This window comes from Streptomyces sp. NPDC002463 (assembly GCF_042889835.1).
In the GTDB taxonomy this organism is placed as follows: domain Bacteria; phylum Actinomycetota; class Actinomycetes; order Streptomycetales; family Streptomycetaceae; genus Streptomyces; species Streptomyces nymphaeiformis.
In genome coordinates, this window is record NZ_JBIARL010000002.1 from 106870 (window position 1) to 163654 (window position 56785).

The 56785-nt window shown below is 72.5% G+C and carries 47 protein-coding genes (2 of these 47 running past the window's edge); 23 read left to right on the forward strand and 24 right to left on the reverse strand.

From position 1 onward, the window contains the following. A protein-coding gene (locus ACFYX3_RS05650) for a BTAD domain-containing putative transcriptional regulator (protein ID WP_389008445.1) crosses the window boundary here: on the forward strand, window positions 1-2941 show its 3' portion. The gene continues 437 nt to the left of window position 1, outside the view; only the last 2941 of its 3378 coding nucleotides appear in the window; its start codon lies beyond the left edge, outside the window; its stop codon occupies window positions 2939-2941. 15 nt (window positions 2942-2956) lie between these two features. On the opposite strand, the gene ACFYX3_RS05655 is transcribed toward ACFYX3_RS05650, so the two are convergent. The 4 genes from ACFYX3_RS05655 to panB all read right to left on the reverse strand — a co-directional run bounded on the left by ACFYX3_RS05655 (window position 2957) and on the right by panB (window position 6459). Beyond that, the gene (locus ACFYX3_RS05655; RefSeq protein ID WP_389008448.1) at window positions 2957-3817 is read right to left on the reverse strand and encodes an ABC transporter permease; all 861 of its coding nucleotides are present in this window, start codon (window positions 3815-3817) and stop codon (window positions 2957-2959) included. Next, on the reverse strand, window positions 3814-4824 hold the full coding sequence (locus ACFYX3_RS05660; RefSeq protein ID WP_389008451.1) for an ATP-binding cassette domain-containing protein: 1011 nt from the start codon (window positions 4822-4824) through the stop codon (window positions 3814-3816). The genes ACFYX3_RS05655 and ACFYX3_RS05660 overlap by 4 nt, the downstream gene beginning before the upstream one ends. A 102-nt stretch (window positions 4825-4926) precedes the next feature. Further along, window positions 4927-5397, reverse strand: coding sequence for a DUF2690 domain-containing protein (locus ACFYX3_RS05665; protein WP_389008454.1), 471 nt, complete (start codon window positions 5395-5397; stop codon window positions 4927-4929). Window positions 5398-5595: 198 nt separating this feature from the next. Then, window positions 5596-6459, reverse strand: coding sequence for a 3-methyl-2-oxobutanoate hydroxymethyltransferase (panB, locus tag ACFYX3_RS05670; protein WP_116161319.1), 864 nt, complete (start codon window positions 6457-6459; stop codon window positions 5596-5598). 189 nt (window positions 6460-6648) lie between these two features. On the opposite strand from panB, the gene ACFYX3_RS05675 reads away from it, so the two are divergent. From ACFYX3_RS05675 to ACFYX3_RS05685, 3 genes are all read left to right on the forward strand, one after another. Continuing rightward, the gene (locus ACFYX3_RS05675; protein WP_389008458.1) at window positions 6649-8283 is read left to right on the forward strand and encodes a DHA2 family efflux MFS transporter permease subunit; all 1635 of its coding nucleotides are present in this window, start codon (window positions 6649-6651) and stop codon (window positions 8281-8283) included. 146 nt (window positions 8284-8429) lie between these two features. Next, on the forward strand, window positions 8430-9071 hold the full coding sequence (locus ACFYX3_RS05680; RefSeq protein ID WP_382661177.1) for a TetR/AcrR family transcriptional regulator: 642 nt from the start codon (window positions 8430-8432) through the stop codon (window positions 9069-9071). Window positions 9072-9244: 173 nt separating this feature from the next. Continuing rightward, window positions 9245-10267 (forward strand): endonuclease/exonuclease/phosphatase family protein, encoded by a 1023-nt coding sequence (locus ACFYX3_RS05685; RefSeq protein ID WP_382661176.1) that lies wholly within the window; start codon window positions 9245-9247, stop codon window positions 10265-10267. Window positions 10268-10279: 12 nt separating this feature from the next. Here the strand turns inward: ACFYX3_RS05685 and ACFYX3_RS05690 are convergent, their stop codons facing one another. Next, window positions 10280-12040, reverse strand: coding sequence for an NAD+ synthase (locus ACFYX3_RS05690; RefSeq protein ID WP_389008463.1), 1761 nt, complete (start codon window positions 12038-12040; stop codon window positions 10280-10282). Between the two features lie 103 nt (window positions 12041-12143). Between ACFYX3_RS05690 and ACFYX3_RS05695 the strand changes: the two genes are divergently transcribed. After that, entirely contained in the window at window positions 12144-13622 is a 1479-nt protein-coding gene (locus ACFYX3_RS05695) for an APC family permease (RefSeq protein ID WP_389008466.1), read from the forward strand. A 66-nt stretch (window positions 13623-13688) separates the two neighbouring features. Here the strand turns inward: ACFYX3_RS05695 and ACFYX3_RS05700 are convergent, their stop codons facing one another. The 4 genes from ACFYX3_RS05700 to ACFYX3_RS05715 all read right to left on the reverse strand — a co-directional run bounded on the left by ACFYX3_RS05700 (window position 13689) and on the right by ACFYX3_RS05715 (window position 15961). After that, the gene (locus ACFYX3_RS05700) at window positions 13689-14108 is read right to left on the reverse strand and encodes a CBS domain-containing protein (protein WP_382661174.1); all 420 of its coding nucleotides are present in this window, start codon (window positions 14106-14108) and stop codon (window positions 13689-13691) included. A 123-nt stretch (window positions 14109-14231) separates the two neighbouring features. After that, a complete protein-coding gene (locus ACFYX3_RS05705) occupies window positions 14232-14861 on the reverse strand; it encodes a DUF305 domain-containing protein (RefSeq protein WP_389008469.1) in 630 nt (209 codons plus the stop codon). Beyond that, window positions 14858-15535, reverse strand: a complete 678-nt coding sequence (locus ACFYX3_RS05710) for a DUF3105 domain-containing protein (protein WP_389008472.1) — start codon at window positions 15533-15535, stop codon at window positions 14858-14860. The genes ACFYX3_RS05705 and ACFYX3_RS05710 overlap by 4 nt, the downstream gene beginning before the upstream one ends. Window positions 15536-15625: 90 nt before the next feature. Continuing rightward, window positions 15626-15961, reverse strand: a complete 336-nt coding sequence (locus ACFYX3_RS05715) for a hypothetical protein (protein WP_389008475.1) — start codon at window positions 15959-15961, stop codon at window positions 15626-15628. A 293-nt stretch (window positions 15962-16254) separates the two neighbouring features. Here ACFYX3_RS05715 and ACFYX3_RS05720 point away from each other — a divergent pair, with 293 nt between their 5' ends. The 3 genes from ACFYX3_RS05720 to ACFYX3_RS05730 all read left to right on the forward strand — a co-directional run bounded on the left by ACFYX3_RS05720 (window position 16255) and on the right by ACFYX3_RS05730 (window position 19326). Then, window positions 16255-17616, forward strand: coding sequence for a glutamine synthetase family protein (locus tag ACFYX3_RS05720; RefSeq protein WP_041128921.1), 1362 nt, complete (start codon window positions 16255-16257; stop codon window positions 17614-17616). A 494-nt stretch (window positions 17617-18110) separates the two neighbouring features. Then, window positions 18111-18599 carry a GNAT family N-acetyltransferase gene (locus ACFYX3_RS05725; protein WP_389008479.1) on the forward strand — a complete coding sequence of 163 codons (489 nt, stop codon included), beginning with the start codon at window positions 18111-18113 and terminating at the stop codon, window positions 18597-18599. Between the two features lie 37 nt (window positions 18600-18636). Then, window positions 18637-19326, forward strand: coding sequence for a histone deacetylase (locus ACFYX3_RS05730; protein WP_389008482.1), 690 nt, complete (start codon window positions 18637-18639; stop codon window positions 19324-19326). On the opposite strand, the gene ACFYX3_RS05735 is transcribed toward ACFYX3_RS05730, so the two are convergent. Together ACFYX3_RS05735 and ACFYX3_RS05740 are read right to left on the reverse strand one after the other, a co-directional pair. Beyond that, window positions 19253-19684, reverse strand: a complete 432-nt coding sequence (locus tag ACFYX3_RS05735) for a VOC family protein (protein ID WP_382661166.1) — start codon at window positions 19682-19684, stop codon at window positions 19253-19255. The genes ACFYX3_RS05730 and ACFYX3_RS05735 overlap by 74 nt on opposite strands. A 48-nt stretch (window positions 19685-19732) precedes the next feature. Beyond that, on the reverse strand, window positions 19733-21844 hold the full coding sequence (locus ACFYX3_RS05740) for a PIG-L family deacetylase (protein WP_389008486.1): 2112 nt from the start codon (window positions 21842-21844) through the stop codon (window positions 19733-19735). A gap of 365 nt (window positions 21845-22209) precedes the next feature. On the opposite strand from ACFYX3_RS05740, the gene ACFYX3_RS05745 reads away from it, so the two are divergent. After that, on the forward strand, window positions 22210-25212 hold the full coding sequence (locus tag ACFYX3_RS05745) for a bifunctional [glutamine synthetase] adenylyltransferase/[glutamine synthetase]-adenylyl-L-tyrosine phosphorylase (protein WP_389008489.1): 3003 nt from the start codon (window positions 22210-22212) through the stop codon (window positions 25210-25212). 3 nt (window positions 25213-25215) lie between these two features. On the opposite strand, the gene ACFYX3_RS05750 is transcribed toward ACFYX3_RS05745, so the two are convergent. Further along, window positions 25216-25659: a MarR family winged helix-turn-helix transcriptional regulator gene (locus ACFYX3_RS05750; RefSeq protein ID WP_389008492.1), complete on the reverse strand. Its 444-nt coding sequence runs from the start codon at window positions 25657-25659 to the stop codon at window positions 25216-25218. 112 nt (window positions 25660-25771) lie between these two features. On the opposite strand from ACFYX3_RS05750, the gene ACFYX3_RS05755 reads away from it, so the two are divergent. Next, window positions 25772-26179 carry a VOC family protein gene (locus ACFYX3_RS05755; RefSeq protein ID WP_389008495.1) on the forward strand — a complete coding sequence of 136 codons (408 nt, stop codon included), beginning with the start codon at window positions 25772-25774 and terminating at the stop codon, window positions 26177-26179. Between the two features lie 10 nt (window positions 26180-26189). On the opposite strand, the gene ACFYX3_RS05760 is transcribed toward ACFYX3_RS05755, so the two are convergent. Beyond that, window positions 26190-27101, reverse strand: a complete 912-nt coding sequence (locus tag ACFYX3_RS05760) for a phosphatase PAP2 family protein (protein WP_389008498.1) — start codon at window positions 27099-27101, stop codon at window positions 26190-26192. 75 nt (window positions 27102-27176) lie between these two features. Then, a complete protein-coding gene (locus ACFYX3_RS05765; RefSeq protein ID WP_376590220.1) occupies window positions 27177-28211 on the reverse strand; it encodes a LacI family DNA-binding transcriptional regulator in 1035 nt (344 codons plus the stop codon). A gap of 334 nt (window positions 28212-28545) precedes the next feature. On the opposite strand from ACFYX3_RS05765, the gene ACFYX3_RS05770 reads away from it, so the two are divergent. From ACFYX3_RS05770 to pulA, 7 genes are all read left to right on the forward strand, one after another. Next, window positions 28546-29823 (forward strand): extracellular solute-binding protein, encoded by a 1278-nt coding sequence (locus ACFYX3_RS05770; RefSeq protein WP_389008502.1) that lies wholly within the window; start codon window positions 28546-28548, stop codon window positions 29821-29823. Window positions 29824-29843: 20 nt separating this feature from the next. Continuing rightward, window positions 29844-30857, forward strand: a complete 1014-nt coding sequence (locus tag ACFYX3_RS05775; RefSeq protein ID WP_389008505.1) for a carbohydrate ABC transporter permease — start codon at window positions 29844-29846, stop codon at window positions 30855-30857. Between the two features lie 26 nt (window positions 30858-30883). After that, window positions 30884-31723 carry a sugar ABC transporter permease gene (locus ACFYX3_RS05780; RefSeq protein WP_389009436.1) on the forward strand — a complete coding sequence of 280 codons (840 nt, stop codon included), beginning with the start codon at window positions 30884-30886 and terminating at the stop codon, window positions 31721-31723. A gap of 47 nt (window positions 31724-31770) precedes the next feature. Further along, the gene (locus ACFYX3_RS05785; RefSeq protein ID WP_389008508.1) at window positions 31771-33444 is read left to right on the forward strand and encodes a glycoside hydrolase family 13 protein; all 1674 of its coding nucleotides are present in this window, start codon (window positions 31771-31773) and stop codon (window positions 33442-33444) included. Next, window positions 33432-34511, forward strand: a complete 1080-nt coding sequence (locus ACFYX3_RS05790; protein WP_359518633.1) for a LacI family DNA-binding transcriptional regulator — start codon at window positions 33432-33434, stop codon at window positions 34509-34511. The genes ACFYX3_RS05785 and ACFYX3_RS05790 overlap by 13 nt, the downstream gene beginning before the upstream one ends. 122 nt (window positions 34512-34633) lie before the next feature. Further along, window positions 34634-36319, forward strand: coding sequence for a carbohydrate-binding module family 20 domain-containing protein (locus ACFYX3_RS05795; RefSeq protein WP_389008512.1), 1686 nt, complete (start codon window positions 34634-34636; stop codon window positions 36317-36319). A 69-nt stretch (window positions 36320-36388) separates the two neighbouring features. Then, the gene (pulA, locus tag ACFYX3_RS05800) at window positions 36389-41680 is read left to right on the forward strand and encodes a pullulanase-type alpha-1,6-glucosidase (RefSeq protein ID WP_389008515.1); all 5292 of its coding nucleotides are present in this window, start codon (window positions 36389-36391) and stop codon (window positions 41678-41680) included. A 24-nt stretch (window positions 41681-41704) separates the two neighbouring features. Here pulA and ACFYX3_RS05805 read toward each other — a convergent pair whose 3' ends face one another. Further along, window positions 41705-42217: a GNAT family N-acetyltransferase gene (locus ACFYX3_RS05805; protein WP_389008518.1), complete on the reverse strand. Its 513-nt coding sequence runs from the start codon at window positions 42215-42217 to the stop codon at window positions 41705-41707. 66 nt (window positions 42218-42283) lie between these two features. On the opposite strand from ACFYX3_RS05805, the gene ACFYX3_RS05810 reads away from it, so the two are divergent. Next, the gene (locus ACFYX3_RS05810; RefSeq protein ID WP_389008521.1) at window positions 42284-42616 is read left to right on the forward strand and encodes a 5-carboxymethyl-2-hydroxymuconate Delta-isomerase; all 333 of its coding nucleotides are present in this window, start codon (window positions 42284-42286) and stop codon (window positions 42614-42616) included. On the opposite strand, the gene ACFYX3_RS05815 is transcribed toward ACFYX3_RS05810, so the two are convergent. Further along, on the reverse strand, window positions 42601-43314 hold the full coding sequence (locus ACFYX3_RS05815) for a TetR/AcrR family transcriptional regulator (protein WP_376590206.1): 714 nt from the start codon (window positions 43312-43314) through the stop codon (window positions 42601-42603). The genes ACFYX3_RS05810 and ACFYX3_RS05815 overlap by 16 nt on opposite strands. A 37-nt stretch (window positions 43315-43351) precedes the next feature. Between ACFYX3_RS05815 and ACFYX3_RS05820 the strand changes: the two genes are divergently transcribed. Continuing rightward, window positions 43352-43768: a hypothetical protein gene (locus tag ACFYX3_RS05820; protein ID WP_389008525.1), complete on the forward strand. Its 417-nt coding sequence runs from the start codon at window positions 43352-43354 to the stop codon at window positions 43766-43768. Between the two features lie 6 nt (window positions 43769-43774). Here ACFYX3_RS05820 and ACFYX3_RS05825 read toward each other — a convergent pair whose 3' ends face one another. The 5 genes from ACFYX3_RS05825 to ACFYX3_RS05845 all read right to left on the reverse strand — a co-directional run bounded on the left by ACFYX3_RS05825 (window position 43775) and on the right by ACFYX3_RS05845 (window position 50245). Beyond that, window positions 43775-44830, reverse strand: coding sequence for a PDR/VanB family oxidoreductase (locus ACFYX3_RS05825; protein WP_389008527.1), 1056 nt, complete (start codon window positions 44828-44830; stop codon window positions 43775-43777). Further along, entirely contained in the window at window positions 44830-45714 is an 885-nt protein-coding gene (locus ACFYX3_RS05830) for a metal-dependent hydrolase (RefSeq protein WP_389008531.1), read from the reverse strand. Before ACFYX3_RS05830 ends, ACFYX3_RS05825 begins: the two co-directional genes overlap by 1 nt. A gap of 154 nt (window positions 45715-45868) precedes the next feature. Beyond that, the gene (locus tag ACFYX3_RS05835; RefSeq protein ID WP_389008533.1) at window positions 45869-48163 is read right to left on the reverse strand and encodes a hypothetical protein; all 2295 of its coding nucleotides are present in this window, start codon (window positions 48161-48163) and stop codon (window positions 45869-45871) included. Between the two features lie 56 nt (window positions 48164-48219). Then, the gene (locus ACFYX3_RS05840) at window positions 48220-49020 is read right to left on the reverse strand and encodes a tyrosine-protein phosphatase (RefSeq protein WP_389008536.1); all 801 of its coding nucleotides are present in this window, start codon (window positions 49018-49020) and stop codon (window positions 48220-48222) included. A gap of 220 nt (window positions 49021-49240) precedes the next feature. Further along, on the reverse strand, window positions 49241-50245 hold the full coding sequence (locus tag ACFYX3_RS05845) for an NAD-dependent epimerase/dehydratase family protein (RefSeq protein WP_382661148.1): 1005 nt from the start codon (window positions 50243-50245) through the stop codon (window positions 49241-49243). A gap of 231 nt (window positions 50246-50476) precedes the next feature. Between ACFYX3_RS05845 and ACFYX3_RS05850 the strand changes: the two genes are divergently transcribed. Next, the gene (locus ACFYX3_RS05850; protein ID WP_389008540.1) at window positions 50477-51049 is read left to right on the forward strand and encodes a hypothetical protein; all 573 of its coding nucleotides are present in this window, start codon (window positions 50477-50479) and stop codon (window positions 51047-51049) included. 51 nt (window positions 51050-51100) lie between these two features. Then, entirely contained in the window at window positions 51101-52525 is a 1425-nt protein-coding gene (locus ACFYX3_RS05855) for a PepSY-associated TM helix domain-containing protein (RefSeq protein WP_389008543.1), read from the forward strand. On the opposite strand, the gene ACFYX3_RS05860 is transcribed toward ACFYX3_RS05855, so the two are convergent. From ACFYX3_RS05860 to glnII, 3 genes are all read right to left on the reverse strand, one after another. Beyond that, window positions 52526-53083, reverse strand: coding sequence for a winged helix-turn-helix domain-containing protein (locus tag ACFYX3_RS05860; RefSeq protein WP_389008546.1), 558 nt, complete (start codon window positions 53081-53083; stop codon window positions 52526-52528). Window positions 53084-53417: 334 nt separating this feature from the next. Then, a complete protein-coding gene (locus ACFYX3_RS05865) occupies window positions 53418-54371 on the reverse strand; it encodes a DUF6891 domain-containing protein (protein ID WP_389008548.1) in 954 nt (317 codons plus the stop codon). Between the two features lie 88 nt (window positions 54372-54459). After that, entirely contained in the window at window positions 54460-55491 is a 1032-nt protein-coding gene (glnII, locus tag ACFYX3_RS05870) for a glutamine synthetase (protein ID WP_389008551.1), read from the reverse strand. A 303-nt stretch (window positions 55492-55794) separates the two neighbouring features. Between glnII and ACFYX3_RS05875 the strand changes: the two genes are divergently transcribed. Both ACFYX3_RS05875 and ACFYX3_RS05880 read left to right on the forward strand, forming a co-directional pair. Beyond that, complete coding sequence (locus ACFYX3_RS05875; RefSeq protein WP_389008554.1) at window positions 55795-56700, forward strand: Gfo/Idh/MocA family protein; 906 nt, start codon at window positions 55795-55797, stop codon at window positions 56698-56700. Next, window positions 56684-56785, forward strand: partial view of a GNAT family N-acetyltransferase gene (locus ACFYX3_RS05880; RefSeq protein ID WP_389008557.1) — the 5' portion only. It continues 450 nt past the right edge of the window; 102 of the gene's 552 nt are visible here — the first part of the coding sequence; the start codon lies at window positions 56684-56686; its stop codon lies off the right edge, out of view. The genes ACFYX3_RS05875 and ACFYX3_RS05880 overlap by 17 nt, the downstream gene beginning before the upstream one ends.

The following is a 56785-nucleotide window of genomic DNA, read 5'->3' on the forward strand; positions in this document are numbered from 1 at the left end:
GGAGGCCCGCCGGCTCGACGCCCGCCGGGCACGGCTCGACGCCGCCCTCGCGCTCGGCCGGGCCGACGCCGCCCTCCCCGAACTCACCTCCCTCTGCGCCGCCCACCCCCTCGACGAGCCCCTCCAGGCCCTCCGGATCCGCGCCCTGCGGGACACCGGCCGGGCGGCCGAGGCGCTCGCCGCGTACGAGTCGGTCCGCCGCGCCCTCGCCACCCGCCTCGGCACGGACCCGTCCCCCGCCCTGCGCGCCCTCCACGCGGAGCTGCTCGCCCCGGAATCCGACCGTCCTCCCGTCCGGGGCAACCTGCGCGCGCGGCTCACCAGCTTCGTCGGGCGCGACGAGGAGATGGCCCTCGTCCGGGACGATCTGCGCGGCGCGCGGCTCGTCACCCTGCTCGGGCCCGGCGGGGCCGGGAAGACCCGGCTCTCGCAGGAGGCCGCAGAGCGGGCGGGCGGCGACTGGCCGGACGGCGTGTGGGTCGCGGAACTCGCGCCCGTACGCGACCCGGAGGCCGTTCCCGAGGCGGTCCTCGCGGCCGTCGGCGCCCGCGAGACCGTGCTCCGCGGTGCCGGAGCCGAGGAGCTGCGCGGCGGCGGCGACCCGCTCGCCCGGCTCGTCGAGCACTGCGCCGGGCGGCGGATGCTGCTGCTCCTCGACAACTGCGAGCACCTCGTCGGTGCGGCCGCCGAACTCGCCGAGACCCTGCTCGCGCGCTGCCCGGAGCTCCGCGTGCTCGCGACGAGCCGCGAGCCGCTCGGCGTCCCGGGGGAGGCGCTGCGGCCGCTCGGCCCGCTGCCGACCGGGATGGCGCTGCGGCTCCTCGGGGAGCGCGGCGCGGCGGTCAGCCCGGGCTTCCGCGTCGAGGACGACCCGGTCGCCGCGGGCGAGGTCGTACGGCGCCTGGACGGCCTCCCGCTGGCCGTCGAACTCGCGGCGGCCCGGCTGCGGATGCTGACCCTCCGCCAGATCGCGGACCGCCTCGACGACCGCTTCCGGCTCCTCACCTCGGGCGCGCGGACGGTCCTGCCCCGGCAGCAGACCCTGCGTGCGGTCGTCGACTGGTCCTGGGACCTCCTGGACGGCCCCGAACGAGCCGTCCTCCGCCGCCTCTCGATCTTCACGGGCGGCTGCGACCTGGAGGCGGCGGAGGCGGTCTGCGCCTCCGGCGAGGACACGGGCGAGAAGGGCGACGCCCACGGAGCCGCCGCGGGCGAGCCACGCCCGGGCGCGGAGGCCGCCGGCGAGGTCGACCCGAACCGGCCCGTACGCGACCGGCCCGTCGACGGCCAGTCCGTCCTCGACCTCCTCGGCGCCCTCGTCGACAAGTCGCTCGTCGTCGCCGCCCCCGGTGAGACCGGGATGCGGTTCCGGCTCCTGGAGACCGTCGCCGAGTACGCCGGGGAGCGGCTCGACGAGGCCGGGGAGCGGGCCGCGGTCGAGCGCCGGCACCTCACGTACTACCGCGAGCTCGCCCGCCGTACCGACCCCGAGCTGCGCGGTTCCGGGCAGGCCGTGGCCATCGCGCGGTTCGGCGCCGAGTACGGGAACATCCGTTCCGCACTGTGCCGGGCCGTCGACGCCCGCGAGGAGGACGAGGCGCTGGTCCTCGTCCACTCGCTGCTCTGGTACTGGCAGATGCGCGACCTGCGCGCCGACGCCCTGCACTGGGCGGAGTCCGTCGTCGCGCTCGGGCCCGACCCGTTCGGGACGCCCGCCGCCCCCGTCGTACCGCTGCACGAGCCGTGCACCGCCGCGCCCCCGCCGCTCTCCGAGGAGCAGCGCTGGGAGGCGCGGCGCGGACTGCGGCTGATCGAGCTGCTCAACATGGACCACGAGACCGGCCGCTGGACCACCCCCGCCGGGGTCGAGCGGCTGCGGCGGATCAACGAGGTCTACCCGCCGGGGCTCCCGCAGACCTGCCGGCTGCCCGGCTCCTTCGCGGTCTTCGCCGTCCTCCTCATCGGCGAGCCCGGCCGCATGGGCGAGGCCCTGGAGACGCACGTCTCCGCCTGCCGCCGCTACGGCTACGACTGGGAGCTCGCCAACGCCCTCCAGCTGCGCGCCAACATGCTCGCCAACCGGGCCGACCTGGCCGAGCGGGCGAGCGCCGACGCCGACGAGAGCCTGGAGATCTTCGTACGCCTCGGGGACGCCTGGGGCGCGGCCGAGGCACTGTCCTCGCGCGCCGAGGCCCGCGAGCGGAGGCTCGAGTTCGAGGGCGCAGCCCAGGACTACGCCGACGCCATCGCGTACGCCGAGCGGATCGGCGCCCAGTCCCAGATGGCCCTGCTGCGCGCCCGGTACGCCGACATGCTGATCGAGACCGGCCGCGGCGAGGAGGCGGAGCGGATCCTGCGCGAGGTGGTGGAGGGCGAGCACGGCCGGGGTCACGAGCCGATGCTCGCGGCCCGGATATTCCTGGCGCTGCTGCTCGCCCGGACCGGCCGGACGGCCGAGGCGCAGGTGCATCTGGAGCGGCTGCTCGACGAGTTCCGCTCCGAGACCTTCTCGATCTTCGAGGGCTTCACGCTCGGCAGCCTGGCCTGGGTGTTCAACCTCGAAGAGCGGTACGAGGCGGCGTTCGACCTGTCCCGGCGGGCGTACGCGCGCTCCCTCGGCGCCCTGTCGCTGATGGTCGCCCCGCAGATGCCGGCGATCCACCTGGTCACCGCCGCCTGGGCGCTCGCCGGCCTCGGCGGTGCCCCGTCCCGTACGGCCGCCGTCCTGCTCGGCGCGTACGAGGGGCTGCTGCCGCCCGGTCATCTGTCGCCGCCCATGGAGCGGGAGAACCTGCGGCGGGCGACGGAACTGACCCGCTCCGCGCTCGCGGAGGGGGAGTTCGAGGCCGCACGCGCGGAGGGCGGCGGCCTCTCCTCGGAGGAGGCCGCCGCCCTGCTCGGTCGCGCCGCCGACGCGATCAGTGAGCGCGCCGAGTCATGATCCCCCGGTCGGGACTCAGGTCTTCTTGCGGAACTTGGCGACCGCGAGCGGCGCCGTCACGACGGTGATGAGCGCCGCCCAGCCGAGGGTCATCCACACCGAGTGGGCGACCGGGCCGCCGTTGATCAGGTGGCGGGCCGCGTCGGCGAGGTTGGACAGCGGGTTGTAGTCGGTGAAGGTCTGCAGCCAGCCGGGCATCGTCGTCGGCGGGGCGAAGATCGAGGAGCCGAACTGCAGCGGCATCAGGACGAGCATGGCCATGCCCTGGACGGCCTGGGCCGTCTTCATGGTGAGGCCCAGCAGGATGAAGATCCACATCAGGGCGGCGCCGAAGACCATCGACAGGCCGATGGCGGCGAACAGGTGCAGGACCGAGGTGTGGATCGTCAGGCCGAGCAGGAAGCCCATGCCGAGCAGGATCGCGGTGGCGATGAGCATCCGGCCCACCTCGACGACGATCTTCGCGATGAGGACCGAGGACCGGGCGATCGGCATGGTCCGGAACCGGTCCATGACGCCCTTCTTGAAGTCGTCGTTGATGCCGGTGCCGACACCCATCGCGATGTTCATGCCCATCATGGCCATCAGGCCGGGCGTCACGTAGTTGACGTAGACGTCGTTGTGGCCCTTGCCGGCGATGGCGCCGCCGAAGACGTACACGAACAGCAGGATGAAGATGATCGGCATCAGGACGGCGTCGAACATCGACTCCGGGTCCTGCTTGATCTGGAGGGCGTTGCGCCGGGCCAGGGCGCCGATGTGGCGCAGGTTGGCCCGCAGGCCGATCCGGCCCTCCGCGACGGGCGCGGTGCGCGCGGCGGCCGGGCGGGAACCGCCGGTCTGCGCGGGGGACTTGGTGACAGTGGTCGTGCTCACGCGGCGACCTCCTCGGTGATCGCGTCGGAAAGTTCGGCGTCGGCGGTCTTCTGGCCGGTGATCGCGAGGAACACCTCGTCCAGGCTGGGCAGATGGGTGCCGATGTGGGCGATGCCGAAGCCGCGCGCGCCGAGCAGGGCCACGACGGCCGTCAGCTGCTCGTCGGTGAGGATCGGCACGTACAGCACGCCCTCGTCGGGCACGACGGTCGAGCCGGCGACCCCGTCGAGGCCGGTCTCGCGGAGCGCGGCCGCCATGGCGGGCAGCTGGCCGGGGTCCACGGGGCGGACCTTCAGGGTCCGGCCGCCGACCTTGGCCTTCAGCTCGTCGACGCCGCCCTTGGCGATGACCTTGCCCTTGTCGATGACGGTCAGCTCGCTCGCGAGCTGCTCCGCCTCCTCCATGTACTGGGTGGTGAGCAGGACGGTCGCGCCCTCGGAGACCATGCGCTGCACCTCGTCCCACACCTCGTTGCGGGTGCGCGGGTCGAGGCCGGTGGTCGGCTCGTCCAGGTAGAGGACGGCGGGCTGCCCGATCATCGAGGCGGCGAGATCGAGGCGGCGCCGCATGCCGCCGGAGTAGTTCATGGCCGGACGCTTGGCGGCGTCGGTGAGGGAGAAGCGCTCCAGCATCTCGTCGGCGCGGGCGCGGGAGTCCTTGCGGGAGAGGTCGAGCAGCCGCCCGATCATGTACAGGTTCTCCCAGCCGGACAGCTTCTCGTCGACCGAGGCGTACTGGCCGGTGAGGCCGATGGTGCGGCGCAGCTGGCGGGGGTGCTTCACCACGTCGTAGCCGGCGACGGTGGCGGTCCCGGCGTCCGGGACGAGGAGGGTGGAAAGGCAGCGGACGAGGGTGGTCTTCCCGGCGCCGTTGGGCCCGAGGACCCCGAGGACGGTGCCCTCGCGGACGTCCAGGTCGACCCCGTCGAGGGCCTTCGTCGCGCCGAAGTGCTTCACGAGGCCCCGGACCTCGACGGCGTTGGTGTGTGATCGCGTCATGTCCACCATGGAACAGGGCGCCACCGACAAGCCCCCGACAGACGACCGACAGCCCCGCCGACACCGGTCGGCGGGGCTGTCGGTCACCTGTCGACGGCGAGGGGGGAGCCGTCAGTAGGCGGAGGTGTTGCTCCACAGGGAGCTGACGGTGTTCGAGCTGTTGGCGCCCACGCCCTCGGCGAACGAGGTGTACCCGGCGTCGTTCAGCATCGGGGTGTAGCAGTAGTACTGGCCGAGGCCCGAGTCCCAGAGGACGCCGCTGATGCAGTGGCCGGAGTAGGTGTTGGTCTCCTGGCGGAAGGTCGACCCGTCCACGTGGGAGCCGTCGGAGTAGACGCGGGCCCAGACGGTGCGGCAGGACGGGCTGTAGCGGAGCTGGACGGTGCCGACCCGGGGGCCGCCGTTCTGCGCGTACAGGCCGGTGGACTTGGCGGTGTAGGCGTCGGAGGCGCAGCTGGTGCCGGCCGGGTTCTGGAAGTCGTAGCCGGAGCCGGCCTGGGCGCTGCCGGAGAATCCGGTGGCGAGTGCGATGCCGGCGGCGGCGGTGACGGCGGCGCGCTTGACGGTGGGGGAGAGGCGCAAGACTTCCTCCGGTGGAGTGGGCGTGGTGTGCGGTGGTGACCGTTCCACACGCCGGATCCGCCGGACAACGGTGTTCCTGTCCCCGTTCGTCCCGGGACGGGCGCGGTACGGACGGGGACGGACCGGGACGGTGCCCGGCCATGACCGACAGCCCGCCGATGGGGGATGTCGGCGGGCTGTCGGGTGGAACCGCTGTGGCTAGTGGAAGGTGTGCTCCTCGGCGGGGAACGCCCCGCCGTTGACGTCCTCGGCGAAGGCGCGGGCGGCGTCGCCGAGCGTCTCGCGGAGGTTGGCGTACTGCTTGGTGAAGCGCGGCACCTTGCCGCCGGTCAGGCCGGCCATGTCGGTCCAGACGAGGACCTGCGCGTCGGTGCCGGCCCCGGCACCGATGCCGATGGTCGGGATGTGCAGCGAGCGGGTGACCTCGGCGGCCAGCTCGGCCGGTACGAGCTCCAGGACGACGGCGAAGGCGCCCGCGTCCTGCGCCGCCTTGGCGTCGCTGAGCAGCCGGTGGGCGGCCTCGTCGGAGCGGCCCTGCACCCGGTAGCCCATGGTGTTGACGGACTGCGGGGTGAGCCCCAGGTGGGACATGACGGGGATGCCGGCCTGGACGAGCAGCTCGGTCTGCGGCAGCGAGCGCTCGCCGCCCTCCAGCTTGATCGCGCCGACGCCCGCGTCCTTGACGAGCCGGGTGGCGTTGCGCAGGGCCTGGACGGGCCCTTCCTGGTACGAGCCGAACGGGAGGTCGCCGACGACGAGGGCGCGCTTGGTGCCCCGGACGACGGCGGCGGACAGGAAGGTCATCTCGTCCATCGTGACGGGCACGGTGGTCTCGTAGCCGAGGTGACAGTTGCCCATCGAGTCGCCGACGAGGATCACCGGGATGCCGGCCTCGTCGAAGACCGACGCGGTCATCGCGTCGTAGGCGGTGAGCATGGGCCACTTCTCGCCGCGGACCTTGGCGGCGGCGATGTCGTGGACGGTGATGCGGCGCGTGCCCTTGCCGCCGTACAGCGTCTTGCCGCTGTCGGCGGGCGGTTTCTGGGCAGCCTGAAGCGTCATGGTGAACGGCTCCTCTTGTCATCTCGAGGCGCCCTGTGGCGTCCCCGGACCACGTCCATGGTGGCACTTCGCCGGGCGGGCGGGGAAGTGGGCCGGAGTGGCGCTGTTCACACGGCGGCAACGTAAAGACTTCCCCCCGTCTTTCGATACGAGACGGTCTCGTATCGAAATTGCCCTAGGGTGGTGCTCATGTCACAGCCGTCCACCGCACCCGCCATGCCCGCCGGGCCCCGAGTCCCCGAGGCCGTCCACCGGCGTCGCTGGGCCGTCCTCGGCGTCCTCATGCTCAGCCTGCTGATCGTCGTCCTCGACAACTCCATCCTGAACGTCGCGGTCAAGACGATCGCCGCGCCCGCGCCCACGGGCATCGGAGCCACCCAGAGCGAGCTGGAGTGGTCCATCAACTCCTACACGCTCGTCTTCGCCGGACTCCTCTTCACCTCGGGCCTCCTCGGCGACCGCCTCGGCCGCAAGAAGGTGCTCCTCTTCGGCATCACCGTCTTCGGCATCGGCTCCGCCCTCGCCGCGCTCTCCGGCTCCCCGGGCGAGCTCATCGCCTACCGGGCCGTCATGGGCCTCGGCGCCGCGTTCGTCATGCCCGCGACGCTCGCCGTCCTCATGAACGTCTTCGAGCGCGACGAGCAGCCCAAGGCCATCGGCATCTGGGCCGGCAGCGTCGGCCTCGCCATCGCGATCGGCCCCATCACCGGCGGCATCCTCCTCGAGCACTTCTGGTGGGGATCGATCTTCCTCGTCAACGTGCCCGTGGTGATCCTCGCCCTCGCCCTGATGCTGTGGCTCGTGCCCGACTCCCGGGACCCCAGGCCCGGCCGCATCGACATACCCGGCGTGCTGCTCTCCGTCGTCGGACTCGTCCTCCTCGTGTACGGGATCATCCGCGGCGGCGAGCTGGCGAGCTTCACCGACGTCACCGTCCTCGCGCCCGTCCTCGGCGGCGTCGCGGTCCTCGCCGTCTTCGTCCTCCACGAGCGGCGCAGCGACCACCCGGCGATCGACATGTCGTACTTCAGGAAGCCCGCGTTCTCGGCGGCCGTCGCCGCGATCGCGCTCGTCTTCTTCGCCCTCATGGGCGTGACCTTCTTCTCCGCCTTCTACCTGCAGAGCGTCCGCGGCTACACCGCGCTGGAGTCCGGACTGCTCATCCTGCCGCTCGCCGTCGCGCAGATGGTCTTCGCGCCCCGGGCCCGGCTCGTCGTCGAGCGCTTCGGCGCGCGGGCCGTCTGCACCGCCGGCATGGTGCTCGTCGCCCTCGGCCTCGCGGCCTTCGCCCTCTTCGACGCCACGACGCCGGTCTGGGCACTGGAGGTCGTCTTCTTCCTCCAGGGCGCGGGCATGGCGCACATCATGCCGCCCGTCACGGTCTCGATCATGCAGGCGCTGCCCCGCGAGAAGGCGGGCTCCGGCTCCGCCATCAACAACACCTTCCGGCAGGTCGGCGGCGCGCTGGGCGTCGCGGTCCTCGGCTCGGTGCTGTCCTCCACGTACCGCGGCGAGATCGAGGGCCACCTCGGCGGCGTCCCGGCGGCCCTGCGCGACACGGCGGGCGAATCCATCGAGGCGACGCTCGCGATCGCGTCGAAACTCGGCCCGTCGGGCAAGGACCTCGTCGCTCCCGCGTACACCGCCTTCCTGGACGCGATGCACGTGACGGCCCTCGCCTCGGCGGCGATCGGCCTGGCGGGCGCGGTGGTGGTGGCGGTGTTCCTCCCGGGCCGGGGCGCGGATGAGCCCACGACCCCGGGCCAGGCCTCGGTCCCGGGCCCGGCCACCGACCAGACCCAGGCCCCGACCCCGGCCGGCTGATCCCGGCCCCGGCAGGTCGGGCTCCGGGGCGGTGCCCCGCTCTCCCCGTGCGGGCGATCGCCCCAGCGGAACGATTGCCCACGACGGGGTGGGTGCGGGAGAGAATCAGGGGGCGACAGGCAGTACCCGGACGAGACGGAGCGCACGTGTCCCTGCAAGGCGGGATCCCCGAAGCCCACGACGACGGGCCCGCCCCGCCGGAGGCGGTCCGGCGGGGGCGGCCGCGGTCCGAGGCCGTGGAGCAGGCCATCTTCGACGCGGTCGGCGGACTCCTGGAGGAGGGCGTCCCGCTCGCCGAGCTGTCCATCGAGCGGATCGCCCGCACCGCCGGCGTCGGCAAGGCCACCATCTACCGCCGCTGGCCCGGCAAGGAGGAGCTCTTCGTGGAGCTGCTCCGCTCCGTGGAGCCCCCGGAACCGGTGCTGACCGGCACCTCGGTCCGCGACGACCTCGTCATGCTCCTGGAGATGCTGCGCCAGCGCGGCCTCGCCAAGCGGTCCTCCGCCCTGCTCCACAGCGTGTTCTCGCAGATGCAGGCCTATCCCAAGCTGTGGGACGCCTACCAGAGCACCGTCATCGAACCCCGCCGCCGCATGGGCCTGGACACGGTGCGGCGCGGCATGGAGCTGGGGGAGATCCGCGACGACCTCGACGTCGAGTTCGTCAACGACCTCTTCACCGGCCCCCTGCTCCTCCGTACCGTCATCCGGCCCGGCGCCACCCTGGAGCCCGACCTCGCCGAGCGCGTCGTCGACGCCGTCATGGAGGGCCTGCGCCCCCGCGGCTGAGACCTGCACGAATGTGCGCGTTCTGTCACAGCCTGCCCGCCCGCGCCACCTGCAGGAACCCGCCACGCACCGGTGTCGTCCCTGGGTGAGTACGACGGACCCGTCATCGCCTAGTGTCGACGTCGGGGTCACGGAGCGGGACGGCACGGCAGCAAGGCAGTGAGGACAGTGCGATGGCGCGGGTGGACATGACGGAGACCGAGAACGGCGGCGCGGGGAGCGGGCGCCCCCGGTCCCGGTTCCGGACCGCGCTCGACGGGCTCCGCCACGACCGGGGGATCTGGCGCCGGGGCATCCTCCTCGCGGTCACCGCCGTCGCGCTGACGCTGCTCATGGTGTTCCACTCCGACATCCCCAACCGGATCGGCAACCTGGGCAGCCTCACCGAGACCTTCCTGCCCTGGCTCGGCCTGTTCGTGCCGCTGCTCCTGGTGCTCGCCCTGGTGCGCCGGTCCGCCACCGCGCTGATCGCCCTGCTGCTGCCGGCCCTGGTGTGGCTCAACCTCTTCGGCGGTCTCGTCGCCGACAAGTCGGCCCCCGGCGGCGACCTGACCGTCGCCACGCACAACGTGAACGCCGAGAACGCCGACCCCGAGGGCACGGCCCGTGCGCTCGCCGCCTCCGGCGCCGACGTGCTCGCCCTGGAGGAGCTGAAGGGCGACATGGTCCCGGTCTACGAGAAGGGCCTCGCCGAGGCCTACCCGTACCACTCCGTCCAGGGCACCGTCGGGCTCTGGAGCAAGCTGCCGCTGCGCGCCGCGCAGCCCGTCGACATCCGCCTGGGCTGGACCCGCGCCATGCGCGCCTCGGTCGTCACCCCGAAGGGCGAGGTGGCGGTGTACGTCGCCCACCTGCCGTCCGTACGGGTCAAGCTGAACGCAGGCTTCACCGCCAACCAGCGCGACACCAGCGCCAACGCGCTCGGCGAGGCCATCTCCAAGGACCGGCACGAGCGGATCGTCCTTCTCGGCGACCTCAACGGCACCATGAACGACCGCGCCCTGAACGCCGTCACCTCGCAGCTGCGCTCCACCCAGGGCGCGGCGGGCGACGGCTTCGGCTTCAGCTGGCCGGCCTCGTTCCCGATGGCCCGCATCGACCAGATCATGGTCAAGGGCGTGGAGCCGATGTCCTCCTGGGCGCTGCCGCAGACGGCGAGCGACCATCTGCCGCTCGCCGCCCGGGTGAAGCTCTGACCTTCCCGGCGGTCAGCCGGCCGGCGCCTCCCGCCAGCGGTTCGTGATCGGCAGCCGCCGGTCCTTGCCGAAGCCCTTCGCGGAGATCTTGGTGCCCGGCGGGTACTGGCGCCGCTTGTACTCCGCCGTGTCCACCATCCGCAGCGTCCGGGTCACGAGCTCCTCGTCGAACCCGGCCGCCACGATGGCGTCCCGGCCCTGGTCCTGGTCCACGTACAGTGCGAGGACCGCGTCGAGGACGTCGTAGTCCGGCAGCGAGTCCGTGTCGACCTGGCCCGGGCGCAGCTCGGCACTGGGCGGCTTGGTGATCGAGGCCTCGGGGATCGGCGGGGTCTGGCCGCGTTCCTCGGCCGCCCGGTTGCGCCAGCGGGCGAGCCGGAACACGGTCGACTTGTAGACGTCCTTGATGGGCCCGAACGCGCCGACGGAGTCGCCGTACAACGTCGAATAGCCCACCGCGAGCTCCGACTTGTTGCCGGGAGCGAGGACGATGTGCCCCTCCTGGTTGGAGAGCGCCATCAGCATCGTGCCGCGCAGCCGCGACTGGAGGTTCTCCTCGGCGAGGCCGGTGAGCCCGAGCGCACCCATGTACGCGTCGAACATCGGCTCGATCGACACGGTGCGGAAGTGCAGCCCGGTGCGGCGGGCCAGTTCGGCGGCGTCGCCGCGCGAGTGGTCGGAGGAGTACTTCGAGGGCATCGACACCCCGTACACCTGGTCCGCGCCGAGCGCGTCGCAGGCGATCGCGGCGACGAGCGCCGAGTCGATGCCGCCGGAGAGCCCGACCAGTACCGAGCGGAAACCGTTCTTCGCGACGTACGCCCGCAGGCCGATCACGAGCGCCGAGTAGATCTCCTCGTCGTCGTCGAGCCGGTGCGCGTAACCGCCCGTGAGCTCCGGCTCGTACGCGGGCAGCGGCTCCTCCGACAGCACCACCCGGTCGATCCGCAGCCCGTCGTCGACCAGGCCCTCGGGCGCGTCCGCCGAGGCCGCCGGCAGCTCCAGGTCGAGGATCACGCTGCCCTCCACGAACTGCGGGGCGCGCGCGATCACTTCGCCGGCCGCGTCCACGACGATCGAGTCGCCGTCGAAGACCAGCTCGTCCTGACCGCCCGTCATCGCCAGGTACGCGGTGACGCATCCGGCCTCCTGGGCCCGCTTGCGGACCAGTTCGAGCCGGGTGTCGTCCTTGTTCCGCTCGTACGGCGAGGCGTTGACCGAGAGCAGCAGGCCCGCCCCGGCGCTGCGCGTCGCCGGGACCCTGCCGCCCTCCTGCCACAGGTCCTCGCAGATCGCCAGGGCCACGTCGACGCCGTGGACGCGGACGACCGGGAGGGTGTCGCCCTGCACGAAGTAGCGGTACTCGTCGAAGACGCCGTAGTTCGGCAGGTGGTGCTTGGCGAAGCGCAGCACCACCTCGCCGCCGTACAGCACGGCGGCGGCGTTCTCCGGCGATCCGGCCGGCCGACCGAGTCGCGGCTCGGCCCGATCGGAGCGGTCGAGGTAGCCGACGACGACCGGCAGCTCCCCGAACCCCTCGTCCGCGAGGCGCCGGGCGAGCCCGTACAGGGCCGTCCGGGACGCCTCGACGAAGGAGGAGCGCAGCGCGAGGTCCTCGACGGGATATCCGGTCAGCGCCATCTCGGGGAACGCGACGAGATGCGCGCCCTGCCCGGCGGCGTGCCGGGTCCAGTGCACGATCGCCTCGGCGTTCCCGGCGATGTCTCCGACGGTCGAGTCGATCTGATTCAGGGCGAGGCGTAGTTGAGGCACCCGCCCAGTGTAATCGTCAGACCGACGCTATGTCCTGGGATACGGGGCACGCGTCACGCCTCGCCGACATGCGGGCCCGCCACGCCCCGCCGATCATGACCCCATGACGACCACTGACGAACCGGCAGAGTCGGAACGGCCCGCCGCGACCGGCACGGCGGTCGCGCAGGACGACGGGACCAAGAGGCAGTTCATCTCGTGGCTGACGCTCGCCTTCATGACCACGGCGTCCGTCGCCTCCCTGCGCCCCGCGCCGACCATGGCCATCTACGGACTGGCCGCGATCTTCCTCTACCTCCTCCCCGCCATCGTCTTCCTCCTCCCCACCGCCCTCGTCGGAGCCGAACTCGCCTCCGGCTGGTCCGGCGGCATCTACCGCTGGGTGAGCGAGGCCCTCGGCAAGCCCCTCGGCTTCCTCGCCGTCTGGTGCCAGTTCGCCATGACCATCGCGTACTACCCGAGCCTGCTCGCCTACGTCGCCTCGACCTTCGCGTACGTCATCGACCCCTCGCTCGCCGAGAACGGCCTCTACGTCGCGATCGTCATCGTCACCGTCTACTGGTCCGGCGTCTGGATCTCCTCGCGCGGCACCAAGGCCATCGCCGGACTCTCCTCCTTCGGCCTCATCGTCGGCACCCTCGTCCCCGGCGTGCTGCTCGTCGTCCTCGGCCTGGTCTTCCTCGGCCAGGGCAACCCCTCCGCCCAGCCCATGGGCGCCGGCCACTGGCTCCCGCCCTGGACCGGCCTCGCGAGCCTGGTCCTCATCGTCAACAACTTCCTGTCCTACGCGGGCATGGAGATGAACGGCGTCCACGTCTCCTCGCTGCGCGAGCCCAAGCGCGAGTACCCGAGGTCGATGTTCCTGGCGACCGGCCTCGTCCTGCTGATCTTCATCCTTCCGGCCCTCGCCATCGCCTGGGTCATGCCGTCCGACCAGCTCAGCCTCACCGCCGGCCTCATGCAGGCCTTCGAGGCCTTCTTCGAGCACTTCTCCATCGGCTGGATGACCAGGGTCGTCGGCGTCATGCTGGTCTGCGCCGCCCTAGGCGGCATGCTCACCTGGCTCTCCGGACCCGCCAAGGGCCTCGTCCTGCTCTCCCGGCAGGAGGGCTACCTCCCGCCCGCCTTCCAGAAGTTCAACAAGGCCGGCTCCCCGACGAGCATCATGGTCGCCCAGGGCGTCGTCACCACCCTGATCGGCGTCCTCTACGCCTTCAGCGACAGCGTCTCCAGCTCGTACTGGATGTTCTCCGTCATCACCGTGCAGATCTACCTGATCGCGTACCTGCTGATGTTCGTCGCCGTCGTCAGGCTCCGCCGCACCCAGCCCGAGGTGGAGCGCGGCTTCCGCGTCCCCGCCGTCACCTGGGTCGCCGTCGTCGGCTTCGTCGCCTCCGTCGCCGCCCTCGTCATCGGCTTCGTCCCGCCCGACCAGTTCGACGGCCAGCCGCTCTGGCGCTACCTCCTGATCGTCGGCGGCGGCCTGCTGCTCCTCGGCGTCGCGATCCCGGCCGCGCTCCTCAAGTACCGCAAGCCCAGCTGGGTCCACCCCGACCACCGGGAACCCACGGCCACGCCCTGACGCACGAGGGCCCGGCGGCCCACTGCGGGGCCGCCGGGCCACAGGGTCGTGCGGTGGGGAAAGGAGTCAGGACGCCGCGTAGACGCTCTCGCAGAACGCCTTGAGCTGATCGTCCGTGAGGTGCTGTGCCAGGTCGGCCTCGCTGATCATGCCGACGAGCCGCTTGTTCTCGATGACCGGCAGCCGCCGGATCTGGTGGCTCTGCATCTCCTCCAGGACGGCGCCCACGTCCGCGTCCGACTCGATCCAGCGCGGGGTGCCCTTCGCCATCTCGCCGCAGGTGATCTTCGACGGGTCGTGGCCCATGGCCACACAGCCGACGACGATGTCACGGTCCGTGATGATGCCGGTCAGGCGTTCGTTCTGGTCGGCGATGGGCAGTGCGCCCACGTTCAGGTCGCGCATCATCTGCGCGGCACGGTCGAGCGTCTCGTGTGCCGGGATCCACTGGGCCCCGGAATGCATGATGTCCTTCGCCGTGGTCATGGGGTGCGTACCTTTCGTCGAACGTGTCGTACGAATCCCCGAGCCCACCCATTGTCGGCGGACGGCCCGGCCCCCGCGACCGCAGCGGGTCACGGGGGCCGGGGCCGGTCACGGACGGGGGCGTCAGGCCCCGCGCTTCTTCAGCATGTCCGCCATCAGCGCGATCTCGGACGTCTGCGCGTCGACCATGCCCTGCGCGAGGTTCCGCTCGATGTCCACGGAGCACTTCTCCACACAGCCCTGGGCCATGTGGACCCCGCCCTTGTGGTGCGCGGTCATGAGCTTCAGGTACAGGACCTCGGCGTCCCGGCCACTGGCCCGGCGCAGCTCGTCCAGCTGCTCGTTGGTCGCCATGCCCGGCATCAGGGCCCCGTCCATCGGGCCCATGTCACCCATGTCGCCCATGCCCATCCAGGCCATCGGCTCGACCCCGGACACGTTCTTCGGCAGCCCCCACAGGTCCAGCCAGCCGAGCATCATGCCCCGCTGGTTGGCCTGCGTGTTGGCGATGTCGTACGCGAGCCGGCGGACCTCCTCGTCCTTCGTCCGGTCCCGGACGATGAACGACATCTCGACGGCCTGCTGGTGGTGGACGGCCATGTCCCGGGCGAAGCCGGCGTCCGCGGACGAGGAGACCGGGGTGGCCGGGGCCTCGTCGCGGTCCGCGGAGGCGACGGTGACCGCGCCCCCGGCGAAGAGCAGCGCCAGGACGACGGCCGTGACCGCCGCCCCCTGCGTACGGTTCAGCTTCACCGGCCCATCCCCGCACCGCCCTGACCGCTGGCGTCGAGGCCGCCCGTGCAGGCCGCGCCCGGCTCCGGGGTCTGCGGACCCTGGACGTACTTCGTGAAGAAGGCGTCGACGCGCGGGTCGTCCGCGTTGTCCACGGTCACCTGCTTGCCCCAGGCGGACAGCATGATCGCCCCGGCCTGGTCGTCCATGGGGCTCATCAGCGAGTACTTGGTCTTGCCGACCTTGTCGGCGAGCTTCTTCACGTCGGCCTGGGAGGCCTGCTTGTTGTACGTCACCCAGACGGCCCCGTGCTCCAGGGAGTGCACGGCGTTCACGTCGGCGATCTTCTTGTCGTAGACCACGCCGTCGCAGTTCATCCAGACCGGGTTGTGGTCGCCGCCGACCGGCGGCTTCATGTCGTACTTGACGGCCGTCTGGACGTGGTTGCGGCCCAGCTTCTTCGGGTCCCAGCTCTTCTCGGCCGCGATCGGGGCCTTGGCGGCGGAGTCCTTCTTGTCCTGCTCCTCGGACTGCTTCATCAGCACGAACGTGCCGAAGCCGACGAGGCCCAGCACGACGACGGTGGAGATGCCGATGGTGAGGAAGCGGTTGCGGCGCTCGCGGGCCTGCTCGGCGCGGCGCATCTCCTCTATTCGGGCGCGGCGGTCGGCGGTGGCGGAGGTGCGCGAGGTCATGGTGAGGTCGTCCTTCTTCAGGAGTGGGGTGGAGTTCGGGGGTGGACATGCGGGGGCGGGGTCCGCCTCGGGGCGGGGCGCCCGCCGCCGCTATGTCCGGAGAACTTGAAGGACGTGCAGGTCCGGCGCGCGCGGCCGGGCGTCCGGGCGGAGCGCCGGCCCGTCACCGGAGGACGGCGCGAGACGCGGCGGCCCGCCCGCCGCGTGGAGCGGGGAATCGGGCGGGGGCGCGCTGAGCACCGCGGGGGAGAGCGAGGGGAAGAGGGAGCAGCCGCCCCGGTCGTACGGGCAGGTGTACTCACCGGTGACACCCGCGGCTCTCGGACCCTCCTGGTGGTGGGCGCCCCTGTGCTCCGGCCCCTGCGCGGTCCCCAGGCAGAGGAAGAGCGCGGCGAGGAGCGTCGCCACGGCACTCGCCAGTGCCATGGGACGCGCGTGTCGGGACGGGCGTACGAGCCGTGGGGCCCCCATGGGCGCAGATCGTAGTGGGCGAGAGGCCTCCGTGGGCCGAACGGGGTACCACCCGGTACCGGAAGACCGGAGCCGGACGGGCGAACAACCACCCCGATGCGGCCGCTCCCCCGTTACCTGAGTCACACCCGAGCAGGCAGTATGGGTGTGCAACGTGCGCGAAACCATGTGGTGGGATGCTCAGGTGCCCCCCGATGTACCGGAGGCGGTGGGAGCAGGCGGCCTGACCAGCGAGGATGGGTGTGGAAATGGACAAGCAGCAGGAATTCGTGCTCCGGACGCTCGAAGAGCGCGACATCCGCTTCGTACGTCTGTGGTTCACCGACGTGCTCGGCTTCCTGAAGTCGGTGGCCGTGGCCCCCGCCGAGCTGGAGCAGGCCTTCGACGAGGGCATCGGCTTCGACGGCTCCGCGATCGAGGGCTTCGCCCGCGTGTACGAGTCCGACATGATCGCCAAGCCGGACCCGGGCACCTTCCAGATCCTGCCGTGGCGCGCCGAGGCCCCGGGGACGGCCCGGATGTTCTGCGACATCCTCATGCCGGACGGCTCGCCGTCCTTCGCCGACCCGCGCTACGTCCTCAAGCGGGCCCTGGCCAAGACCTCCGACCTCGGCTTCACCTTCTACACCCACCCCGAGATCGAGTTCTTCCTCCTGAAGGACAAGCCGCTCGACGGCACCCGGCCGACCCCCGCCGACAACTCGGGCTACTTCGACCACACCCCGCAGAACGTCGGCATGGACTTCCGCCGCCAGGCCATCACCATGCTCGAATCGATGGGCATCTCGGTGGAGTTCTCCCACCACGAGGGCGCGCCCGGCCAGCAGGAGATCGACCTCCGCTACGCCGACGCACTGTCCACCGCGGACAACATCATGACCTTCCGCCTGGTCATGAAGCAGGTGGCCCTGGAGCAGGGCGTGCAGGCCACGTTCATGCCGAAGCCGTTCTCGGACTACCCCGGCTCGGGCATGCACACCCACCTCTCGCTCTTCGAGGGCGACCGGAACGCCTTCTACGAGTCGGGCGCCGAGTACCAGCTGTCGAAGGTCGGCCGCTCCTTCATCGCGGGCCTGCTGCGACACGCGGGCGAGACCTCCGCCGTCACCAACCAGTGGGTCAACTCGTACAAGCGCATCTGGGGCGGCTCCTCCCGCACGGCCGGCTCGGGCGGCGAGGCCCCCTCGTACATCTGCTGGGGCCACAACAACCGCTCCGCGCTCATCCGCGTCCCCATGTACAAGCCGGGCAAGACGGGCTCGTCGCGCGTCGAGGTCCGCTCCATCGACTCGGGCGCCAACCCGTACCTGACCTACGCGGTCCTCCTCGCCGCCGGCCTCAAGGGCATCGAGGAGGGCTACGAACTCCCGGCCGGCGCCGACGACGACGTCTGGGCGCTCTCCGACGCGGAGCGCCGCGCGATGGGCATCGAGCCGCTCCCGCAGAACCTGGGAGAGGCGATCGCCCTGATGGAGAAGAGCGAACTGGTCGCGGAGACGCTGGGCGAGCACGTCTTCGACTTCTTCCTCCGCAACAAGAAGCAGGAGTGGGAGGAGTACCGCTCCGAGGTCACCGCCTTCGAGCTGCGGAAGAACCTGCCGGTGCTGTGACGGGGGACGCTCACCGGCGGGCCCCGGTCACGGAGCTCATGCCCACGTCCGTCAACCGGGCGGCCAACACGCTGCCCGGTCTCGTGCCGGGTGCCGGCTTCCTCGTGTACGGGGCGGAGGCCGGGACCGCCGGGGAGTGGGCGGTGGCACTGGCCGCCGTCCTGGCGTGCGGGATCCTCGCCGTGCGGGGGTACCGCGCGGGGGTCCGGTGCGAGGCCGAACGACTCGTGGTCCGCGGGTTCGTACGGACGCGGGTGATACCGAGGGCGGCCGTCACCGGCGTCACCGACTTCCCGGCCGTCCGCTGGACCACGCCCGGGGGAGACGCCGGTGGACGCCGGTCACGGTCTTCGTGGAGACAACGGAGGAGAGGGAAGGGACGCGGTCGCGCAAGCGGGCCGACACGGTGCGGCTGAGGCGCTGGGCGGCACGCGGATAGCGCCCGGCCGGAAACCCGGTTGCCGGGGTCCCGGCGGGCGGTTCAGACTGCCGCGGTGAAGATCGAATCCGTCGCCACCGCGCGGCTCGTGCTGCATCCGTTGAGCCGGGACGAGGCCGAGCGCATCGTCGCCCGGGAGTCCGGGGGCGGCGACCGCTGGGGAGCGGACTACCCCGGGGACGGGGACGTCCGGGCCGCCACCGGGTTCCTGCGCGGGCTCGCCGAGCGCGGTGACCCGGGGGCGTTCCGGAACTACGAGATACGTCTCGACGGCGTCGCCGTCGGCGGCATCGGCTTCCACGGGCCGCCGGACGAGCTCGGCGTCGCGACCATCGGCTACGGGCTCGTGCCGGGGGTCCGGGGGAACGGCTACGCCTCCGAGGCGCTGCGGGCGATCCTCGAAGTGGCCAGGACGGCCGGCGTCACCGGGGTGAAGGGGGACGCCGACCTGGACAACCCGGCCTCCCACCGCGTGATGGAGGCCGCCGGAATGGCGTGCGTCGCCGAGGACGAGCAGCTCCGCCACTTCTACCGGGGTTTCTAGCGCCCGTACGGCTCCACCCGCGCTAGCGTCGGGCCTCATGCCGGAGACCGCGCCCCGCGTCTGGTACGCCGCCTACGGGTCCAACACGCACGCCGAGCGGCTGCGGTACTACCTCGACGGCGGGCGCCCGCCCGACGGGGCGCGGGAGTTCCCCGGGTGCCGGGACCGGCGGCCGCCGGAGCGGTCCGTGCCGGTCGTGCTGCCCGGCCGGGTGTACTTCGCGGCCGAATCACCCGTCTGGGGCGGAGGCCTCGCCTTCTACGACCCGGCGGCGGACGGCACCGCCTGGAGCGTCGCGCACCTGCTGACGGTCGGGCAGTTCTCGGACATCGCCGCCCAGGAGATGTACCGGGAGCCCGGCGCCGACCTCGATCTGACCGAGGCCCTCGCCACCGGCCGCAGCGCCCTCGGGGCCGGACGGTACGAGACCCTCGTGTGCCCCGGGCTCCTCGACGGGATCCCGGTGGTGACGTTCACCGCGCCCTGGCCGATGCCGGACGACGGCGGGCTCCGGGCACCCTCCGCCGCCTACCTCCGGCACCTGGCGGCCGGGCTCGCCGGCACCGGGGCCTGGCCGCACGCCGACGTCGCCGCGTATCTGGCGTCCTGCCCCGGAGCCGCCGGGCACTGGACGGCGGAGAGGGTGGCCGGCCTCAGCGCTCCGACAGCTCCGACGGGGCCTCCTGCACGACCCAGCCGTTGCCGTCCGGGTCCTGGAAGGTCATGAACGAGTTCCAGGTGCCGCCCTTGCCGTCCTCCCAGCCGCTCGCGCCGACGTGCCGCACCGGCGAGACGTCGACGCCCCGGCCCACCAGCTCCGCCCGCGCCGCCTCGATGTCCGTGACGCACAGCTGAAGGCCGTGCAGCCCGCCCGGACTCGTCTTCCCGGTGCCGGGCATCGGCGGCATGCCGCTCATCATCGCGATCGAACAGCGCGAGCCCGGCGGGGTGGCCTGGATGATCCGGGTGCCGGGCGACACCTCGTCATCCAGATCGATGCGGAACCCGCACCGCTCGCCGTAGAACTCCTTCGACCGGTCGAGATCGGTGACGGGCACGGGAACGACTTCCAGGGTCCAGTCCATGGCGCCCACGCTCCCGCACCCGCCGGGCTCCCGCACCCCGAACCGCCGTCAGCGGCCCGCCGGGGTCCAGTGGAGGCGGGCGTCCAGGCCTATGGCCGCCACCCCGTCGGTGCCGGCGTCCGGGGCACCCGAGAAGAGGAACTTCTCCAGCGTCCACACCGGGCGCGCCCCGGAGCGGCCGTGCGGGGCCGTCGCCAGGAAGCCCGTGCGGGAGCGGACCGCGACCAGGCCGTCGCCGCCGCTCACCGGGCCGTAGCCCGCGACGCCGGTGCCGGGCAGCTCCGTGACCGGCGACACCGGGCCCGTACCGGAGAAGTCGACGCTGCGCAGGTCGCCGGAGGCCGGTTTGCGGAACCAGAGCCGTACGCCCTCCCCGTCCGGAGCGGCGCTCGCGCTCAGCGCGAGGGTCGTCGGCGGCAGCCCGGTCGCCGCGGGCCCCGCCGGCGGCTCGCCGGGGCTCTGCGCGGCCCAGGCGAGGACGGTCTTCGGGGTGCTGGCGAACACGTACCCGCGGCCCTCCGCGTCCGTCGCCGCCACCGGGTCGCCGTACACGTCCGTGCCGCCCAGGGACTGCCACGGGCCCCATTCGCCGTCCGTCTGCTGCTCACGGGCCGTCAGCCGGTGGCGGCTGTCGCGCAGGACCACCGTGGCCAGGCCGTCGGGGGCCACGGTCACGGCCGGCGCGCTGATGTCCGAGGTCCCCGAGGCGTCGTCCCGCTCGGGCGTGCCGAGCGAGAGCCAGGGGCCGAAGCCGCCGCCCGGCTCGTCCTGGACGGTGGTGACCACCTCGCGCCGGTAGTCGGCCGCGGACCCGCCGAGCGTCGTACGGGTCCCGAAGACGGATATCCGGCCGTCCGGCAGGGTCACCGAGGTGACCCCGCTGTCGAGCCCGCCGCCGGGCAGCAGCTCCGGGCCCCGCCAGGCCACGGCGTCCGCCGGCTTCCGCCAGGCCGCGAGGCGCCCGTCGAGGACGGAGAAGGCGTGCAGTCCGCCGTCCCGGTCGCGCTGCACCCACGAGGTGGAGGTGCCCCGGGCGTACCGGACGGTCTGCGTCCAGCCGCGCCCGCCGGGCCGCGCGGCCACCTTCAGGTCGCCGCAGCCCGCGTCGGTGCCGCAGTCGTGGACCCCGTCCAGCCAGGCGTACGTCTTCACGGTCCGCAGCTTCGCGTCGGCCGTCTCGGGGTCGAGGGTGTGCGGCAGGACGCTCGTCGGGTAGCCGAGGTAGTTCTGCACGCCGACGTGCGGGTGCCCGGGCAGCTCGGCGTACCGGGCCAGCGCGCTCTGCACGAACCGCGCCCCGTACAGGTGGTCCTGGTGGTCGCGGACCCTCCCTGTCTTCGGGTACGTGCCGGGGCTCGGGTCCTGCATCCGGACGAAGGTCGGCCGGAAGCGCTCGAGGATCCCGGTCAGCGTGGCGACGACCTGCTCCTTCGTGTACGCGAAGTCGGTCGGGACCGGCGTGCCGGCGGCGCGCTGCGAGGCGAGCACGGTGATCCGGCCGTTCCACAGGCCGTGCAGGCTGTACGGGCGGTCGCCGTTGACGGAGCCGGCCTCGCGCAGCTGCAGCCACACCAGCCTGATCTGCGGCCGGGCGCGCAGGGTGTCCAGCTCGGCCCAGCCGCCGCCCTTCGTGGGTATCGCGGACCGGTCCCAGGGGCTGGTCCTGCTGCCCGTCGCCATCTCGGCGTACGCGGCCCTTATGCCGTTCTGCCGGGCCTCGGCGTAGCCCGCCTTGTCGGGCGCGGCGGCCTTGGCGTCGCGCGGGCGCGCGTTGACCCCGTCGGACTCGCCCGCGGTCAGGTAGACGCCGGTGAGGGGGTTTCCGGAGCGGAGGGACTGGGACACGTCCGGGTTCATGAAGAACAGGTCGTCGTCCGGATGGGCGACGACCTGCACCACGGACACCGGCGGACGGACGCCCCTGACGGGCCGTCCGGGCTTTCCCGACTTCCCGTGCGCGTCGGCCGGCAGGGCCTTCGCGCGCGCGTGCTCCGGGGCCCCCGTGCCCTCCGCCGCCCGGACCGAGGGCGCGTGCGGCGTCCCCGTCAGCGAGAGGATCCCGACGAACGCGCCGCCCACCAGGGCGGCCGTCACCACCGTCGCGGCGGCCTTGCGGCGGGACGGGAGGGCGGGGCGGGGGCGGAGCCGGCGCATGGGCATGTGTCGGTGGCGTGCTTTCACGAGAGGCCGAAGGGGCGGGACCGTCCCGCGGAAGGCAAGACGAACTTTCAAGGAATACGGTTCATTCAGTCTGAAAAGCGAATGATGTGCGGGACATCACGTGTGATCCACCCCGGGACGTACGGGATGTCAGGTCCGATCCACCGCCGGACGTGCGGGACGGTCACGTGTGATCCCCCGCCGGACGCGCGGGACGTCACGGCCGATCCCCCGCAGGACGCGAGGGACGCCACGCGTGATCCGCCGCGAACCACCGGCCTGGACACTCGCGCCCCCCGCGCCGGATAGGCTCGATGTCCGGGGGTTCGCCCCCGGGTTCGGACCTGCTCGGAGGGAGCGGCGGAATGACGGTGCCGGGACGCAGGAGCAGCACGTTCTCACGTCTGCTGCGGCACGGGTTCACCGACCCCTCGGGGGCCGAGCGCCTCCTCGACCTGCCCGAACTGTCCGCGCTGCGCGACGACCCCGTCCTCCTCGACGCCCTCGGCGCCACCGCCGACCCCGACCTCGCCCTGCGCGGCCTGGTCCGGCTCGTCGAGGCGCAGGCCGAGACCGAGCGGCAGACCCTCACCACCACGCTGCTCTCCGCGAAGCCCTTCCGGGACCGGCTCCTCGGGGTCCTCGGCGCCTCCGAGGCGCTCGCCGACCACCTCGCCCGGCATCCCCGCGACTGGGAGTCCCTCGTCACGTACGAGGCGGCCGACCTGCACCCGGGCGTCGCCGAGTTCGAGCAGGGGCTCGCCGAGGCCACCGACCCGGTCTCGCTGCGGGTCGCCTACCGCCGCTGCCTCCTCGCCATAGCGGCCCGCGACGTGTGCGGCACCACCGACGTCGCCCAGGCCGCCGCCGAACTCGCCGACCTGGCGACGGCGACGCTGCGCGCCGCGCTCGCCATCGCCCGTTCGGCCGAACCCGCCGACGCCGCCATGTGCCGGCTCGCGGTCATCGCGATGGGCAAGTGCGGCGGCCACGAACTGAACTACGTCTCCGACGTGGACGTCATCTTCGTCGGGGAGCCCACCCAAGAGGTCGGCGACCGGGAAGGGGGCGAGGCCAAGGCGATCCAGGCCGCGACCCGGCTCGCCTCCCACCTGATGCGGATCTGCTCCGAGACCACCGTCGAGGGCACCATCTGGCCGGTCGACGCCAATCTGCGCCCCGAAGGCCGCAACGGCCCCCTCGTCCGCACCCTCTCCTCCCACCTCGCCTACTACCAGCGGTGGGCCAAGACCTGGGAGTTCCAGGCGCTGCTCAAGGCACGCGCGGTCGCCGGCGACCCCGAGCTCGGCGCCCAGTACATCGACGCCGTCTCCCCGCTCGTCTGGCAGGCCGCCGAGCGCGAGAACTTCGTCCCCGACGTGCAGAAGATGCGCCGCCGCGTCGTCGACAACATCCCCGCCGCCCAGGTCGAGCGCGAGCTCAAGCTCGGCCCCGGCGGCCTCAGGGACGTCGAGTTCGCCGTCCAGCTCCTCCAGCTCGTGCACGGCCGCAGCGATGCCACCCTGCACAGCGGCACCACCCTCGACGCGCTCGCCGCCCTCGCCGCCGGCGGCTACGTCGGCCGCGCCGACGCCTCCCAGCTCGACGAGGCGTACCGCTTCCTGCGCGCCATGGAGCACCGCATCCAGCTCTACCGGCTGCGCCGCACCCACCTCGTCCCCGAGGACGAGAGCGACCTGCGCCGCCTCGGCCGCTCCCTCGGACTGCGCACCGACCCGGTCGCCGAGCTCAACAAGGAGTGGAAGCGGCACGCCGCCGTCGTCCGCCGGCTGCACGAGAAGCTCTTCTACCGGCCGCTGCTCGACGCCGTCGCCCAGCTCGCCCCCGGCGAGATCCGGCTCAGCCCGAAGGCCGCGGGACAGCGCCTCGAAGCGCTCGGGTACGCGGACCCCGCCGCCGCCCTGCGCCACCTGGAGGCCCTGGCCTCCGGGGTGAGCCGGAAGGCCGCCATCCAGCGGACCCTGCTCCCGGTGCTGCTCGGCTGGTTCGCCGACTCGGCCGACCCGGACGCCGGACTCCTCGGCTTCCGCAAGGTCTCCGACGCCCTCGGCAAGACCCCCTGGTACCTGCGGCTGCTCCGCGACGAGGGCGCCGCCGCCGAGAACCTCGCCCGGGTCCTGTCCGCCGGACGCCTCGCCCCCGACCTGCTGCTCCGCGCCCCCGAGGCCGTCGCGATCCTCGGCGACCCGGAAGGCCTGAAGCCGCGCGGCCGGGACCACCTGGAGCAGGAGGTCCTCGCCGCGGTGGGCCGCGCGGACGACGCCGAGCACGCGGTCGCGGCCGCCCGCGGGGTCCGCCGCAGGGAGCTGTTCCGTACCGCCGCGGCCGACCTCATCGGCTCGTACGGCACCGAGGACAACCCCCGCGAGCAGGACCCGGGCGCCCTCGTCGACCGGGTGGGGGAGGCCGTCACCGACCTCAACGCGGCGACGATCGCCGGCGCCCTGCGGGCCGCCGTGCGCGCCGAGTGGGGCGAGGAGCTGCCGACCCGGTTCGCGGTCATCGGCATGGGCCGCTTCGGCGGCCACGAGCTGGGATACGGCTCCGACGCCGACGTCCTGTTCGTGCACGAGCCCCGCGAGGGCGTCGACGAGCAGGAGGCGGGCCGGGCGGCGAACCGGGTGGTCACCGAGATGCGCCGGCTGCTCCAGCTGCCCACGGCCGACCCGCCGCTCCTGATCGACGCGGACCTGCGTCCGGAGGGCAAGAGCGGCCCCCTCGTGCGCACCCTGAAGTCGTACGGGGCCTACTACCGCCGCTGGTCGCTCGTCTGGGAGAGCCAGGCGCTGCTGCGCGCCGCACCCATGGCGGGCGACCAGGAGCTGGCCGACCGGTTCATCGAGCTCGTCGACCCGCTGCGCTACCCGGCCGAGGGGCTCGGCGAGGACGCGGTCCGCGAGATCCGCCGCCTCAAGGCCCGGATGGAGTCCGAGCGGCTGCCGCGCGGCGCCGACCCGACCCTCCACGCCAAGCTCGGGCGCGGCGGCCTCAGCGACGTCGAGTGGACGGTCCAGCTGCTCCAGATGCGGCACGGCTGGGTCGAGCCGGGCCTGCGGACGACCCGTACCCGCGAGGCCCTGGCCGCCGCCCACGCGGCGGGCCTGATCCCGACCGAGGAGGCGCAGACCCTCGACGAGGCCTGGGTCCTCGCCACCCGTGTGCGCAACGCGGTGATGCTGGTCCGCGGCCGCCCCGGCGACACCTTCCCCTCGGACCCGCGCGAGCTCGCCGCGGTGGGCCGGTACCTGGGGTACGAGGCGGGGCACGTCGGCGAGATGGTCGACGACTACCGCCGCATCACCCGCCGGGCCAGGGCGGTCGTCGAGGAGCTGTTCTACGGGGCGTAGCGCTCAGACGAGTCCTCGGTGCACCCGGAGCAGCAGGTCCTGGAGCAGGGCCCGCTCCTCCGGGGCCAGCGGGACGAGCAGCTCGTCCTGCACGGACCGGGCCTCGGCGTCGAGCTCCGTGAGCAGCTCGCGGCCGGCCGGGGCGAGGGAGACGAGGACCCGCCGGCGGTCCTCGGGGTCGCGGGCCCGCTCGACGTATCCGCCGGCGGTCAGCTGGTCCACGACTTTTGTGATGTCGCTGGGGTCGACGTCGAGCCGGACGACGAGGTCGCGCTGGGCGTGCGGCCCGAAGTCGGAGAGGGCGGCGAGGACCGCCATGTCCCAGAGCCGCAGGCCGCGCTCGGAGAGCCGGGCCGCGAGCCGGCCGCGGGCGGTCTTGCCGATCCTGGAGAGCAGGTAGGTGCTGAGGCCGAGCAGGGCGGGCGGGGTGGATCGCGCGGAGGACATGGCGAGAAGTCTAGGGTGCGCACCTATAGTGGGTCCCCGCCTATAGTAGGTCCGCACCCACTAATCAGCTCGCTTCGCCCATCGACTCGCGTGACGACCCGAGGAGCCCGCCGTGCACACCCCGTACCCCCGACTGCTCGTCACCCGCTTCGCCGACTGCTTCCGGTTCTACGCGGCGGTCCTGCCCGCGCTGACCGGCGCGGACCTCGACAAGGGCGGCCCGGACGGGCCGTACGCGAACTGGGAGGCGGACGGCCGGGCCGTCCTGGTGCTCTTCGACCGCGCCGCGATGGCCTCCGTCCTCGGCACCGGGGACCTGCCGGCCCGGCCGGAGCCGGCGCAGGACGGCGCGATGCTCGTCCTGCGGGTGGACGACGTGGACAAGGCCCTCGCCCTCTGCCTGGACGCCGGCGGCACCCCCGTGCTCGGCGCGACGGACCGCCCGGAGTGGGGGCCCGGTCTGCGGGCGGGGCATCTGCGCGACCCCGAGGGGCGCCTCGTCGAGCTGCAGTCCTACTGATCGGCCCGGGTCACTTGCCGGAGCCGACCTGCTCCGCCTCGTCCCGCTCGCGGTCCGGCCTCGCCACCGGGGCCGGACCGCCCCGCTCGACGACGCCCACCGGCTCCACCAGCTTCGGCAGCCGGTGCGGGCGGGAGCCGTACCAGAAGTAGGAGACGGCGAAGCCGAAGGACAGGCAGAGCATGCCGCCGACCGCGTCCAGCCAGAAGTGGTTGGCGGTGGAGACGATGACGACGAGCGTCGCCGCCGGGTAGAGCAGGCCGAGGATCTTCGCCCAGGGCGCCCGGGCGAGCAGGAAGATGGTCAGTCCGCACCAGAGCGACCAGCCGATGTGCATCGACGGCATCGCCGCGTACTGGTTCGACACGTGCTTGAGGTTGCCCGAGGCCATCGAGCCCCAGGTGTGGTGGACGAGCACCGTGTCGACGAAGTTCTGGCCGTTCATCAGCCGGGGCGGCGCGAGCGGGAACAGGTAGTAACCGACCAGTGCCACACCGGTGGTCGCGAACAGGACCGTACGGAACGCCGCGTAACGGCCCGGATGCCATCGGTAAAGCCAGACGAGCACACCGATGGTCACGATGAAGTGCAGCGTCGCGTAGTAGTAGTTCATCGAGACGATCAGCCATGTCACCGAGTTCACGGCATGGTTGACGGCGTGCTCGAAGGCGAGGCCCAGGGACTGCTCGGCCTTCCAGATCCAGTCGGCGTTCTTGAGCGCCTCGGCCTTCTGCTCCGGCACCGCGTTGCGGATCAGCGAGTACGTCCAGTAACTCACCGCGATGAGCAGGACCTCGAACCAGATCGTGGGACGCCGGGGCGCGCGCCCGCGCAGCCGCGGGAACCGTCCCTCGTCGGCCGCGATGGGTGACGATGACGGGGTCGTCCGGCTGTCCAAGCTCTTCACGGTCGTTTCACCCATAGCGAGAGAGTCTGCCAGATCCCGTCCCCCCGACCGATCATCCCTCGGTCGGGTTCCGGGTGCACCCGCTCCACCTCAGGAAGGAGTGCGCGCGGGCGCCGGAGCCGATGCGGTCGAGCCGCGAACCACCAGCTCAGGCATGAAGACGAACTCGGAGTGCGGGGCCGGGGTGCCCCCCACCTCCTCCAGGAGCGCGCGCACCGCGGCCTGGCCCATCGCCTGCACGGGCTGACGGATGGTGGTCAGCGGCGGGTCGGTGAACGCTATGAGCGGAGAGTCGTCGAAGCCGACGACCGAGACGTCCCGGGGGACGTCGAGCCCCTGCTGCCGGGCCGCCCGGATCGCGCCGAGCGCCATCATGTCGCTCGCGCAGACGACGGCCGTGCAGCCGCGGGAGATCAGCGCCCCGGCCGCGGCCTGACCGCCCTCCAGGGTGTAGAGGGAGTGCTGGATCAGCTCCTCGGACTCCTCGTGGGAGAGGCCGAACCGCTCCTGCATGCCCTGCTGGAACCCCTCGATCTTGCGCAGCACCGGCACGAACCGCTTCGGCCCGACGGCGAGGCCGATCCGGGTGTGCCCGAGCGCGGCCAGGTGCGTCACGGCCAGCTTCATCGCCGCCCGGTCGTCGGGGGAGACGAACGGCGCCTGGACCTTGGGGGAGAAGCCGTTGAGGAGGACGTACGGGACGCCCTTGCCGCGCAGCTGGTCGTAGCGCGTCATGTCGGCGGTGGTGTCGGCGTGCAGACCGGACACGAAGATGATGCCGGCGACGCCGCGCTCCACCAGCATGTCGGTGAGTTCGTCCTCGGTGGACCCGCCGGGGGTCTGGGTGGCGAGGACCGGCGTGTACCCCTGCCGGGTCAGGGCCTGCCCGATGACCTGGGCGAGGGCGGGGAAGATCGGGTTGTCCAGCTCGGGGGTGATGAGGCCGACGAGCCCCGCGCTGCGCTGCCGCAGACGCACGGGCCGCTCGTAGCCGAGCACGTCGAGCGCGGCAAGGACGGACTCGCGGGTGGCGGCTGCCACGCCCGGCTTGCCGTTGAGCACGCGGCTGACTGTGGCCTCACTGACCCCCGCCTGGGCTGCGATGTCGGAGAGCCGCGCGGTCATGAGGATGGACTGTACCGGTCACGGGGCGTATTGCCCACCGCTACCCCGAGGTCCGATCGATGCCGCCATTCTGCAAGGTCTTGCAGTCCTTGCGCTCGCCTTGCGGGTGCATTCATGATCGAAAGGGGCCCGACCGCCCCTGTCAAGCGGCCCTCCGGCAACCTTAGGGACACGTGAATGTAACGATCGCCGGTCCTTGCAGAAAGTTCTCGCAAGGTCTTTCGGCGCGTTTTCATCCCTGTTACGTTCCTGGCAACCCGGAGCGCCGCGAGGGAGCGGTCGCATGAGGAAGGTTCCAGCCCCTCGTCTCCCCGGGATCATTGAAGGAGTTCACATGCGGCGTGGCATAGCGGCCACCACGCTGGTCGCGGCCCTGGGCGTGACCCTGGCGGCGTGCGGCGGAAGCGACAGCGGTTCCAACGGCGGCTCGAAGGGCTCGGGCGAGCTCTCCGGCACCGTGACCTGGTGGGACACCTCCACGGTCGGCTCCGAGGACAAGGTCTTCAAGCAGGTCGCCGAGGACTTCACCAAGAAGCACCCCAAGGTCACCGTCAAGTACGTGAACGTGCCGTTCGGCGAGGCGCAGAACAAGTTCAAGAACGCCGCTCAGTCCGGCTCCGGCGCGCCCGACGTCATCCGCTCCGAGGTCGCCTGGACCCCCGACTTCGCCAGCCTCGGCTACCTCGCCCCGCTGGACGGCACCGCCGCGCTCAAGGACTCCGACGACTTCCTGAAGCAGGCCACCGCCTCGACGAAGTTCAACGGCAAGACCTACGCGGTCCCGCAGGTCATCGACTCCATGGGCATCTTCTACAACAAGAAGATCTTCAAGGACGCCGGCGTCCAGGTCCCCAAGACCATCGACGAGCTCAAGTCCGTCTCCGCCAAGATCAAGCAGAAGACCGGCAAGACCGGCCTGTACCTGCGCGGCGACGACCCGTACTGGTTCCTCTCCTTCCTGTACGGCGAGGGCGGCGACATGGTCGACGCCGAGAACAAGACCGTCACGATCGACGACGCCAAGGGCGTCAAGGCGCTCGCGACCGTGAAGGACCTGGTCGACTCGAAGGCGGCGATCACCGACGCCACCAACGGCTGGGACAACATGCAGGCGTCCTTCAAGGACGGCAAGGTCGCCATGATGATCAACGGCCCGTGGGCCGTCACCGACACCTACGCGGGCAAGGAGTTCGCCGACAAGGCGAACCTGGGCATCGCCCCGGTCCCGGCCGGCTCGGGCGGCCAGGGCGCCCCGCAGGGCGGCCACAACCTCGCGGTCTACGCGGGCTCCAAGAACCTGGAGGCCTCGTACGCCTTCACCGAGTACATGACCTCGGTCGAGACCCAGACGCGGATCTCCAAGGAGCTCAGCCTGCTCCCGACCCGTCAGTCCGTCTACATCAAGCCGGACGTCGCGACCAACGAGATGATCAGCTTCTTCAAGCCGGTCGTCGACAAGGCCGTCGAGCGCCCCTGGATCCCGGAGGGCGGCAGCCTCTTCGAGCCGATCAAGGTCGAGTACACCAAGGTCCTCACCGGCCAGACGACCCCGGAGGCCGGCGCCAAGGCGATCGGTGACTCGTACCGCAAGCTCCTGAAGGACTGGAAGTAAGAAAGAAGGCAGGCCGGCTCATGGCTGTGGACAGTCCCAGCCAGTCGGTGGCGAAGGCCGCGGGCGACAGTGTCGCCCGCGGCCGGAGCCGCGGAACTGGTACACCGCGCCGCGCGGCGAAGCGCTCCCTCTCCACCCACTGGTACGCCTGGGCCATGGTCGCCCCCGTGGTGATCGTGATCGGCGTGATCATCGGCTATCCGCTGGTCCGCGGCATCTACCTGTCGTTCACCGACGCGAACGAGAGGAACGTCGCGCGGTCGATCGGCGTCAACGAGATCCCGGCCAGCTACGAGTTCATCGGCCTGGACAACTACAAGGACGCGATCACCGGGAGCCAGTTCCTCGGGACCCTCGGCTGGACGATCGTCTGGACCGTGTCCTGCGTGGCCCTGACCTTCGGCCTCGGCCTCGGCCTCGCCAACATCCTGAACCGCAGGATCGCCGGCCGCTCCGTCTACCGGATGCTGCTGATCCTGCCCTGGGCCGTCCCCGGCTTCGTCTCCGTCTTCGCCTGGCGCTTCCTGTACGACGAGCGCCGCGGCATCCTCAACCAGATCCTCGCGGGCGGCGGCATCGACGCCGTCCCGTGGCTCAACGACCCGACCTGGGCCAAGTTCTCGGTCATCGCGGTCAACGTCTGGCTCGGCGTCCCGTTCATGATGGTCGCCCTCCTCGGCGGACTCCAGTCCATACCCGGCGAGCTGTACGAGGCCGCCGAGATGGACGGCGCGAGCGCCTGGCAGCGCTTCCGGCACATCACCCTGCCGGGGCTGCGGTCCGTCAGCACCACCGTGATCCTGCTGAGCACCATCTGGACCTTCAACATGTTCCCGGTGATCTTCCTGCTCACCCGGGGCGGTCCCGGCGAGGCCACCCAGATCCTCGTCACCCAGGCCTACAAGTTCTCCTTCGAGGTCAGCCCGCGCGACTTCGCGCAGTCGTCCACGTGGGGCGTGCTCATCCTGGTCCTCCTGATGGTCTTCGCCGCGTTCTACCAGCGCGTCCTCCGCAAGCAGGGAGAAGTCTGGTGACCACCACGACCCCCACCCCCCAGGTCATGAACACCCCGGTCCGCGGCCGCCGTTCGCCGCTCGCCTCGGTCGGCCTGCACGTCACGCTGATCGTGGCGTCCGTGATCGCCGTCTTCCCGGTCCTCTGGGTGCTGCTGACCTCGCTGAAGCCGGCGAAGTACGCGACCACCACGGACTTCTTCAAGGAGACGACGCTCGAGAACTACACGAACCTGGTGAACGACACCCCGTTCCTCACCTGGTTCGGCAACTCGCTGCTCGTCGCCGGCCTCACCACCGTCGTCGGCGTGTTCATCTCCGCCACCACGGGCTACGCCGTCAGCCGCTTCCGGTTCCCCGGCAAGCGCGGCCTGATGTGGACGCTGCTCGTCACCCAGATGTTCCCGGTCGCCGTCCTGATCGTGCCGATCTACAACATCATGGCGTCGATGGGCCTGCTCAACCAGCCGGCCGGCCTGGTCATCACGTACCTGACCATCGCCGTCCCGTTCTGCGCGTGGATGATGAAGGGCTTCTTCGACACCATCCCGCGCGAGATCGACGAGTCCGGCTACGTCGACGGCCTCACCCCGTTCGGCACGTTCTGGCGGCTCATCCTGCCGCTCGCCAAGCCGGGCATCGCCGTCACCGCCTTCTACTCCTTCATCACCGCCTGGGGCGAGGTCGCCTACGCCTCCGCCTTCATGGTCGGCGACGAGAACCTCACGCTCGCCGGCGGACTGCAGAAGTTCGTCAACCAGTACGGCGCCCAGTGGGGCCCGATGGCCGCGGCCTCCGTGCTCATCGCCGTCCCCGCCGCCCTCGTGTTCCTGTTCGCCCAGCGCCACCTCGTCACCGGCATGTCCGCCGGCGCCGTCAAGGGCTGAGCACCTCTCCATGTCCTGACGACATGTCCTTACGACCCAAGGAAGACATGACCCAGCACCTCGCCACCCCCGCCGCCGCCCCGACCACCGGCACGCACACGGGCTGGTGGAGAGACGCGGTGATCTACCAGGTCTACCCGCGCTCCTTCGCCGACGGCAACGGTGACGGCATGGGGGACCTGGAGGGCGTCCGCAGCCGGCTGCCGTACCTCAAGGGGCTCGGCGTCGACGCCGTCTGGCTCTCCCCGTTCTACGCCTCGCCGCAGGCCGACGCCGGCTACGACGTCGCCGACTACCGGGCCATCGACCCCATGTTCGGCACGCTCCTCGACGCCGACGCCCTGATCCGCGAGGCCCACGAACTGGGCCTGCGCATCATCGTCGACCTCGTCCCCAACCACTCCTCCGACCAGCACGAGTGGTTCCAGCGCGCCCTGCGCGAGGGCCCCGGCTCGGTGCTCCGCGAGCGCTACCACTTCCGCCCCGGTCAGGGCGAGAACGGCGAACTCCCGCCCAACGACTGGGAGTCCATCTTCGGCGGCCCCGCCTGGACCCGTACGGAGAACCCGGACGGCACCCCCGGCGACTGGTACCTCCACCTCTTCGCCCCCGAGCAGCCCGACTTCAACTGGGAACACCCCGCCGTCCGCGACGAGTTCCGCTCCATCCTGCGCTTCTGGCTCGACATGGGCGTCGACGGCTTCCGCGTCGACGTCGCCCACGGCCTCGTCAAGGCCGCGGGCCTGCCCGACATCGGCTCCCACGACCAGCTGAAGCTGCTCGGCAACGACGTCATGCCCTTCTTCGACCAGGACGGCGTCCACGAGATCTACCGCTCCTGGCGGCAGATCCTCGCCGAGTACGACGGCGAGCGCATCCTCGTCGCCGAGGCCTGGACCCCCACCGTCGACCGCACCGCGAACTACGTGCGCCCCGACGAGATGCACCAGGCCTTCAACTTCCAGTACCTCGGCACCCACTGGGACGCCGCCGAGCTCCGTGCCGTCATCGACGCCTCGCTCGACGCGATGCGCCCGGTCGGCGCCCCCACCACCTGGGTCCTCTCCAACCACGACGTCACCCGGCACGCCACCCGCTTCGCCAACCCGGCGGGCCTCGGCACCCAGCTCCGCGAGGCCGGCGACCGCGAGCTCGGCCTGCGCCGCGCCCGCGCCGCGACCCTCCTCATGCTGGCCCTGCCCGGCTCCGCGTACGTCTACCAGGGCGAGGAGCTCGGCCTGCCCGACGTCACCGACCTGCCCGACGAGGTCCGCCAGGACCCGTCGTTCTGGCGGGCCAGCGGCCAGGACGGCTTCCGCGACGGCTGCCGCGTGCCGATCCCGTGGACCGTCGAGGGCTCCTCGTACGGCTTCGGCGACGGCGGCTCCTGGCTGCCGCAGCCCGCGACCTGGAGCGCCCTGAGCGTCGAGGCGCAGACCGGCGACCCCGGCTCCACCCTGGAGCTCTACCGCAGCGCCCTCGCCGTCCGGCGCGAGCGCCCCGAACTCGGTGCGGGCGACGCCGTCGAGTGGCTGGAGGCACCCGAGGGTGTGCTCTCCTTCCGCCGCGACGGCTTCGTCTGCACCGCCAACACCACCGGCCGGGCCATCACCGTCCCGCTGCCCGGCCGGTATCTCCTCGCCAGCGAGGAGGTGGACGGCTCCGCCGTGGAGGGGACGGTGGAGCTGCCCGCCGACACCACCGTCTGGTGGGCGGTGTGACGATCCCCCTGCCGCGGGGCGCCGGGAACGGCGCCCCGCGGCTCGCGGACATCGCGGCCCAGTCCGGGGTCAGCGAGGCCACCGTCAGCCGTGTCCTCAACGGCAAGGCGGGGGTGGCCGGCGCGACCCGGCACAAGGTGCTCGCGGCGCTCGACGTCCTCGGCTACGAGCGTCCCGTACGGCTCAAACGCCGCAGCGCGGGCCTCGTCGGGCTGGTCGTGCCCGAGCTGACCAACCCGATCTTCCCGGCCTTCGCGCAGGTCGTCGAACAGGTCCTCGCCGGGCACGGCTACACCCCGGTCCTGTGCACCCAGATGCCCGGCGGCGCCACCGAGGACGAGCTCGTCGAGCAGCTCGTGGAGCGCGGGGTGGCCGGCATCGTCTTCCTCTCCGGGCTGCACGCGGACGCCACGGCCGACCCCGCGCGCTACGCCCGGCTGGCCGCCCGGGGCGTCCCGTACGTCCTCATCAACGGCTACAACGAGCACATCGACGCCAACTTCGTCTCCCCCGACGACCGGGCCGCCGCCCGGATGGCCGTCCGGCACCTGGTCGAACTCGGCCACGAGCGGATCGGCCTCGCCATCGGCCCCACCCGGTACGTCCCCTCGCGCCGCAAGGCCGAGGGCTTCACCGCCGAGCTGTACGAGCTCCTCGGCATCGAGCGCGCCGAGGCCGAACGGTTCATCAGGCCCACCCTGTTCGGTGTCGAGGGCGGTCACGCGGCCGCCGACATCCTGCTCCGCGAGGGCTGCACGGGCATCGTCTGCGGTTCCGACCTGATGGCGCTCGGCGTCATCCGCGCGGTGCGCGCCCGCGGCCTCGACGTGCCCGGCGACGTCTCCGTCGTCGGCTTCGACGACTCGCCGCTGATCGCCTTCACCAGCCCGCCGCTGTCCACCGTGCGCCAGCCCGTGCAGGCCATGGCGACGGCGGCCGTCGGCGCGCTCCTGGAGGAGATCGAGGGGAACCCGGTGCAGCGCACGGAGTTCGTCTTCCAGCCGGAACTCGTCGTGCGCGGTTCCACGGCGCAGCCGCCCGGCCGGCTTCCGCAAGTCCTTTCGTAACAAGTTGCGTTCGGGTGCCCGGAGGGTTGACCGGGCGCCGGGGCACTCGTACGGTCACGGCTGAAAACAGTTGCTGAAGTTTTCGGCAACTTCTTGCGACAGTGAAGTCAGCAGGAGGAGACATGGCGAGAAAGACCGTGGCCGCTGCACTCGCCCTCGTGGCGGGAGCCGCTGTGGCCGTCACGGGCAACGCCCCGGCGCAAGCCGCCCCGCCCGGCACCAAGGACGTCACCGCGGTGCTGTTCGAGTGGAACTTCGCCTCGGTCGCCCGGGAGTGCACCGAGCGCCTCGGCCCCGCCGGATACGGATACGTCCAGGTGTCCCCGCCCCAGGAGCACCTCCAGGGCGGCCAGTGGTGGACCTCGTACCAGCCGGTCAGCTACAAGATCGCCGGACGTCTCGGCGACCGCACCGCCTTCAAGAACATGATCGACACCTGTCACGCGGCAGGCGTGAAGGTCGTCGCCGACTCCGTCGTCAACCACATGGCGAACGGATCGGGCACGGGAACGGGTGGGACCCCGTTCTCCAAGTACGACTACCCCGGCCTCTACTCGGGCGCGGACATGGACGACTGCCGGGCCGCGATCTCCAACTACCAGGACCGCGCGAACGTCCAGAACTGCGAGCTGGTCCAGCTCCCCGACCTCGACACGGGCGAGGACTACGTCCGCGGGAAGATAGCCGGCTACCTGAACGACCTGCTCTCCCTCGGCGTCGACGGCTTCCGCATCGACGCCGCCAAGCACATGCCGGCCGCCGACCTCGCCAACATCAAGTCGCGCCTGACGAATCCTTCCGTCTACTGGAAGCAGGAGGCGATCTACGGCGCCGGCGAGGCCGTCCAGCCGAGCGAGTACCTCGGCAACGGCGACGTCCAGGAGTTCCGCTACGCCCGCGACCTCAAGCGGGTCCTGCAGAACGAGAAGCTCGCCTACCTCAAGAACTTCGGCGAGGCCTGGGGCTACATGCCGTCCGGCCAGTCCGGCGTCTTCGTCGACAACCACGACACCGAGCGCGGCGGCGACACCCTCAACTACAAGGACGGCGCGAACTACACCCTCGCCTCCGTCTTCATGCTCGCCTGGCCGTACGGCTCCCCGGACGTCCACTCCGGCTACGAGTGGACCGACAAGGACGCGGGCCCGCCCAACGGCGGTGCCGTGAACGCCTGCTACAGCGACGGCTGGAAGTGCCAGCACGCCTGGCGCGAGATCTCCTCCATGGTGGCCTTCCGCAACACCGCCCGCGGGCAGGCCGTCACCGACTGGTGGGACAACGGCGGCAACGCGATCGCGTTCGGCCGCGGCTCCAAGGCGTACGTGGCGATCAACCACGAGGCCTCGGCCCTGACCCGCACCTTCCAGACGTCCCTCGCCGCCGGCACCTACTGCGACGTGCAGTCGAACACCGCCGTGACGGTGAACTCCTCGGGCCAGTTCACGGCCACCCTCGCCGCGAACACGGCCCTCGCCCTGCACACCGGGGCCATGAACTGCGGGGCGCAGCCGGCCACCTCCGGCGCGTCCTTCAACGTGAACGCCACCACGGTCACCGGCCAGAACATCTACGTCACCGGCAACCGCGCCGAACTCGGCAACTGGGCCCCCGCCGCCGCCCTGAAGCTCGACCCGGCCGCGTACCCCGTCTGGAAGCTGACGGTGTCCCTGCCCGCCGGAACGGCCTTCGAGTACAAGTACATCCGCAAGGACGCCGCCGGCAACGTGACCTGGGAGTCGGGCGCCAACCGCACGGCGACGGTCCCCGCCTCGGGCCAGCTCGTCCTGAACGACACCTTCCGCAACTGAGCCTCCCCCCACGCAAGGGCCGCCCCGCCGGGGCGGCCCTCTCTTCCCGTACCTCCAGGGAGCACCCCCGTGACACGCAAGAGAACGGCGGTCGCGCTGGCCGCCGCGCTGTGCGCCGCCCTCGTGCCCGCCGTCCCCGCGACGGCGGCACCCCGGCCGCCGGCTCCGCCCTCCGACCGGGCCCTCGCCGCCCAGCCGGCCCGGCAGGACCTCACCCGCGAGCAGTTCTACTTCGTGCTGCCCGACCGCTTCGCCAACGGCGACACCTCCAACGACAAGGGCGGCCTCACCGGCAGCCGCACGGCGACCGGTTTCGACCCCACCGACAAGGGCTTCTACCAGGGCGGCGACCTCAAGGGCCTCACCGAGCGGCTCGACTACATCAAGGGCCTCGGCACCACCGCGATCTGGATGGCGCCGATCTTCAAGAACCGGCCCGTGCAGGGAACCGGCAAGGACGCCTCCGCCGGCTATCACGGGTACTGGATCACCGACTTCACCCAGGTCGACCCGCACTTCGGGACGAACGAGGACCTGCAGCGGCTGATCGCCGCCGCCCACGCCAAGGGCATGAAGGTCTTCTTCGACGTCATCACCAACCACACCGCCGACACCGTCGACTACGCGGAGAAGAAGTACGGCTACCGCCCCAAGGGCGCGTATCCGTACCTCGACGCCTCAGGACGGCCCTTCGACGACCGCACCGCGATCGGCAAGGTGGACGCGGACTCCTTCCCCTACACGCCGACGACGACCGGCGGCAAGGTCCCGTCCTGGCTCAACGACCCGACGATGTACCACAACCGGGGCGACTCCACCTGGGTGGGCGAGTCCGCCGAGTACGGCGACTTCGTCGGCCTGGACGACCTGTGGACCGAGCGCCCCGAGGTCGTCGAGGGCATGAAGCGGATCTACGAGAAGTGGGTCCGCGACTTCGACATCGACGGCTTCCGCATCGACACCGTCAAGCACGTCGACCTGGACTTCTGGACCCAGTGGGCCACCGCCCTCGACGCGTACGCGAAGAAGCAGGGCCGCGAGGACTTCTTCATGTTCGGCGAGGTGTACTCCGCCGACACCGCCGTCACCTCCCCGTACGTCACCCGGGGCCGGCTCGACGCCACCCTCGACTTCCCCTTCCAGGACGCGGCCCGCGCCTTCGCCTCCCAGGGCGCCGGCGCCGACCGCCTCGCCGAGGTCTTCGCCGAGGACTACCGGTACACCACCGACAAGGCCAACGCATACGAGCAGGTGACCTTCCTCGGCAACCACGACATGGGCCGCATCGGCACCTTCCTGAAGCAGGACAACCCGAACGCGTCCGACGAGGAGCTCGTCCGCCGCGACCGCCTCGCCAACGAGCTGATGTTCCTCTCCCGGGGCAACCCGGTGGTCTACTACGGCGACGAGCAGGGCTTCACGGGCCCCGGCGGCGACAAGGACGCCCGCCAGACCCTCTTCGCCTCGCAGACCGCCGACTACCTCGACGACGACCAGCTCGGCACCGACCGCACCCACGCCTCCGACGCGTACGACACCACGCACCCCCTCTACCGCTCGATCGCCGCCCTGTCGAAGCTCACCCGGGAGAACCCGGCCCTCCGCGACGGCGTCCAGCAGGAGAGGTACGCCGAGGGCTCCGTCTACGCCTTCACCCGCACCGACCCGAAGACGCGGACCGAGTACCTGGTCGCCGTCAACGGCGCCACCCAGCCGAAGACCGTCACCGTCCCCGTCGACTCCGCCGGCTTCCGCACCCTGTACGGGGGTCAGGGCGCCGTCGCGGCGAAGGACGGCAAGGTCACCGTCACCGTCCCGGCCCTCTCCTCCCTGGTCCTCGGGGCAGGCGCCCCGCTGCCCGCCCCGGCGACGAGGCCCACCGTCTCCCTGAAGGCCCCGGCCGCCGGCTCCACCGGCACCGTCGAGCTCTCCGCCGACGTCACCGGCGGCGGCCTGAACAGGGTGGTGTTCGCCGCCCAGGTCGGCGACGGCCGCTGGCAGACCCTCGGCACCGCCGACCACGCCCCCTACAAGGTCACCCAGCACGTCACCGCCCCCGCCGGCACCGCCCTGCGCTACAAGGCCGTCGTCGTCGACAGCGCCGGCCGCACCGCGAGCGCCCTCGCCGCCACCACGGCCGGCGCGCCCCCGGCCCCCGAGAAGCCGGTCGCCGTCGAGCGGGCGTACGCCGTCGTCCACTACAAGCGCCAGGACGGGAACTACGACGGCTGGAAGCTGAAGGCCGACGGCCAGGAGGCCGCCTTCGCCGGACGGGACGCCTTCGGCGCCTTCGCCTGGGTCAAGGTCCCCGAGGGCGCCTCCACCGTCGCGTACACCGTCGAGAAGGACGGCACCGCCGACGGCCCGCAGCGCAGCATCACCCTCGGCCGCACCGGCGAGGTCTGGATCACACAGGGCGCCGAAGGACAGTCCGACGCGAACCCGGCCCCGGCGGCCCAGGACAAGACCAAGGCCGTCATCCACTACCGGCGGGCCGACGGCGACTACGGCGGCTGGGGCCTCCACACCTGGACCGGCGCCGCCCAGCCCACCGACTGGTCCAAGCCCCTCATGCCCGTCCGCGTCGACGCGTACGGCGCGGTCTACGAGGTCCCGCTGACCGAGGGCGCGAGCTCCCTCTCGTACATCCTCCACAAGGGCGACGAGAAGGACCTGCCCACCGACCAGTCCCTCGACCTCGGCACCTACGGCCACGAGGTCTGGCTCCTCTCCGGACAGCCGAAGTACCTCCTGCCGACCACCGGCGGCGCCCCGAACCTCGACCTCGGCAAGGCCGAGGCCCAGTGGATCGACCGGAACACCGTCGTCTGGAAGGTGAAGACCACCGACTCCACCAGCCAGCAGCTGGTGTACGCGAAGGACGGCGGGATCACCGTCACCGACGGGGCCCTGAGCGACGAGGGCCGCTGGCTCCGCCTCACGCCCTCCTCGCTGACCGACGCCCAGAAGGCCGCGTACCCCCACCTCAAGGACTACCCGGCCTTCACCGTCGACCCGCGCGACGCCGACCGGGTCAGGGACTCCCTGCGCGGCCAGCTCGTCGCCACCCAGCGCGCCGCCAACGGCGCCCTGCTCGCCGCCACCGGCGTCCAGACCGCCGGCATCCTCGACGACCTGTACGCGCCGAAGGCCACCAAGGCCTCCCTCGGCCCGGTCTTCCGCAACGGCCGCCCCACCCTCTCCCTCTGGGCCCCCACCGCCCGGTCCGTCGCCCTCGAACTCGACGGCAAGGCCGTGCCCATGCGGCGCGACCCCGCCTCCGGCGTCTGGTCCGTCACCGGCCCGACGACCTGGACGGGCAAGCCGTACCGGTACGTCGTGAAGGTCTGGGCACCGAGCGTGCAGAAGGTCGTCGAGAACCGGGTCACCGACCCCTACTCCACCGCCCTCACCACCGACTCCGCCCGCAGCCTCGTCGTCGACCTCACCGACCCGAAGCTCGCCCCCGCCGGCTGGAAGACCCTGAAGAAGCCCGCCGCCGTACCGCTGCGCGACGCCCAGATCCAGGAACTCCACATCCGGGACTTCTCGATCGCCGACCCCACCGCGAAGGCCGACCACCGGGGCACCTACCTCGCCTTCACCGACAAGGACAGCAAGGGATCGGAGCACCTGAAGGCGCTCGCCGCCTCCGGCACCTCCTACGTCCACCTCCTCCCCGCCTTCGACCTCGGCACCGTCCCCGAGAAGAAGTCCGACCGGACCGAACCCGCCTGCGACCTGAAGGTCTACGCCCCCGACTCCGAGGAGCAGCAGGCCTGCGTCACCGCCGCCGCGGCCGAGGACGGCTACAACTGGGGCTACGACCCCCTGCACTACACCGTCCCCGAGGGCTCCTACGCCACCGACCCGAACGGCACCCGCCGCACGGTCGAGTTCCGGCAGATGGTCCAGGCCCTCAACGGCGACGGACTGCGCACCGTCATGGACGTCGTCTACAACCACACCGTCGCCGCCGGACAGTCCGACAAGTCGATCCTCGACCGGATCGTCCCCGGCTACTACCAGCGCCTCCAGGCCGACGGCTCCGTCGCCACCTCCACCTGCTGTGCCAACACCGCGCCCGAGAACGCCATGATGGGCAAGCTCGTCGTCGACTCGGTCGTCACCTGGGCCAAGCAGTACAAGGTCGACGGCTTCCGCTTCGATCTCATGGGCCACCACCCCAAGGCCAACATCCTCGCCGTGCGGGCCGCGCTCGACGCGCTGACCGTCGAGAAGGACGGCGTCGACGGCAAGGCGATCGTCCTCTACGGCGAGGGCTGGAACTTCGGCGAGATCGCCGACGACGCCCGCTTCGTCCAGGCCACCCAGAAGAACATGGCTGGCACCGGCATCGCGACCTTCTCCGACCGGGCCCGCGACGCCGTCCGCGGCGGCGGCCCCTTCGACGGCGACCCCGGCATCCAGGGCTTCGCCTCCGGCCTCTACACCGACCCGAACGGCTCCGCCGCCAACGGGACCCCGGCCGAGCAGAAGGCCCGCCTCCTGCACTACCAGGACCTCATCAAGGTCGGCCTGACCGGCAACCTCGCCGACTACCGCTTCACCGACACCTCGGACCGTACGGTCAAGGGCAGCCAGGTCGACTACAACGGCGCCCCCGCCGGATACGCCGCCGCCCCCGGCGACGCCCTCGCCTACGCCGACGCCCACGACAACGAGTCCCTGTACGACGCGCTCGCCTTCAAGCTGCCGGCGGGCACCTCGCCGGCCGACCGCGCCCGCATGCAGGTCCTCGCCATGGCGACGGCCACCCTCTCGCAGGGCCCGTCCCTCTCCCAGGCCGGCTCGGACCTGCTGCGCTCCAAGTCCCTGGACCGCAACTCCTTCGACAGCGGCGACTGGTTCAACGCCATCCACTGGGACTGCCGCGACGGCAACGGCTTCGGCCGCGGCCTGCCCCCGGCCGCCGACAACAAGTCCAAGTGGTCCTACGGCAAGCCGCTGCTGGTCGACCCGGCCCTCACGGTCGGCTGCGCCCAGATCGACGGCGCCTCCGCCGCCTACCGGGACCTGCAGAAGATCCGTACCACCGAGCCGGTGTTCTCGCTGGCCACGGCGGACCGGGTACAGGAGGCCCTGTCCTTCCCGCTCTCCGGCCGCGACGAGACCCCCGGCGTCATCACCATGCGCCTCGGCGACCTGGTCGTCGTCCTCAACGCGACCCCGGACGGCACGTCGCAGAAGGTCGCGGACCTGGCCGGGAAGGGCTACGGCCTGCACCCGGTCCAGGCGGGCGGCTCCGACGCGGTGGTGAAGTCGTCCGCGTACGAGCAGTCCACGGGCACCTTCACGGTCCCGGCGCGGACGGTGGCGGTCTTCAAGGCCACGAGCTGACGGACGGCCCTGGCGCGGCACCCGTCACGCCAGGGCCTTCTCCATCAGCCGCACCGCGTACACCCGGCCGTCGGCCCCCACCTTCTCCAGGTGCGGGACGACGGCCGTGTACCCGGCGCCCTCGTAGTACGACCCCAGGCGCGGATTGCGCGCCTCGCAGTCGAGACGCGCCAGCGACCGGCCCGAGGCCGCGATCCGCTCCTCCGCGTGCGCGAGCACCACCCGCCCCGCACCGGCGGGCGCCGCCCCCCGGTCGGTCATCAGCCGGTGCACGTACCCGGCCACCGGCGGCTGCGGCCCCCAGACCTCCTCGTCCTCCCACCACAGCTCGTACGCGCCGACCGCCCGGCCCTCGTGGGACGCGATCCAGACCTCGCCCTCCGCGATCCGCGCGCGGAAGTGCTCGGGGCCCCGGGCCCCCGGTTTCCACTGGTCGATGCCGCTGCGCACCATCCAGTGCGCCACCCCGTCGAACATTCCCGCCAGAAGGTCGAGATCGCGTTCGTCCGCCTGCCGGAAGGTCACTTGTGTCGTCATGACGATCACCGTAAAGCTGTGGCCAGACATCGCACAGCGTTATCCCTCTGGCCTGGAGTGACCCTCATGCCGCAGATCACCGTCGACTACTCCGCGCCCCTCGACCGGCGCGGCTTCGCGCTGGCCCTGCACCCGATCGTCGTGGAGACGGTCGACGCGACGCTCGACGCCTGCAAGACCCGGTTCCGGGAGGTCGAGGAGTTCGTCGTCGGCGGCGGAGCGGCCGACGACGTCCTCGTGCACGTCGAGATCGCCCTGCTCGCCGGACGGACCGACGAGGCCAAGGCACGGCTCGCGGACGCCGTCCTGGAGCTGCTGCCCGGGTACCTCAAGGCCGCCGAGGGAGCCGCGCTCTCCGTCGAGGTCCGCGACCTCGACGGGTCCTACCGCAAGCGCTGATCCGACATACCGGGCACGAGCGCCGAGAGCCTGGCCACGAGCTCCCCGAAGGGGCCGTCGGCCGGCTCGTCCGCGAGGATCCGGACGAGCATCTCCGCCATCTCCGTGTCGTACGCGGCGCTCACCGCCGCCAGCGCGGCGAAGTCGTGCACCAACTGGAGCTCCAGCTCCGCGCGCGGGACCCGGCGGCCGTCCAGCCACAGGAGCGCCGTCGACTCGGCGAGCGACACCCAGGAGCGGACGACCAGTTCGAGCCGGGCGGAGGGCTTCTCGACCTCCAGATGGGCCAGGATCTGCTCGTACGCGGCCTGCCGGACCTCGTCGATCATCGCGTTCGTCGTCGACGAGCCGACCGCGGGCCCGCCGCGCATCAGCGCCGCGAAACCGGGCCCGTGCTCGTCCACGAAGTCGAAGAACCGGCCCATCACCCGCAGCAGACGCGGCCCGAGCGGCCCCCGGGGCGGCTCCACGAAGCGGGCCGCGAGCTCGTCCGCCGCGCGGCGCAGCGCCGCCTCGTAGAGGCTCTGCTTGCCGGGGAAGTAGTGGTAGACCAGCGGCCGGGAGATGCCCGCGGCCGCGGCGATCTCGTCGATGGACACGTCGTCGGGAGAGCGGTGGCTGAACAGTTCGAGGGCCACCCCGATCAACTGCTGCTTGCGCTCCTCGACGCCCATCCTGCGGCGTACCCCGGTCGTCATGCGAACAGCCTAACGGTGTCCGTTACGCTCCTGCCTCATGAGCGCTTCCGACCAGGACACCCCGACGGCCGAGGCCCCGGAGGCCGACGAGCCGAGGGAGGCCGAAGAGGCCGAGGAAAAGCCGGATTCCCCCGAAGTCCCCGAGGAGCCCGAGGAGTCGGAGGAGGGCCCCGAGGAGGACTCTGAGGTCCCCGCTTCCGGGCTCACGCCGAAGCAGGCGCGGCGGCTGCGCGTCGCCGCCGCGTCCGTGCTCCTCGCGGTCCTGGCCGTGGTGCTCGTCATCCGGCTCGCGAGCCGTACGTCCGTCCTGGTCGTCGGCGTGTACGGGCTCGCGATGATCCTCTGCGGGATCGTGATCGAACTCTCCCGCAACGGCCGCACCCGCCTCGGAACCTGGCTTTTGGCGGGCGGCCTCCTCACGGCCCTGGCCCTGGACTGGCTGGTCCTGCCGTAGGTCTCGTCAGAGATCGAGGACGAGCCGCTTGCCCGCGCAGCGCGAGACGCAGATCAGCATCGAACCGTCCCGCTCCTCGTCGGTGAGCAGCTCGTCCCGGTGGTCGATCTCGCCCTCCAGGACCCGCTGTTGGCAGGTCCCGCAGAAGCCCTGCCGGCAGGAGTACGTGATGCCGGGCAGCTCGTCGAGGACCGCCGACAGGAGCGACTGGTCGGCCGCCACCGTCAACGTCCTCCCGGTGCGGCGCAGTTCGACCTCGAAGGCGGTGCCGCCGGTCGCCGCGGCGGCCGTGAAGCGCTCCAGGCGCGGCGCCCGGCCCTCCGGCATCGCCGAGGCCACGGCGTCCATCAGCCCGTCGGGTCCGCAGCAGTACACGGCCGTGCCTTCGGGCAGGTCCGCGAGGAACCCGAGGTCGGGGAACCCGGATTCGTCCTCGGCGACGACGGTCAGGTGCTCGCCCGTGCCCAGCGCCTCGATCTCCTTCAGGTACGGCATGGTGGCCCGGCTCCGCCCGCAGTAGACGAGCCGCCAGTCCGCCCCGGCCGCCTCGGCGGCGCGCAGCATCGGCAGGACCGGGGTGATGCCGATGCCGCCGGCGACGAAGACGTACGCGGGGGAGTCGACCAGCGGGAAGCGGTTGCGCGGCCCCCGGATCTCGATCTCCATGCCCTCGCGGAGCTGCTCGTGCACCTCGCGCGAGCCGCCCCGGCCGTCCTCGACGAGACGCGTCGCCACCGTGTACGCCGACAGGTCGGCCGGATCGCCGCAGAGCGAGTACTGCCGGACGAGTCCGGAGGGCAGGACCAGGTCGACGTGGGCGCCCGGCTGCCAGGCGGGCAGCCCGTCACCCTCCAGGCGCAGTTCGACGACGCCCTCGGCGGGCGTGGCGCGCCCGGCGACCCGCACCTTGCGCGGGACGGTGCTGCCCCGCCCGTACCCGGATGTGGGCGTGTCGAGGGAGGGCATCGGCCACAGCGGGGCGGTGCTCATGCGGCTGCGGACGGCGCGGCGGACGAGCAGCGCGGCCCCGGCGACGAGGGCGACGGTGGTGAACCGGGGCATCAGCGGCCTCCGTTCGCGCCGGGGGAGGAGGCCAGGTAGGCCATGGCCTGCGCGGTGTCGCCCTCCTGGGAGGGGTGGTAGGCGCGGCTGAGGTAGCGGGGGATGGAGCGCAGCATGGCGGGGGTGGAGGGCAGCACGCCCTGCCGGCCCTTGCGGACGAAGTCCGCGAAGGAGGCCTTCGGGTCGAGGAGGCTGGGGTCGTTCTCCATGAAGAAGCGGATGCCCCGCTGCCAGAGGAAGACGAGCGCGGAGAAGGCGAGCGCCCAGGTGCGGGCGCGGCGCCGGTAGCCGCCGTCGAGGTGCATGAAGAGCTCGAAGGCGACCGCGCGGTGCTCGACCTCCTCGGCGCCGTGCCAGCGCAGCAGGTCCAGCATGGTCGGGTCGGCCCCGACGCGGTCGAGCGCGTCGGCGTTGAGGACCCAGTCGCCGAGGAAGGCGGTGTAGTGCTCGATGGCGGCGATCAGCGCGACGCGCTCCATCAGCCACCAGCGGCGCGGCCGGCCGGGCGGCAGGGTCCGGTCGCCGAGGAGCTTCTCGAAGAACCAGTCGACCTGCGCGGTGTACGGGGTGGGGTCGAGGCCCAGCTTCCGCAGGTGGGGGAGGACGTCGTCGTGGGCCTGGGAGTGGATGGCCTCCTGGCCGATGAAGCCGATGACGTCCTCGCGCAGCCGGTCGTCGGTGATGTACGGCAGCGCCTGCTTGTAGACGTGCACGAACCAGCGCTCGCCGGCCGGGAGCAGCAGGTGCAGCACGTTGATGGTGTGGGTGGTGAAGGGGTCGCCCGGTACCCAGTGGAGCGGTGTCTCCTCCCAGCCGAAGGAGACCTTGCGGGCCTTGAGCTCGACGTGCTCCGACGCCACCGGTGCAGGCTGCGTATTAGACATGATGTCAATGTACTGAGGGGTAAGCCGCTGGCAACAGGTGCGTGCGGGGTCTTTTTCGGAGCTGTTGCCTCCGGTCACGGCGGGGTGGGCGTCGCCGGCCGCTCACCGCGGGGCGGCCGCCGGCCCGGTCACCGCAGGGCGGCTCCCGGGCCCGTCACCGCAGGGCGGTCCTCCGGGTGCCGTCCCGCAGGGTGCCCGTCAGGTCCGCCCGGGCGCCCGGCTTCGCCTTCACCGCCAGGAGGGGGCCCTCCGACCGGCTCTTCACGCCGCCCGAGGTCTCCAAGGACGTGAAGTCGGGGCTGCCCGCGGCCAGGACGTACCAGCCGCCGCCCGGCGCCTGCCACAGCACGCCCGCGAGGACCCGGGGATCCCGCACCCCGCAGGCCGGCGAGCCCTCGGAGCGGGCCGCGAGCGCGGCCGGGACCTCGGGTGACGGGACCAGGAACTGGGCGAGGACCCGGTTGCCCGTGCCCCGCCAGGTCTCCGCGCGCGTGCACACCCAGGTGCCGTGCCCGGCGCCCTCGGGGAGCGGCTGCCGGGCGAACCGCCAGGCGTTCACGGACCGCACCCCGTGCCCCCGCACGGCCGCCAGCAGGCACGCCGTCCGCGCCCACGCATCCCGCGCCTCCGTGCCGGTCGCGTCCACGGGTGCGGCGGGCGGTCCCCACAGCAGCCGGGCGGGCGCCGGCTCGCCCAGGTCGGCGAGGAGCCGCAGCCCCGAACCGTCCCGCACCTGAAGGGCGTTCCACTTCGCGCAGGCACCGGCGGTCTGCGCGGGACTCGGCACGGGATCGGTGACCCCGTCGGCGTCCCGCACCAGCGGCCGGGGCGCCCTCGCGGGCGCGAGGAGGTCCCGCACCGCCGTGTCCCGTACCCAGGGCGCCGTCAGATAGCGGACGTTGCCGGACGCGCGGGAGACGACCAGCGCGGCGGCGCCGACGGTGTCGGCGGCGTCCGTCCGCGCGAAGTCGAGCGCGGCGCCCGCCGTCCCCTCGACCGGCTCCGCGTACCGCACGGCCCGCAGCCCGTCGTGGAAGAGCACGACCCGCATCGCGTCGACCCGCCCCGCGAAGAGCAGCTGCGGCGGACCCATCGGCGGCCCGACGGGCGTCCCCGGCGTCGCGGAGGACCGCACGGCGCCGCCGGGCCTGGCCCACACGGCGAGCGCCCGCCGCAGCAGCGCGGTGTCGCCCGTCAGCCCGCCGCGCGCGGGCCACACGGAGAAGTCCTGCCGCGTGGCCCCGGGCCAGACGTCGGCACCCACCCGCTTGACCGCCCCCGGGTCGAGGGCGGCCTCGGCGGCGGGATTACGGGCGTACGAGGGCGCAGCAGCACCGTTTCTGCCCCATCCGTCCCCGGGCAGCCCGAGCAGCGCCCCGCACACCACGAGCGCCACGACGGCGACGAACGCGGCCCGCGTGTGCTGCCGCCGCCGCACCAGATCGGTCGGCCGCGCCTGCAGCGCACAGGGGTCGAACTCGTCGGACTCGAGCAGGGCGGCACCACTGAGCCGCCCGGGGCGGGCGGGGGAGGGGGTGGGGTGCGCCTCCGCGGCGGCAGGGCCCGGGCCGCCGGGAGCTGTGCCCCGTCCGGCACCCGAGGCACCGCCGGGCACGCCCGTGGGGCCGGCACCCGTACCGCCGGCCCTGCCCGGGCCGGACTGTTCGCCGACCCTCTCGGCGCGACCGGCCACGGCGCCGGGGCCGGTGGGGCCGCCGCCCCGGCCGGGGCGGCCACCCGCACCGTCGGTCCCGTGCGGCCACCCGGCCCCGCCGAGGAACCCGGCGTCGTCCGGGCCCCCGGCCCTCCCGGGACCGCCCTGTTCGCCGACCCTGGCCGCGTCGTCTCCCAGCGGAAGCGCCCCGGGGGAGGCCGGGTCCTCCGTCGCGTCCAGCGCGTCCGCCTCCGCCAGGGCCGCCGCCGGGTCCTCGACGCCCGCCACCGCCAGGACGCGCAGGACCTCCGGGTCGCCCTGGCGTTCCAGGCCGCGGAGCACGTACGCCGCCCGGCCGGGGCCCGAGAGCCGGGACAGCCGCTGGTCCAGGGCGAGTTCGTCGGCGCCGCCCACCCGGGGGAAGAGCCGGAGCCCCCACACGTGCGGCAGCAGCGGCGGGAACTGCGCCCGGCGCGGCAGCGCGAGCCGCCGGAGCGGCAGCCCGGCGATCAGCGCCTGCCGCAGCACCTCACCCCGTACGTACGCGTATCCCGGATCCACCGCGTCCTCGTCCCGCCGCGGGCCCGGCACCGCGGGGCCCGGGACCCGGCGGCGCGGCAGCGAGCGCTGGACGAGGGCGTGCGCGGTCAGCACCCGGCGGTTGCGGCCGAGCGCCGGCGGCAGGACGAGATAGGCGATGCGGACGAGCCGCGGATACCGCTCGACGAGTGCGGCCTCGGCCTGCTCGACGTCGACCGGGCCCACGGGCGAGGGGACGAGATCCTGGGTGCTCACGTTCAGCAGAACGAGCGATTCTTCCGATGGTCACCCCGGAGCCGTACGGGTGCGGCTCAGGCCGCCGTGACCGTCAGGCGCTCGCGGATCAGCTCCGTCACCTCGTCCGGGATGCCGAGCCCCTCCCGGACGTACTTCTCCATCGACCCGTGCCGGACCGCCACTTCGTCGAGCGCCGCGTCCAGGTACTCCGGCAGGACCCCGATCAGTTCGAGCGCGAGCTCGGGGTCGCCGCCCTGGGCCGTGAACCCCTCGATCATGGGCGCGAACGCCAGCCGTACCGCCGGATTGACCGCCAGGTACTCCGCCCGCACGGTCTCCTCGTCCGCGCCGAGCAGCGACAGGACGACCGTCGCGGCCCAGCCGGTACGGTCCTTGCCGGCCGAGCAGTGGAAGAGCAGCGGCCCGGCGCCCGGGGTGCCGAGCTCGGCGAGCAGGGCGCGGTAGGAGGCGCGGGCGGAGTCGCCGGAGACGAAGGTCCGGTACGTCCGGGCGAAGGCCGCCCGGACCCGGCCCCCGCCGAGGTGCTCCTCGGCGAGCGCCGGGTCGGTGAGCAGGGCCTTCAGGCGTGCGGCGGGCGGCAGCCCGCTGCCGGCGAGGTAGTCGGCGAGGACGTCCGCGACGACCGGCCGGGCGCCGTGCGGCAGCCGGTCGGGCCGGTCGGCGCGCTCGGTCTCCGCCCGGAAGTCGACGACGGTACGGATGCCGAGGCCGGCGACGGCGGGCTCGTCCGGGTCGAGCCGGTCGAGCTGCGCGGAACGGAACACGAGCCCACGCCGGACGGACCGCCCGCCACCGAGCGGCAGCCCGCCGAGATCACGGAGGTTGGCGACGGAGGTGGCGGGGATGGCGGTCATGGTGTCGACTCCTCCGAATCATGCGGTTTCGTGTCGACGGTAGTGGATCGCCCGAATCCGAGCAGATCCACCCGAAGCCCCGCCGTTGTGGGCAGTCGTTCCACCGGGGCGAGGGGAGACCCCCCTCGCCCCGGCGGGACGATTTCCCACACGGGGGTGGGCGTGGGCGCCGCCCCGCCAGGCGCGGGCCCGCACCGGCGTGGGCGCCGCCCGCGCCCCCCTACCCCTCGCCCTTCGCCAGCGCCGCCAAGACCTCCGCCTCCCGTTCCGCCGTGAGCCCCACGCCCTGCCGGTCCGGCCGCTGAGGCGCGACCCCGCCCAGGGACTCCAGCCACCCCCACGTGTCCGCGACCGTCTCCTCCACGGGCCGGCAGCGCAGCCCCGCCGCGACGGCGCGGGAGACGTCGGCGGTGTGCATCGCGTCGTACATCTCGCCCGGCGGCAGCCACACCGGCAGTTCCGTCCAGGGCTCCGCCCCGGCCGCGAGGAGCGCCTCCGGCTCCGTCCAGCGCAGTTCGGCGTCCGCCCCGGTCGCCCGTATGCACGCGTCGAGCAGCCCGCCCATCGTGGTGTGCCCGGGCGGCGAGACGAGGTTGTACGGCCCCGACAGCCCGGCCGCCACCGCGTCCAGCGTCCACGCGGCGAGGTCGCGGACGTCGATGTACTGGACGGGCATCGAGCGCGGCCCGGGCGCAAGGACGGGGCCGCCGCGTGCGATCCGGCCCAGCCACCAGGGGAGCCGGCCCACGTTCTCGTACGGCCCGAGGATCAGGCCCGCGCGGACGAGCAGCGTCCGGTCGGGCCCGAAGGCGGCGGTCGCGGCGAGCTCGCCGCCCCGCTTGGACTCCGCGTAGGGCACCTCCCCGTCGTCCGGGGAGCCCTCCACCAGCGGGCCGTCCTCCGCGAGCCCGGCGGCGGGCGGCCAGGCGTACACGGAGCGGCTCGACACGTACGCGTACCGCCCCACCCGGTCCGCGAGCAGTCGCGCCGCGTCCCGCACCGCCGAGGGCGCGGCCGACCAGGTGTCCACGACGGCGTCCCAGGAACCGGTGGCGAGGGCGGCGAGACCGTCGGGATCGGTGCGGTCCCCGATCAGCGACGCCGCTCCCGGCGGAGCCGCGTGGCGGCCCCGGTGGAAGACCGTCACCTCCCAGCCCCGTTCGAGCGCGTCCTCGACGATCGCGCGGCCGACGAACTCCGTACCTCCGAGCATCAGCAGTTTCATGATCCAAGCCTGCCCGGCGGGGACGGGCGGGGACAGCGAGTTCCGCTCCCGGAGGATTCCGCCAGGGGAGGAACCCCGACGGAAGGGCGGCATCGGAGGGCGTCTGCCGGTCCGCCGGCCGGGGATGACAGCATGGTCGCGATGACGGATGCCCGGTCGCCCCTGCGCGCCCTGCGAGCCGCGCTCTTCGCGGTCGTGTGCGTGACTTTGGCCGCTGTGGGGCATTCGTCCATGTCTGCGCACCAGCTTCCGGCGACCACGCTGCTCGCCGCCTTCGCCGCGACGGCGGCGACCGCCTGGGCCGGGGCCGGACGACGCAGGGGTACGCCCACGATCGCGGGGGCGCTGCTGCTCCTCCAGGGCGCGCTCCACCTGCTCTTCTCGACGGCGGGTCACGGAGCAGCGCCCATGCAGGGGATGCACCACGAGATGCCGGGCATGGAGAACATGCCCGGCATGGACGCCATGGCCACCGCTCCCGCCGACCACCCCCTCGCCCCCGACACCGCCGGCATGCTCGCCGTCCACCTCCTCGCCGCCCTCCTCTGCGGCCTCTGGCTCGCGCACGGCGAGGCCGCGTTCTTCACGCTCGCGCGTGCCGCCCTCGCGTACGCCTTCACGCCCCTGCGTCTGCTCTGCACCCGCGTTCTCGTCCCCGCCCCCGAGACCCCCCGCCGCCGGGTCCGCCGGGCGCGGCGGGACGCCCTTCGCCCGCACACCGTCGTCCTCGCGCACACCCTCTCCCGGCGCGGCCCGCCCCGGCTGTCCGCACCCCGCGCCACGGCCCTCGGAGCACACGTCTGACCCGGGGGTCGCTTCCCCCTGTCGACTCACCGACTCCAAGGACAGTCCGTCATGACACTCGACGATCTCGCGCGCCCGGAAACCCTCGAATCCGAAGCGCCACCGCCACCAGCCCCGTCCAAGCCCGGAGCGTGGAGCGCCCTGCGCCCCCTCGTCCTGCGCCTCCACTTCTACGCGGGCGTCCTCGTCGCCCCCTTCCTTCTCGTGGCCGCCGTCAGCGGTCTGCTCTACGCGCTCTCCTTCCAGGCGGAGAAGATCGTCTACGCGCACGAGCTGGAGGTCCCCGTCGGCGACACCACCCTGCCTCTCTCCCGGCAGGTGGACATCGCCCGCAAGGCCGACCCGGACGGCACCGTCACCGCCGTCCGGCCCGGTGCCGAGCCCGGCGCGACCACCCGGGTCCTGATGGCCGATCCCGACGTCCCCGAGGGCACCTCGCTCGCCGTCTTCGTCGACCCGTACACCGGTGACGTACGCGGACAGCTGCCCAGTTACGGCAGCTCCGGCGCCCTTCCGCTGCGGACCTGGATCGACGGGCTGCACCGGGACCTGCACCTGGGCGAGCTCGGCCGCAACTACAGCGAGCTCGCCGCGAGCTGGCTGTGGGTGATCGCGCTCGGCGGCGTACTGCTCTGGGTGGGCCGGCGCCGGAAGAACCGCCGTGCTCTCGTGCTGCCCGAGCGGGGCCCGAAGTCCCGTCGCCGCACGCTCTCCTGGCACGGCTCGGTCGGCCTGTGGGCGGCGCTCGGCCTGGTCCTGCTCTCCGCCACCGGCCTGACGTGGTCGCGGTACGCGGGCGAGAACATCGGCACCGTCCAGGACGCCCTCGGCGGCGCGACCCCGGCACTGTCGGCGGGGACGGCACCCTCCTCGGAACACGCGGGGCACGAGGGACACCAGGGCCATGGCGGAGGTCACGGCGGAACGAGCCCGCAGGGCCGGGACATCGGCCTCGACAAGGCGGTCGAGGCGGCCCGCGCGGCGGGCATCGACAGCCCGTGGATCTCGGTGACGCTCCCCGCCGAGGGCAAGGGGTACGTGATCAAGGAGGCCGACACGCAGTTCCCGGTCGAGCTGGACTCGGTGGCGGTGAACCCGGCGGACGGCACGGTCCTCGATCGACTGCGCTTCTCCGACTACCCGTTGCTCGCGAAGCTGACCCGGATCGGCATCGACGCGCACACGGGCGTCTTCCTCGGTCTCTTCAACCAGCTGGCGCTCGCGGCCCTCGCGCTCGCCCTGATCCTGCTGGTCCTCTGGGGCTACCGCATGTGGTGGCTTCGCCGCCCGGGTCGCCCGGTGGCGCGCGGGACGTGGCGGAAGGTGCCGGTGACGCTGCTGCTGCCGTTCGTGGCGGCGACGGCGGCCGTCGCCTGGTTCGTCCCGCTCCTCGGCGCCAGCCTGCTGCTGTTCCTGCTCGTGGACCTCGCCCTGGCGCTGGTGTCCAAGGTCAGGGCGAGGTCCCGAACGGCCTGATCAGGGGGTGTACTTGTAGCCGACCCGCCGCACGGTCTGGATCGTGTGGCGGTGTTCGGCGCCCAGCTTGCGGCGCAGCCGCGCCACGTGCACGTCGACCGTCCGGCCGTCGCCCACGTGCCCGTACCCCCACACCGTCGTGACCAACTGGTCCCGCGTGTGCACCCGGTGAGGGTGTGCCACCAGGTGGGCGAGCAGCTCGAACTCGAGGTACGTCAGGTCGAGCGCCTGCCCGTCGACGAGGGCGATCCGCTGGACGCCGTCGATGGTCACCGGCCCCTGCTCCTCCGCCGCGACGGGGGCGGAGGCGGGGGCGGCGGCGGGCAGGTGCGGCTGCTGGTCGGCCGGGACGAGGACGAGGTACCCGACCATCGGCGGCCGGCCGGGCAGCGTCGGCAGCGCGTGCTGCGGTGCGGGCAGCAGGGTGGCGCCGGGCGGCAGGAAGTCCGCGACCTGGGAGAGGTCGACGACCTCGTTCGGATCGACGGCACGGAGTCGGTGCCGGCCGGGACGGACGGCCGTGAGGGAAGCGCTGTGGGCGATCTGGGTGTGGGCCATGGCAGGTCAGCTCTTTCACGCGGAGGAACGGACGGAAAGGTCTCGTACGTCGTGCGCGTGGGCCGAAGGCCGGGATCGGAACGGTCCGATCGGGGCTTTAGAGGGCCGACGCGTTCCTCACGCGTCGACAGCACCGGTCGAAGTCGTGGTGCTGCCGGGAAGGCCAGAACGGCTCGAGGTCGTGGCGACCCGTCGCGGTGTCGTTCTTCATGCTGGCCATATCCCTATTAAACCAGGAGGGAAACGAGCTGAGCACCCCCTGTCACGTCACACCCCCGACCGACCGGAAGGCAGCGCCCCCGCCGACCGGCTCCGGCGGGGTCCGGTTCCGCCCTCAACCGGTCAGCCGTCTCCGCCAGTCGAGCCCCGTGACCTGGATCGCCTGCCCCGGATCCCCGTCCCACCCCACGCTCAGCCCCTGCCCGCGCAGCGCCGCGACCACCTCCTCGCCGACCGCCGCAGCCGTCGTTCCCGCCGTCGTCCCCGTCGTGGTCTCCGCGGCGGTCTCCGCCGAGTGGTCGAACCTGCCGTACAGCAGATACAGCGGGCCGCCGTCCGCCGCGCCCTCGGTGCACTGGGTGTGGAAGAACACGAAACCGCGCGCCCGGTCCGCCCCTTCCTCCGCGCCGATCTCCGCCGTGCCGCAGGACCGGCAGCAGGTGAAGTGCTCGCGGGCGACGATCCCGGCCGCGTCCAGCTCGGCGAAGGCGGCCGTGAGGCGCTCGGGGTCGGTCGTGCCTTCCCAGCCCGCCATCTCCTCGACCCGCTCCAGCCACAGCCGGTCCACCAGCGCCTCGGCCTGCTCCCGGGACACCGGGTGCTCGTCGGGGGAGAACACCTCCTCCTGGGCGATCCGGGTCAGCCGCGCCCGGTCGTCGTAACCGCAGACGAGCAGCGAGCGCACCCGGCCCTCGATCTCCTCCCGCACCTCCCCGGGGAGTTCGGGGACGGCCGGTGCGGCGGGGAAGCCCATGTTCTGCCAGGTCAGCCCGGCGTCCCAGCCGGCCTCGCCGCGTGCCCAGGCGGCCAGGACCCCGGCGACCCGCTCGGGGTCGTCGAGTCGCGTCTCGAAGTGCAGCTCGGGCGCGCCGGCCCGGTGCTCCAACTGGAAGTCGCCGCCGGCCTCGTGCCACACCTGCGCGAAGACGGACGGCAGGTCCGGTATCCGCTGCAGGACCAGGAAGTGGTCCCCGTCGGCGCCGATGCGCCGCACGAGTCCGGTCAGGTCCTCCTCGGACGGCCGGACGTGCTTCTCCTGGTTCTCGGTCTCCACCGCGATGTCGAGCATGAGCCCACTGAACCACTCGCCACTGACAACGCCGCAGGGGCGCCCGCCGTACGAAACGGCGGGCGCCCCTGTCAGGGTGTGCGGGGGATCAGACCTGGCCGGCCTTCTCCAGGGCCTCGCAGCAGGTGTCCACGATGAGACGGGTCACCACGTACGGGTCGACGTTCGCGTTCGGACGGCGGTCCTCGATGTAGCCCTTCTGGTCCTGCTCGACCTGCCACGGGATGCGGACCGAGGCGCCGCGGTCCGAGACGCCGTAGGAGTACTCGTCCCACGGGGCGGTCTCGTGCAGGCCCGTCAGGCGCTCGTCGATGCCGGCGCCGTAGTTCTTGACGTGGTCGAGCGGCTTCGAACCCTCGCCGAGGGACTCGCACGCGGTGATGATCGCGTCGTAGCCCTCGCGCATCGCCTTGGTGGAGAAGTTGGTGTGCGCGCCCGCGCCGTTCCAGTCGCCCTTCACCGGCTTCGGGTCGAGCGTCGCGGAGACGTTGAAGTCCTCGGCCGTGCGGTAGAGCAGCCAGCGGGCGACCCACAGCTGGTCCGAGACCTCGAGCGGGGACAGCGGGCCGACCTGGAACTCCCACTGGCCGGGCATGACCTCGGCGTTGATGCCGGAGATGCCGAGACCGGCCTTGAGGCAGTTCTCCAGGTGCGCCTCGACGATCGGGCGGCCGTGGATCTCGTCCACGCCGACGCCGCAGTAGTAGCCGCCCTGCGGGGCCGGGAAGCCGTTGACCGGGAAGCCGAGCGGGCGGGTGCCGTCGAAGAAGGTGTACTCCTGCTCGATGCCGAAGATCGACTCCTGAGCGGCGTAGCGGGTGGCGACCTCGGCCAGCGCGGCACGCGTGTTGGACTCGTGCGGCGTCATGTCCGTGTTGAGGACCTCGCACAGCACCAGGATGTCGTTGCCGCCGCGGATCGGGTCCGGGCAGGAGAAGACCGGCTTGAGGACGCGGTCCGAGGCGTGACCCTTGGCCTGGTTCGTGCTGGAACCGTCGAAGCCCCAGATCGGCAGCGCGTCGAGCGCGAGGCCCTCACCCGCGATGATCTTCGTCTTGGAGCGAAGCTTCGCGGTCGGCTCGGTGCCGTCGATCCAGATGTACTCAGCCTTGAAGGTCACGGGTCTCATCCTTTGGCGTGCTGCTGCGGGGATCCGCTGCGGCTCGCGGCACTGCGAGAAGCTGCGGTCACCGCGCCGACTGCGCGGTGTGTGTTCGACCGCAGCTTCGCAACACGGGATTTCCCGTCCGTTGCCCGAATGTGAACGCGGTGTTACTCGGCTTTCCTGATCTTCGCGGAGCCACCGTGCGATCGATCCAGGTCGCCGCCGCCTGGAACTCGGCCCGTCGTATACGGGGTCCGCTGTCGGTGCCGACCGGCGGATACGGGGTCCGCTGTCGGTGCCGACCGGCAGACTGGGGGCATGGCGAAGCAGCTGGGGGCGAAGCCCCGTATCGGACTCCTCGGCACCGGCCCCTGGGCCGCCCGCACGCACGCGCCCGCGCTCGCCGGGCATCCGGGTGTCGAGTTCAGCGGGGTGTGGGGAAGACGCCCCGAGGCGGCCGCCGAGCTCGCCGTCGCGTCCGGCACGCGCGCGTACGAGGACGTGGACGCCCTCTTCGACGCCAGCGACGCCGTCGCCCTCGCCCTCCCGCCGGACGTCCAGGCCCCGCTCGCGGTCCGGGCGGCGGCGGCCGGCTGCCACGTCCTGCTCGACAAGCCGGTCGCGACGACGGTGGCCCTCGCCCGCGAGGTGACCGAGGCGGTCGAGGCGGCCGGGGTCGCCTCCGTGGTCTTCTGCACCCTGCGGTTCGCGGAGCCGACGGCCCGCTGGATCGACGAGCAGGCGGCGGCGGGCGGCTGGTTCCTGGGCGAGGCCCACTGGCTGGGTTCGCTGTACGGCCCCGGCTCCACCAGCGCGTACGCCGCCTCGCCCTGGCGGCGGGAGAAGGGCGGCCTCTGGGACGTCGGCCCGCACGTCCTCTCCGTCTACCTGCCGGTCCTCGGCGACGTCACCGCGATCACCGCCGCGCCGGGCCCGGACGACACCCACCACCTGGTGCTGCGGCACGGCTCGGGGGCGAGCAGCACGGCCACGCTCACCCTGAGCGCACCCCCGGAGGCGGCGGAGGCGGCCCTCACCCTGCACGGCACCCGGGGCCGGGCCGAGATGCCCCGCTGGGACGGCGCGGTGGGGGCCTTCGGCGCGGCCGTGGACGCCCTCGTCACGGCGGCCCGCACCGGCACACCCCACCCCTGCGACGCCCGCTTCGGCCTGCGGCTCACGGAGATCCTGACGGAGGCGGAACAGCGTGCGGCCCGCGGCTGACGACCACGGGAGGCCGGCGCCCGCCGCCGTCCCGCCCCCGCCCGGCACCGGCCGGCCGGACCTCCGCGTCGTCACCCCCGCCGAC

Excerpts from the sequence above, each read along its gene's own strand:
- ACFYX3_RS05660 (WP_389008451.1), bottom strand. The coding sequence starts at position 4,824 with ATGGTGGACATGACGCGATCACACACCAACGCCGTCGAGGTCCGGGGC.
- panB (WP_116161319.1), bottom strand. The coding sequence starts at position 6,459 with ATGACGCTTCAGGCTGCCCAGAAACCGCCCGCCGACAGCGGCAAGACG.
- ACFYX3_RS05675 (WP_389008458.1), top strand. The coding sequence starts at position 6,649 with ATGTCACAGCCGTCCACCGCACCCGCCATGCCCGCCGGGCCCCGAGTC.
- ACFYX3_RS05685 (WP_382661176.1), top strand. The coding sequence starts at position 9,245 with ATGGCGCGGGTGGACATGACGGAGACCGAGAACGGCGGCGCGGGGAGC.
- ACFYX3_RS05695 (WP_389008466.1), top strand. The coding sequence starts at position 12,144 with ATGACGACCACTGACGAACCGGCAGAGTCGGAACGGCCCGCCGCGACC.
- ACFYX3_RS05700 (WP_382661174.1), bottom strand. The coding sequence starts at position 14,108 with ATGACCACGGCGAAGGACATCATGCATTCCGGGGCCCAGTGGATCCCG.
- ACFYX3_RS05710 (WP_389008472.1), bottom strand. The coding sequence starts at position 15,535 with ATGACCTCGCGCACCTCCGCCACCGCCGACCGCCGCGCCCGAATAGAG.
- ACFYX3_RS05715 (WP_389008475.1), bottom strand. The coding sequence starts at position 15,961 with ATGGCACTGGCGAGTGCCGTGGCGACGCTCCTCGCCGCGCTCTTCCTC.
- ACFYX3_RS05720 (WP_041128921.1), top strand. The coding sequence starts at position 16,255 with ATGGACAAGCAGCAGGAATTCGTGCTCCGGACGCTCGAAGAGCGCGAC.
- ACFYX3_RS05730 (WP_389008482.1), top strand. The coding sequence starts at position 18,637 with ATGCCGGAGACCGCGCCCCGCGTCTGGTACGCCGCCTACGGGTCCAAC.
- ACFYX3_RS05735 (WP_382661166.1), bottom strand. The coding sequence starts at position 19,684 with ATGGACTGGACCCTGGAAGTCGTTCCCGTGCCCGTCACCGATCTCGAC.
- ACFYX3_RS05740 (WP_389008486.1), bottom strand. The coding sequence starts at position 21,844 with ATGCCCATGCGCCGGCTCCGCCCCCGCCCCGCCCTCCCGTCCCGCCGC.
- ACFYX3_RS05745 (WP_389008489.1), top strand. The coding sequence starts at position 22,210 with ATGACGGTGCCGGGACGCAGGAGCAGCACGTTCTCACGTCTGCTGCGG.
- ACFYX3_RS05750 (WP_389008492.1), bottom strand. The coding sequence starts at position 25,659 with ATGTCCTCCGCGCGATCCACCCCGCCCGCCCTGCTCGGCCTCAGCACC.
- ACFYX3_RS05760 (WP_389008498.1), bottom strand. The coding sequence starts at position 27,101 with ATGGGTGAAACGACCGTGAAGAGCTTGGACAGCCGGACGACCCCGTCA.
- ACFYX3_RS05765 (WP_376590220.1), bottom strand. The coding sequence starts at position 28,211 with ATGACCGCGCGGCTCTCCGACATCGCAGCCCAGGCGGGGGTCAGTGAG.
- ACFYX3_RS05770 (WP_389008502.1), top strand. The coding sequence starts at position 28,546 with ATGCGGCGTGGCATAGCGGCCACCACGCTGGTCGCGGCCCTGGGCGTG.
- ACFYX3_RS05775 (WP_389008505.1), top strand. The coding sequence starts at position 29,844 with ATGGCTGTGGACAGTCCCAGCCAGTCGGTGGCGAAGGCCGCGGGCGAC.
- ACFYX3_RS05780 (WP_389009436.1), top strand. The coding sequence starts at position 30,884 with ATGAACACCCCGGTCCGCGGCCGCCGTTCGCCGCTCGCCTCGGTCGGC.
- ACFYX3_RS05785 (WP_389008508.1), top strand. The coding sequence starts at position 31,771 with ATGACCCAGCACCTCGCCACCCCCGCCGCCGCCCCGACCACCGGCACG.
- ACFYX3_RS05795 (WP_389008512.1), top strand. The coding sequence starts at position 34,634 with ATGGCGAGAAAGACCGTGGCCGCTGCACTCGCCCTCGTGGCGGGAGCC.
- ACFYX3_RS05805 (WP_389008518.1), bottom strand. The coding sequence starts at position 42,217 with ATGACGACACAAGTGACCTTCCGGCAGGCGGACGAACGCGATCTCGAC.
- ACFYX3_RS05810 (WP_389008521.1), top strand. The coding sequence starts at position 42,284 with ATGCCGCAGATCACCGTCGACTACTCCGCGCCCCTCGACCGGCGCGGC.
- ACFYX3_RS05815 (WP_376590206.1), bottom strand. The coding sequence starts at position 43,314 with ATGACGACCGGGGTACGCCGCAGGATGGGCGTCGAGGAGCGCAAGCAG.
- ACFYX3_RS05820 (WP_389008525.1), top strand. The coding sequence starts at position 43,352 with ATGAGCGCTTCCGACCAGGACACCCCGACGGCCGAGGCCCCGGAGGCC.
- ACFYX3_RS05825 (WP_389008527.1), bottom strand. The coding sequence starts at position 44,830 with ATGCCCCGGTTCACCACCGTCGCCCTCGTCGCCGGGGCCGCGCTGCTC.
- ACFYX3_RS05830 (WP_389008531.1), bottom strand. The coding sequence starts at position 45,714 with ATGTCTAATACGCAGCCTGCACCGGTGGCGTCGGAGCACGTCGAGCTC.
- ACFYX3_RS05840 (WP_389008536.1), bottom strand. The coding sequence starts at position 49,020 with ATGACCGCCATCCCCGCCACCTCCGTCGCCAACCTCCGTGATCTCGGC.
- ACFYX3_RS05845 (WP_382661148.1), bottom strand. The coding sequence starts at position 50,245 with ATGAAACTGCTGATGCTCGGAGGTACGGAGTTCGTCGGCCGCGCGATC.
- ACFYX3_RS05850 (WP_389008540.1), top strand. The coding sequence starts at position 50,477 with ATGTCTGCGCACCAGCTTCCGGCGACCACGCTGCTCGCCGCCTTCGCC.
- ACFYX3_RS05855 (WP_389008543.1), top strand. The coding sequence starts at position 51,101 with ATGACACTCGACGATCTCGCGCGCCCGGAAACCCTCGAATCCGAAGCG.
- ACFYX3_RS05860 (WP_389008546.1), bottom strand. The coding sequence starts at position 53,083 with ATGGCCCACACCCAGATCGCCCACAGCGCTTCCCTCACGGCCGTCCGT.
- ACFYX3_RS05865 (WP_389008548.1), bottom strand. The coding sequence starts at position 54,371 with ATGCTCGACATCGCGGTGGAGACCGAGAACCAGGAGAAGCACGTCCGG.
- ACFYX3_RS05875 (WP_389008554.1), top strand. The coding sequence starts at position 55,795 with ATGGCGAAGCAGCTGGGGGCGAAGCCCCGTATCGGACTCCTCGGCACC.